The 49,601-nt window shown below is 37.5% G+C and carries 55 protein-coding genes and 5 pseudogenes; 31 read left to right on the top strand and 29 right to left on the bottom strand.

Annotated features, from left to right (window positions below):
* From H6F47_RS12640 to H6F47_RS12625, 4 genes are all read right to left on the bottom strand, one after another.
* Nucleotides 1-137 (bottom strand): helix-turn-helix domain-containing protein (locus H6F47_RS12640; RefSeq protein ID WP_190649442.1); only part of this gene is annotated, 137 nt, incomplete at its 3' end.
* A gap of 563 nt (nt 138-700) precedes the next feature.
* Nucleotides 701-1,345, bottom strand: coding sequence for a class I SAM-dependent methyltransferase (locus H6F47_RS12635; RefSeq protein ID WP_190649440.1), 645 nt, complete (start codon nt 1,343-1,345; stop codon nt 701-703).
* A gap of 277 nt (nt 1,346-1,622) precedes the next feature.
* Nucleotides 1,623-2,222, bottom strand: a complete 600-nt coding sequence (locus H6F47_RS12630) for an MBL fold metallo-hydrolase (protein WP_096566481.1) — start codon at nt 2,220-2,222, stop codon at nt 1,623-1,625.
* 187 nt (nt 2,223-2,409) lie between these two features.
* Nucleotides 2,410-3,999, bottom strand: a complete 1,590-nt coding sequence (locus H6F47_RS12625) for a glycoside hydrolase family 57 protein (RefSeq protein ID WP_190649438.1) — start codon at nt 3,997-3,999, stop codon at nt 2,410-2,412.
* A 433-nt stretch (nt 4,000-4,432) separates the two neighbouring features.
* On the opposite strand from H6F47_RS12625, the gene H6F47_RS12620 reads away from it, so the two are divergent.
* The 5 genes from H6F47_RS12620 to H6F47_RS12600 all read left to right on the top strand — a co-directional run bounded on the left by H6F47_RS12620 (nt 4,433) and on the right by H6F47_RS12600 (nt 9,818).
* On the top strand, nt 4,433-4,594 hold the full coding sequence (locus H6F47_RS12620) for a hypothetical protein (protein WP_190346260.1): 162 nt from the start codon (nt 4,433-4,435) through the stop codon (nt 4,592-4,594).
* 34 nt (nt 4,595-4,628) lie between these two features.
* Nucleotides 4,629-5,993, top strand: a complete 1,365-nt coding sequence (locus H6F47_RS12615; RefSeq protein ID WP_199291156.1) for a sedoheptulose 7-phosphate cyclase — start codon at nt 4,629-4,631, stop codon at nt 5,991-5,993.
* 217 nt (nt 5,994-6,210) lie between these two features.
* A complete protein-coding gene (locus H6F47_RS12610) occupies nt 6,211-7,044 on the top strand; it encodes a class I SAM-dependent methyltransferase (RefSeq protein ID WP_190649437.1) in 834 nt (277 codons plus the stop codon).
* Between the two features lie 213 nt (nt 7,045-7,257).
* Nucleotides 7,258-8,586 carry an ATP-grasp domain-containing protein gene (locus H6F47_RS12605; protein WP_190346262.1) on the top strand — a complete coding sequence of 443 codons (1,329 nt, stop codon included), beginning with the start codon at nt 7,258-7,260 and terminating at the stop codon, nt 8,584-8,586.
* 209 nt (nt 8,587-8,795) lie between these two features.
* Nucleotides 8,796-9,818 (top strand): D-alanine--D-alanine ligase, encoded by a 1,023-nt coding sequence (locus H6F47_RS12600; protein WP_190649436.1) that lies wholly within the window; start codon nt 8,796-8,798, stop codon nt 9,816-9,818.
* Nucleotides 9,819-9,982: 164 nt separating this feature from the next.
* On the opposite strand, the gene rsgA is transcribed toward H6F47_RS12600, so the two are convergent.
* The 4 genes from rsgA to grpE form a co-directional block, all read right to left on the bottom strand.
* Entirely contained in the window at nt 9,983-11,197 is a 1,215-nt protein-coding gene (gene rsgA / locus H6F47_RS12595; RefSeq protein WP_137667880.1) for a small ribosomal subunit biogenesis GTPase RsgA, read from the bottom strand.
* Entirely contained in the window at nt 11,194-11,451 is a 258-nt protein-coding gene (locus H6F47_RS12590) for a sulfurtransferase TusA family protein (protein ID WP_096566493.1), read from the bottom strand. The genes rsgA and H6F47_RS12590 overlap by 4 nt, the downstream gene beginning before the upstream one ends.
* On the bottom strand, nt 11,448-12,575 hold the full coding sequence (dnaJ, locus tag H6F47_RS12585) for a molecular chaperone DnaJ (RefSeq protein ID WP_137667881.1): 1,128 nt from the start codon (nt 12,573-12,575) through the stop codon (nt 11,448-11,450). The genes H6F47_RS12590 and dnaJ overlap by 4 nt, the downstream gene beginning before the upstream one ends.
* Before the next feature lie 918 nt (nt 12,576-13,493).
* Nucleotides 13,494-14,240, bottom strand: a complete 747-nt coding sequence (gene grpE / locus H6F47_RS12580) for a nucleotide exchange factor GrpE (RefSeq protein WP_137667883.1) — start codon at nt 14,238-14,240, stop codon at nt 13,494-13,496.
* 200 nt (nt 14,241-14,440) lie between these two features.
* On the opposite strand from grpE, the pseudogene H6F47_RS12575 reads away from it, so the two are divergent.
* Both H6F47_RS12575 and H6F47_RS12570 read left to right on the top strand, forming a co-directional pair.
* Nucleotides 14,441-14,632, top strand: a pseudogene (locus H6F47_RS12575) (hypothetical protein); the annotation flags it as partial.
* Nucleotides 14,633-14,957: 325 nt separating this feature from the next.
* Nucleotides 14,958-15,662 (top strand): annotated as a pseudogene (locus tag H6F47_RS12570) (ATPase, T2SS/T4P/T4SS family); the annotation flags it as partial.
* A 193-nt stretch (nt 15,663-15,855) separates the two neighbouring features.
* On the opposite strand, the gene H6F47_RS12565 reads toward H6F47_RS12570, so the two are convergent.
* The gene (locus H6F47_RS12565) at nt 15,856-16,851 is read right to left on the bottom strand and encodes a saccharopine dehydrogenase-like oxidoreductase (protein ID WP_190346264.1); all 996 of its coding nucleotides are present in this window, start codon (nt 16,849-16,851) and stop codon (nt 15,856-15,858) included.
* Nucleotides 16,852-16,960: 109 nt separating this feature from the next.
* Between H6F47_RS12565 and H6F47_RS12560 the strand changes: the two genes are divergently transcribed.
* The 7 genes and pseudogenes from H6F47_RS12560 (at nt 16,961) to H6F47_RS12530 (ending at nt 19,326) form a co-directional block, all read left to right on the top strand.
* Nucleotides 16,961-17,170, top strand: a complete 210-nt coding sequence (locus H6F47_RS12560; RefSeq protein WP_190649435.1) for a hypothetical protein — start codon at nt 16,961-16,963, stop codon at nt 17,168-17,170.
* Nucleotides 17,171-17,173: 3 nt separating this feature from the next.
* Entirely contained in the window at nt 17,174-17,404 is a 231-nt protein-coding gene (locus tag H6F47_RS12555) for an addiction module protein (RefSeq protein ID WP_096566505.1), read from the top strand.
* Entirely contained in the window at nt 17,401-17,697 is a 297-nt protein-coding gene (locus tag H6F47_RS12550) for a type II toxin-antitoxin system RelE/ParE family toxin (protein WP_190346265.1), read from the top strand. The genes H6F47_RS12555 and H6F47_RS12550 overlap by 4 nt, the downstream gene beginning before the upstream one ends.
* A gap of 148 nt (nt 17,698-17,845) precedes the next feature.
* Nucleotides 17,846-18,091 carry a hypothetical protein gene (locus H6F47_RS12545; RefSeq protein WP_096566507.1) on the top strand — a complete coding sequence of 82 codons (246 nt, stop codon included), beginning with the start codon at nt 17,846-17,848 and terminating at the stop codon, nt 18,089-18,091.
* Complete coding sequence (locus H6F47_RS12540; protein WP_190649434.1) at nt 18,088-18,534, top strand: type II toxin-antitoxin system VapC family toxin; 447 nt, start codon at nt 18,088-18,090, stop codon at nt 18,532-18,534. The genes H6F47_RS12545 and H6F47_RS12540 overlap by 4 nt, the downstream gene beginning before the upstream one ends.
* 4 nt (nt 18,535-18,538) lie before the next feature.
* Nucleotides 18,539-18,697: pseudogene (locus H6F47_RS12535) on the top strand (element excision factor XisI family protein); the annotation flags it as partial.
* Nucleotides 18,698-18,981: 284 nt separating this feature from the next.
* Nucleotides 18,982-19,326 (top strand): hypothetical protein, encoded by a 345-nt coding sequence (locus H6F47_RS12530; RefSeq protein ID WP_190346267.1) that lies wholly within the window; start codon nt 18,982-18,984, stop codon nt 19,324-19,326.
* Here the strand turns inward: H6F47_RS12530 and H6F47_RS12525 are convergent.
* From H6F47_RS12525 to H6F47_RS12515, 3 genes are read right to left on the bottom strand one after another with little or no spacing between them, the layout of a single operon-like run.
* A complete protein-coding gene (locus H6F47_RS12525; protein WP_190346268.1) occupies nt 19,321-19,458 on the bottom strand; it encodes a hypothetical protein in 138 nt (45 codons plus the stop codon). The two genes, H6F47_RS12530 and H6F47_RS12525, sit on opposite strands and share 6 nt — an antisense overlap.
* 23 nt (nt 19,459-19,481) lie before the next feature.
* Complete coding sequence (locus H6F47_RS12520) at nt 19,482-19,814, bottom strand: type II toxin-antitoxin system PemK/MazF family toxin (RefSeq protein WP_096566509.1); 333 nt, start codon at nt 19,812-19,814, stop codon at nt 19,482-19,484.
* Nucleotides 19,804-19,980, bottom strand: coding sequence for a hypothetical protein (locus H6F47_RS12515; protein ID WP_190346269.1), 177 nt, complete (start codon nt 19,978-19,980; stop codon nt 19,804-19,806). Before H6F47_RS12515 ends, H6F47_RS12520 begins: the two co-directional genes overlap by 11 nt.
* Before the next feature lie 116 nt (nt 19,981-20,096).
* Here H6F47_RS12515 and H6F47_RS12510 point away from each other — a divergent pair, with 116 nt between their 5' ends.
* The 4 genes from H6F47_RS12510 to H6F47_RS12495 all read left to right on the top strand — a co-directional run bounded on the left by H6F47_RS12510 (nt 20,097) and on the right by H6F47_RS12495 (nt 23,064).
* Nucleotides 20,097-20,360 (top strand): hypothetical protein, encoded by a 264-nt coding sequence (locus H6F47_RS12510; RefSeq protein WP_137667309.1) that lies wholly within the window; start codon nt 20,097-20,099, stop codon nt 20,358-20,360.
* 4 nt (nt 20,361-20,364) lie between these two features.
* A complete protein-coding gene (locus H6F47_RS12505) occupies nt 20,365-20,817 on the top strand; it encodes a hypothetical protein (protein WP_190649433.1) in 453 nt (150 codons plus the stop codon).
* A 15-nt stretch (nt 20,818-20,832) separates the two neighbouring features.
* A complete protein-coding gene (locus H6F47_RS12500; RefSeq protein ID WP_190649432.1) occupies nt 20,833-21,447 on the top strand; it encodes a PIN domain-containing protein in 615 nt (204 codons plus the stop codon).
* Between the two features lie 153 nt (nt 21,448-21,600).
* Entirely contained in the window at nt 21,601-23,064 is a 1,464-nt protein-coding gene (locus tag H6F47_RS12495) for a Fic family protein (RefSeq protein ID WP_137667311.1), read from the top strand.
* Nucleotides 23,065-23,236: 172 nt separating this feature from the next.
* Here the strand turns inward: H6F47_RS12495 and H6F47_RS12490 are convergent, their stop codons facing one another.
* Both H6F47_RS12490 and H6F47_RS12485 read right to left on the bottom strand, forming a co-directional pair.
* Nucleotides 23,237-23,560 (bottom strand): DUF5615 family PIN-like protein, encoded by a 324-nt coding sequence (locus tag H6F47_RS12490; protein ID WP_137667312.1) that lies wholly within the window; start codon nt 23,558-23,560, stop codon nt 23,237-23,239.
* A gap of 1 nt (nt 23,561) precedes the next feature.
* Nucleotides 23,562-23,780, bottom strand: a complete 219-nt coding sequence (locus tag H6F47_RS12485; protein ID WP_137667313.1) for a DUF433 domain-containing protein — start codon at nt 23,778-23,780, stop codon at nt 23,562-23,564.
* Nucleotides 23,781-23,885: 105 nt separating this feature from the next.
* Between H6F47_RS12485 and H6F47_RS12480 the strand changes: the two genes are divergently transcribed.
* Entirely contained in the window at nt 23,886-24,140 is a 255-nt protein-coding gene (locus tag H6F47_RS12480; protein ID WP_137667314.1) for a hypothetical protein, read from the top strand.
* A 3-nt stretch (nt 24,141-24,143) separates the two neighbouring features.
* Nucleotides 24,144-24,521: a type II toxin-antitoxin system VapC family toxin gene (locus H6F47_RS12475; RefSeq protein WP_190346271.1), complete on the top strand. Its 378-nt coding sequence runs from the start codon at nt 24,144-24,146 to the stop codon at nt 24,519-24,521.
* A gap of 52 nt (nt 24,522-24,573) precedes the next feature.
* Here the strand turns inward: H6F47_RS12475 and tatC are convergent, their stop codons facing one another.
* Nucleotides 24,574-25,368, bottom strand: coding sequence for a twin-arginine translocase subunit TatC (gene tatC / locus H6F47_RS12470; protein WP_137667316.1), 795 nt, complete (start codon nt 25,366-25,368; stop codon nt 24,574-24,576).
* A 375-nt stretch (nt 25,369-25,743) separates the two neighbouring features.
* Nucleotides 25,744-27,933, bottom strand: coding sequence for a transglycosylase SLT domain-containing protein (locus H6F47_RS12465; protein WP_190649431.1), 2,190 nt, complete (start codon nt 27,931-27,933; stop codon nt 25,744-25,746).
* 671 nt (nt 27,934-28,604) lie between these two features.
* On the opposite strand from H6F47_RS12465, the gene H6F47_RS12460 reads away from it, so the two are divergent.
* Nucleotides 28,605-29,117, top strand: coding sequence for a hypothetical protein (locus tag H6F47_RS12460; RefSeq protein WP_190649430.1), 513 nt, complete (start codon nt 28,605-28,607; stop codon nt 29,115-29,117).
* 165 nt (nt 29,118-29,282) lie between these two features.
* Complete coding sequence (locus H6F47_RS12455; RefSeq protein ID WP_190649429.1) at nt 29,283-31,823, top strand: fimbria/pilus outer membrane usher protein; 2,541 nt, start codon at nt 29,283-29,285, stop codon at nt 31,821-31,823.
* 314 nt (nt 31,824-32,137) lie between these two features.
* Here H6F47_RS12455 and H6F47_RS12450 read toward each other — a convergent pair whose 3' ends face one another.
* The 4 genes from H6F47_RS12450 to H6F47_RS12435 all read right to left on the bottom strand — a co-directional run bounded on the left by H6F47_RS12450 (nt 32,138) and on the right by H6F47_RS12435 (nt 34,986).
* On the bottom strand, nt 32,138-32,722 hold the full coding sequence (locus H6F47_RS12450) for a hypothetical protein (protein ID WP_137667321.1): 585 nt from the start codon (nt 32,720-32,722) through the stop codon (nt 32,138-32,140).
* 8 nt (nt 32,723-32,730) lie between these two features.
* Nucleotides 32,731-32,979 (bottom strand): DUF5615 family PIN-like protein, encoded by a 249-nt coding sequence (locus H6F47_RS12445; RefSeq protein ID WP_199291155.1) that lies wholly within the window; start codon nt 32,977-32,979, stop codon nt 32,731-32,733.
* A gap of 131 nt (nt 32,980-33,110) precedes the next feature.
* Entirely contained in the window at nt 33,111-33,482 is a 372-nt protein-coding gene (locus H6F47_RS12440; RefSeq protein WP_187039423.1) for a hypothetical protein, read from the bottom strand.
* A gap of 238 nt (nt 33,483-33,720) precedes the next feature.
* The gene (locus H6F47_RS12435) at nt 33,721-34,986 is read right to left on the bottom strand and encodes an FAD-dependent hydroxylase (protein ID WP_190649428.1); all 1,266 of its coding nucleotides are present in this window, start codon (nt 34,984-34,986) and stop codon (nt 33,721-33,723) included.
* 240 nt (nt 34,987-35,226) lie between these two features.
* Between H6F47_RS12435 and H6F47_RS12430 the strand changes: the two genes are divergently transcribed.
* The gene (locus H6F47_RS12430; RefSeq protein ID WP_190346279.1) at nt 35,227-35,673 is read left to right on the top strand and encodes a DUF29 domain-containing protein; all 447 of its coding nucleotides are present in this window, start codon (nt 35,227-35,229) and stop codon (nt 35,671-35,673) included.
* Nucleotides 35,654-35,812 (top strand): hypothetical protein, encoded by a 159-nt coding sequence (locus H6F47_RS12425; RefSeq protein WP_190649427.1) that lies wholly within the window; start codon nt 35,654-35,656, stop codon nt 35,810-35,812. Before H6F47_RS12430 ends, H6F47_RS12425 begins: the two co-directional genes overlap by 20 nt.
* On the opposite strand, the gene H6F47_RS12420 is transcribed toward H6F47_RS12425, so the two are convergent.
* From H6F47_RS12420 to H6F47_RS12395, 6 genes are all read right to left on the bottom strand, one after another.
* Nucleotides 35,809-36,567 (bottom strand): YebC/PmpR family DNA-binding transcriptional regulator, encoded by a 759-nt coding sequence (locus H6F47_RS12420; protein ID WP_190649426.1) that lies wholly within the window; start codon nt 36,565-36,567, stop codon nt 35,809-35,811. The genes H6F47_RS12425 and H6F47_RS12420 overlap by 4 nt on opposite strands.
* 21 nt (nt 36,568-36,588) lie before the next feature.
* On the bottom strand, nt 36,589-37,242 hold the full coding sequence (locus tag H6F47_RS12415; RefSeq protein WP_190346281.1) for a Uma2 family endonuclease: 654 nt from the start codon (nt 37,240-37,242) through the stop codon (nt 36,589-36,591).
* Nucleotides 37,243-37,286: 44 nt separating this feature from the next.
* On the bottom strand, nt 37,287-37,766 hold the full coding sequence (locus tag H6F47_RS12410) for a hypothetical protein (RefSeq protein ID WP_242027387.1): 480 nt from the start codon (nt 37,764-37,766) through the stop codon (nt 37,287-37,289).
* A complete protein-coding gene (locus H6F47_RS12405; RefSeq protein ID WP_190649424.1) occupies nt 37,759-38,655 on the bottom strand; it encodes an AAA family ATPase in 897 nt (298 codons plus the stop codon). The genes H6F47_RS12410 and H6F47_RS12405 overlap by 8 nt, the downstream gene beginning before the upstream one ends.
* Nucleotides 38,656-38,754: 99 nt before the next feature.
* Nucleotides 38,755-39,990: an LL-diaminopimelate aminotransferase gene (locus tag H6F47_RS12400; RefSeq protein ID WP_137667327.1), complete on the bottom strand. Its 1,236-nt coding sequence runs from the start codon at nt 39,988-39,990 to the stop codon at nt 38,755-38,757.
* Between the two features lie 291 nt (nt 39,991-40,281).
* Nucleotides 40,282-41,292 carry a sodium:calcium antiporter gene (locus tag H6F47_RS12395; protein WP_190649423.1) on the bottom strand — a complete coding sequence of 337 codons (1,011 nt, stop codon included), beginning with the start codon at nt 41,290-41,292 and terminating at the stop codon, nt 40,282-40,284.
* Nucleotides 41,293-41,402: 110 nt separating this feature from the next.
* On the opposite strand from H6F47_RS12395, the gene H6F47_RS12390 reads away from it, so the two are divergent.
* Complete coding sequence (locus H6F47_RS12390; protein WP_190649444.1) at nt 41,403-42,113, top strand: TIGR04283 family arsenosugar biosynthesis glycosyltransferase; 711 nt, start codon at nt 41,403-41,405, stop codon at nt 42,111-42,113.
* Nucleotides 42,114-42,404: 291 nt separating this feature from the next.
* Here H6F47_RS12390 and H6F47_RS12385 read toward each other — a convergent pair whose 3' ends face one another.
* Nucleotides 42,405-42,776 carry a hypothetical protein gene (locus H6F47_RS12385; protein ID WP_137667328.1) on the bottom strand — a complete coding sequence of 124 codons (372 nt, stop codon included), beginning with the start codon at nt 42,774-42,776 and terminating at the stop codon, nt 42,405-42,407.
* Between the two features lie 245 nt (nt 42,777-43,021).
* Entirely contained in the window at nt 43,022-43,984 is a 963-nt protein-coding gene (locus H6F47_RS12380) for a GDP-mannose 4,6-dehydratase (RefSeq protein ID WP_190649422.1), read from the bottom strand.
* A gap of 334 nt (nt 43,985-44,318) precedes the next feature.
* Between H6F47_RS12380 and H6F47_RS12375 the strand changes: the two genes are divergently transcribed.
* The 3 genes from H6F47_RS12375 to H6F47_RS12365 all read left to right on the top strand — a co-directional run bounded on the left by H6F47_RS12375 (nt 44,319) and on the right by H6F47_RS12365 (nt 46,016).
* Nucleotides 44,319-44,519, top strand: coding sequence for a hypothetical protein (locus H6F47_RS12375; protein ID WP_190649421.1), 201 nt, complete (start codon nt 44,319-44,321; stop codon nt 44,517-44,519).
* A 47-nt stretch (nt 44,520-44,566) separates the two neighbouring features.
* Nucleotides 44,567-44,920, top strand: coding sequence for an ATP-binding protein (locus H6F47_RS12370; protein WP_190649419.1), 354 nt, complete (start codon nt 44,567-44,569; stop codon nt 44,918-44,920).
* A gap of 382 nt (nt 44,921-45,302) precedes the next feature.
* Nucleotides 45,303-46,016, top strand: a complete 714-nt coding sequence (locus H6F47_RS12365) for a rubrerythrin family protein (RefSeq protein ID WP_190649417.1) — start codon at nt 45,303-45,305, stop codon at nt 46,014-46,016.
* 729 nt (nt 46,017-46,745) lie between these two features.
* Here the strand turns inward: H6F47_RS12365 and H6F47_RS12360 are convergent.
* Nucleotides 46,746-47,237 (bottom strand): hypothetical protein, encoded by a 492-nt coding sequence (locus H6F47_RS12360; protein ID WP_096566543.1) that lies wholly within the window; start codon nt 47,235-47,237, stop codon nt 46,746-46,748.
* A 438-nt stretch (nt 47,238-47,675) separates the two neighbouring features.
* On the opposite strand from H6F47_RS12360, the gene H6F47_RS12355 reads away from it, so the two are divergent.
* The 3 genes and pseudogenes from H6F47_RS12355 to H6F47_RS28870 form a co-directional block, all read left to right on the top strand.
* Nucleotides 47,676-49,361 (top strand): NAD(P)-binding protein, encoded by a 1,686-nt coding sequence (locus H6F47_RS12355; protein WP_190649415.1) that lies wholly within the window; start codon nt 47,676-47,678, stop codon nt 49,359-49,361.
* 116 nt (nt 49,362-49,477) lie between these two features.
* A pseudogene (locus H6F47_RS28875) lies at nt 49,478-49,543 on the top strand (alpha/beta hydrolase); the annotation flags it as partial.
* Nucleotides 49,524-49,571 (top strand): annotated as a pseudogene (locus H6F47_RS28870) (alpha/beta hydrolase); the annotation flags it as partial. The pseudogenes H6F47_RS28875 and H6F47_RS28870, both read left to right, overlap by 20 nt.
* Nucleotides 49,572-49,601: the final 30 nt, after the last annotated feature.

The raw sequence follows: 49,601 nt of genomic DNA, 5'->3' as shown, positions 1-49,601 counted from the left end.
AGTTTGTTATGTAATAATACCTGCTGACAAAGTGCTAATCCTTGATTCCAAGCGTGTCTGGCTACTCCTGCGTGTTGCGCCAGTAGTAGTCGTTGTTGCTTGTTAACTTTGAGTTGGGTTTTGAATCCTAGTAGCATACAGTGATTTTACTGTAATTCTGTCACAAAGCCAAAAGATGACAGGAAATTTTCAGCAAATGTGAGTATTTGTTAGTATTGGTTAAGAAAACAGTAACTAGCTACTAACCCCCCAACCCTTAGAAAGGGGGGTTAATCAGGGGTTTTGCTGACTATTACCGGTTCTATCAACGCTGACTAAGGGAATACCCCAGTCAAATCGAGCGTTAAAGTTTTGACTTACTAATAAACGCAAACCTACACCGACTCATGACAGCGATCGCCAAATCCTAAAATATTGGCGAAAAATTATCAATTTTTATCTATTTAGGTTTTGCTGAATAAATCCGAAAACTTTACAGGTAAAGGGTTTTAGCTATTTTGACTTGTACTGAGCGACTTGTACTGAGCGACTTGTACTGAGCGCAGTCGAAGTAAGTCGAAGTAAGCCGAAGTGCTTTCAAAAAGTGCAAGCTTTTATGAGGTGGCAACTGAAAAACCTTGCACTTAATTCCTACTTAAAGAAAAAATCGTTCCTATCCAACTCTTGAAACTGTCACCTGTCACCTGTCACCTGTCACCTGTCACTGGTCCTTCACAGATAACTTTTTCAGCAAACCCCATTTAGGTTTTGCAAAAATAGTTAGCAATACTGGACCCAATAAATAGTAATGACCTAAACACAAAAGTCCAGCATCAGATCCTAATTTTTCACGTTGTTCTTGATGATAAAATTTAACTGCAACCGGCGAATTTGCCATTAATTGAAAAGGGGATGTATTAGTAGTTATATCAACTAAATAAAAGCTTCCACCGGGAACAAGTACCCTGGCAATTTCACTTAAAACTTGTTCTGGTTGAGGATAATGTAAAAAACTGATAGTGTTAAAAACTGCATCAAATTGACCTTCAGCAAAAGGAAGTGATTCTGCATTACCTTCAATATAAATTAAGCGTGGACGGTGCTGATTACTTTGTCTGGCAACCCGCAACATTTGGGGAGATAAATCTAAACCAGTACCGCGTAAGTCAGGAAATTGACTGGCTAATCTATTTAATAAGCGTCCAGTTCCACAACCTAAATCTAAAACATTGGCATTGGCTGGGATTTCGATGTGGGAAATTAATCTTTTATGGATAGCTTGGTAAATAAAAGAAGGAAATGTCCAATCGTAACTTGATGCCCAACGATCAAATAGTTGTTTTTTATTATTGATAAAATTATTCATAGTTGTATGGGAATAGAAAATAGGTAAGAATTCAGGAGTCAGGAGTCAGGAGTCAGGAGTTAGAATGCTTATGAAATCAGGAATAGAGACAAGTGATATTTTCTGAAAATCATCATAACTTACTGGAAAAGCCTTTATTCTTCTGACTTAGAGTATTTTCTATCCTGAATCATTACGAAAGTAGCAATATTTTCTATTGTAATTTGAATTTGCTTTGATTGCAGAAAATCAAATACCCAACTTTTTCCAGAAGTCAGGTATCTTGTTGAATTACGAATTACAAAGTAGCTAAAAGTTCCTTTAATCTTTCATTTCCGTCCCGAAATACAGACCAACCATCTCCGACTAAAACAGCTTGTACTTTGGTTAATGTTGCTAATCTGTGAACAGAAGCAATAGCTTGTTTTCGATTTAACAGCTTGTCATCGGATAAAATAGTTAAAGTATCTGCTGAACGCGATCGCACTAAATCACCAATAATCAAAGTTGTGTCCTCTAGTAGTAAAGCTAGTTCACCGGGAGTTTTTGAACCTTGGAGTTCCATCACTTTCAGTCCTGGGACAAATTCTTCACCATCACTCAACCAGCGATCGCACGCTATTGGGAAATTTTCCTTTTCAGCTATCGGTGCTGCAATTTTCGCATAAGTTTGACTGGCAATTTCCTTAGCTGCTCGCAGATGATCCGAGTTTGTCAGGATAATCCAAACCACACCACCGAGAGATTCCAGATGATGCCAATCATGGTTTGATAAAGCTACTGGATCAATTAATATATTACCCTCTGGACGAATCCAGGCGAAGCCATTGAAATCAATATTTCTTGTCGGGTTAAAACAAGACCAGGTATATAAATCGGTACGGTGCAAAGATTTCATGATGATTCTGACTTGAGAACCTGCGATAGTTTGTGTCAATTAGGTAGCATCAATAATAATCTATAATAATCTATCATTGATACTCACCTAATTGCGAAAATTTTGCAATTTCTCTTGTCACAACCACCAGGAATGGAACTTGATCATCTCCAGGCTGGAAACCCAGAGATTGTCAAGCTGCGAAAAACTAAACGGGACGATAAACGCGATAGTTGATGCTGGGGAAAATATTATCCATTAATTCCACTTTTTCCAACCAACCGCTATCAACTTTACCGACTTTTACATCTTCATAGAGTTTATTAAATCTCATTAAGTGCGATCGCGTTCTTCTCACCGCATAGGGAACCATAGTTCCCGTCCGCATAATAAACGCCCAGTCAGAAGATTGCGCTAACAACAACTCCCGCGCTGCTTGGTTTAAAGCTTTCCATTGCAACTCATCCTCTGGTTCTAACTGGGAAATTTCAATCATCCGTTCCGCGGCTTTATGTAAATGCGGGTAAATCCAAGCATTAGTGTCATTTAACCAATATTCATGGAAACCTTTATAACCCCAACTGGACTGAGAAGGACGACAGACTTGTTGATTCTGGTTAGCTCGTAAATAATCAGCTAAATGGGTCATTTCATAAGTTCCCTGATCGTACCATGACTTACGGAACAGGTAATCAATAAACCAAGGACCCTCATACCACCAATGACCGAACAACTCCGCATCATAAGGAGAAACAATAATCGGAGGCCGTCCCATGATCCCGTGTAAATGTTCCGCTTGTCTTTCCCGATTATACATAAAGTTAGCAGCGTGTTCTGCGGATTTTTCCCTTGCCCAATAAGGATCATACAAAGCCTTATCAGAGAGACCTAAACCACGTCCAGTAATCTTATGATATTTAATTCCCGTATTTTTACGCTGTCCATTGGGCATGATATAGGGTTTGATGTACTCATATTCTGCTTCCCAACCCAAATCTTTATAAAATTCCCGATATTCAGCAGCACCGGGATAACCCACTTCCGAAGACCATACTTGTTGAGAAGATTCATGGTCACGACCAAAAGCAGCAACACCTGTTTCTGTAAAAATTGGCGCGTAAGTACCAAAGCGGGGACGGGGACGGGCGTATAAAATCCCATGTCCATCGGTGAGGAAATAACGCAAACCAGCATCCGCCAGCATTCGTTCCAAACCTTCATGGTAAGCACATTCAGGCAACCAAATACCTCTAGGCGCTTGACCAAAAGTTTCTGCGTAATGTTCACAAGCCACCTGAAGTTGCGCCCATACAGCTTGGGGATACATCTTCATTAAGGGTAAATACCCATGAGTAGCACCGCAAGTTATGATTTCTAGGTTGTTTGTATCTTGGTATTGTTTGAAAGCTGTTACTAAATCACCCTGATATTTTTCCCAAACCTGACGAGCTTCATTAAATTCAGTGGCGTAATGTTCAGCCAAATAACGCATATGTCCATTGTGGATATTGCGTTCTGCTTCCAATTCTATTAGTTCTTCTAACTTGGCTAAATGTTCATTATAGCGTTCTTGTAACAGAGGATCACGGAGCATGGAAACCAGAGGCGGTGTCATACTCATCGTGATTTTAAAGTCGATGCCGTCTCGCTTTAAGCCTTCAAATACTTTCAATAAAGGAATGTAGGTTTCTGTAATAGCCTCATAAAGCCATTCCTCTTCCAGCACATAGTCACTTTCCGGGTGACGAACGAAGGGTAAATGTGCATGAAGTACAAGTGCGACGTAACCTATAGACATAATAGTTTTGGGGTGGGTTGTAAATTGAAGGTCGAGAGTTTGGCAGAAATTAACAATATTTTAAGATGATATCGGGATCGTGAAGGAAGTTTTATTAGTCAAGCCCCACATCTGAGATTTGAGCAAAGAATATCTACCCGCAGATAGTTGTCATCAAGCAATCCCAAGTATTTTTCCTGAGTTATGTGTTGGCGATCATGTGATTATCATACAATAAATTATTTGGCAAGTATCTAGAACACTGAAAAAAATAGAATTTTTGTAAGTTAAAACAGTTTCTATTAATTTAATAAATACATAAACTTTTCACAAACTATAAGCAACAACTAAATGTTACTCTTTATTAAGAACATTAATTAAATCTAAAAACTTACTTCCAAATCACCACAGAAGATGAGAAAACTTAACATTTAGTTACATTTTCGGTGAAAGTATGAGTAAATTTGCTACCCAGCCGACTTGTTGGCAAGATGCAAATGTTAAATCTGAAACATCGGTTTATCTGATTGATGTTGTTGAAGCTTTTGCAAAAAAAAGACCTGTTCAAATAAATTCAATTTCTACAAGAGCAGAACTTTTTGATCTTCCATATTGACCAAATTACAAAAATCAGAAAAAGGCCAGTTGAAATGACTCCACAAAGCATATTACCAACCCCAGAAATTGCAGATAACTTATTAGTAGAATCAGAAAAAATCGAAAATTCCCTAGCGACTGACACCATCAGATTCACACATGGGGAAAAGTACCTCACATCCCAGTGGTATACGGGGTCTGGGGAAATAGCACATAAAAAAGATGGTCGTTCCTTTGAAGTTGCTGCTACATTCACATTAACAGCAGAAGTCAAAGTAGTAGAAGGAGTTTTTCAACCAGGAAACGAGATTTTAGCTAACATATATAATAGTCGTTGTCGTTGTGTAGCAGTGATAGACCAGACAGTTAACGAGTTGTATGGTGAGCAAGTTAGACAATATTTTGATGCTCATGAAATACCATTAGAAATGATGGTATGTCGTGCATGGGAAGCAGACAAAACCCCGGAAACAGTACACAAAATATTAGGGTTTTTAGGGAAAGACGGTTGCGATGTTTCCCGCAACGAACCTGTATTAATTATAGGTGGTGGTGTGTTAAGCGATGTTGCGGGTTTAGCTTGTGCCTTACAACATCGTCGGACACCTTATATCATGGTGGGAACAACAGTAGTAGCAGCTATTGACGCAGGTCCTTCACCCCGAACTTGTACCAACGGTAAACAGTTCAAAAATAGTATTGGTGCATATCATCCCCCCGTACTAACCTTAGTAGATCGGAGTTTTTTCCGCACCTTAGCAACTGGACATATTCGGAATGGGATGGCAGAAATTATTAAAATGGCCATTACCGATGATGCGGTTTTATTTGAGTTGTTGGAAAAATACGGACCCCGGTTGATAGAGACACATTTTGCGACTGTAGACGCAGATGAAGAGTTAGCAGAAATAGCAGACGAGATTATTTACCGTGCATTGTTCTCCTATATGAAACATGAGGGAACAAATATGTTTGAAACATATCAAGATCGTCCCCATGCTTATGGACATACATGGAGTCCCCGGTTTGAACCAGCGGTGAAGATGATGCACGGACACGCAGTAACAACTGGAATGGCCTTTGGTGCGACATTAGCGGTAGAGATGAACTGGTTAAAACCAGAAGAACGCGATCGCATTATTACACTATGTCAGTCCTTGGGTTTAACAGTGTATCATCCCATTTTGGAAGACATGGAGATCATGATCGAAGGTCAGAAAAATATGCGTCGGAAGCGGGGAGATGGTGGACTTTGGGCCCCTGTTCCCAGAGGTGGAATAGGTGCGTGTGACTATATTCAAGAAGTTGAACCAGAACTATTGGAAGCAGCAGTCAAAGCGCATAAAGCTGTTTGTAGTAATTTAGCAAATCACGGTGCTGGTGTGGAAATGTATTTGCAAGATTTGGGTTTGGAATAAAAAAGTCTAAAATCTAAAATCCAAAATTGTCTGATGGGTTTTCGTTGGTAGCATAACTTTTTTTGATTTCACGCAGAGACGCAGAGAACGCAGAGAAAGGAGAAGGTTAATTTTTTAATTTTTGCTCTCGTTTTTTGAGTTGTCTGTTATCTGTGTGATGAATTTTTCAAGTCTAGAATCTAAAATCCAAAATCTAAAATCTAAAATCTAAAATCTAATGACTGAAACTCTAACAAAAATCAACCAACCTAGACCTGTTACCCCTTTAGGTATTTTGGTTGAGGAACTGGAAAGAACATTAAAGATAGCGAAGCAGGAAAATGTTTCTGCGGAACTTGCGAACTCTTTAAAAAAGGTGTATGAGTTAGCAGCAGGAATAGATCCATATTTGGAAGAGAATACTACACAAGAATCACCAGAATTATCAGCATTAGCGAAAAAAACTGCTGCTGAAGATTGGAGTAAAATATTTGATGATGGTGAAACAGTCCGTCAGTTAGAACAGGAAATGTTATCTGGACATATTGAAGGACAAACTTTAAAAATGTTTGTGTCCATGACTAAAGCAAAACGCATTTTAGAGATAGGAATGTTTACGGGATATTCTGCTTTAGCAATGGCAGAAGCATTACCGGCAGATGGTGATATAATTGCTTGTGAAGTGGATGAATATGTCTCAGAATTTGCGAAGGAATGTTTTAAAAATTCAGAACATGGTAAAAAAATTAAAGTGGTAACTGCACCTGCAATAGAAACCTTAAAGAAATTAATTGCAGATGGAGAAACCTTTGATTTAGTTTTCATAGATGCTGATAAACCAGGATATGTAGATTATTTCAACCTGTTAATAGAAACCAACCTATTAGCAAAGGATGGATTTATATGTGTAGATAACACATTATTACAAGGACAACCTTATTTACCCAAAGAAAAAAGAACAGCAAACGGAGAAGCGATAGCGAAATTTAATCAAACAGTCACCCAATATCCCAGAGTGGAACAAGTCATATTACCATTAAGAGACGGTTTAACAATCATCAAAAGAAAATAGAAAATTGAATATTCAAATCCCCGACTTCTCAAAAAAACAATCATAAAATAAGACAACCAAACAAGTCGGGGTTCTTATCCCCAACAGAAAAACCCTCTCAAACCTCTTACCTTTGCGTCCTTTGCGTCCTTCGTGGTTCAATAAAAAAAGACAAAAACACCAAACAGAAAAACCCTCTCAAACCTCTGTGTCTCTGCGGTTCAATAAAAAAACATGAAAAAAATAAAATCTATCTTGCAAAACATAGGAACATTAATATTACTACTCCTAATGTTCCCGATCAACCTCACCCTAGTAATTACCGCATTTCTTACCAACATCATCACCTTACCATTTCAGAAAAAAATCACCTATGAAAACTCCAAAAACATCCTATTAACAGGTGGTAAAATGACCAAATCATTACAACTTGCAAGGTCATTTCATCGCGCAGGCCACAAAGTATTCATGGTAGAAACCCATAAATATTGGTTATCAGGACATCAATATTCCAAAGCAGTCAAAAAATTCCTCACAGTACCCGCACCCGAAAAAGATCCAGAAGGATATTGTCAAAGTTTATTAGACATAGTAAAACGAGAAAAAATAGATGTATTTATTCCCGTTTCCAGTCCCGTTGCGAGTTATTATGACTCCTTAGCAAAACCAATATTATCACCTTATTGTGAAGTATTTCATTTCGATACAGAAATGACAAAAACACTAGATGATAAATTTAGTTTATGTGAACAAGCGCGGGTTTTAGGTTTAACCGCACCCAAAGTATTTTTAATAACTTCCCCAGGGGAAATTATCAACTTTGATTTTTCCCAAGAACAAAATCCATACATTATAAAAAGTATTCAATATGATTCTGTGACTCGTTTAGATATGACGAAATTTCCCTTTGAAGGAATGAAAGAGTATGTGAAAAAATTACCCATTAGTAAAGAAAGACCTTGGGTAATGCAGGAATTTATCAAAGGTCAAGAATATTGTACTCATAGTACAGTCAGAGATGGAGAAATTCGTTTACATTGCTGTTCTAAATCTTCCCCATTTCAAGTAAATTATGAACAGGTTGATAACCCAGAAATATTCCAATGGGTACAAAAATTTGTCAAAGAATTAAATTTAACTGGACAAATTTCTTTTGATTTTATGCAAACAGAAGACGGAAAAGTTTACCCGATAGAATGTAACCCCCGCACCCATACTGCAATTACAATGTTTTATGACCATCCAGGGTTAGCGGATGCGTATTTAGAACCTGGGAAAAATCAACCTCATATAGAACCTTTACCCACAAGTAAACCAACTTATTGGTTATATCATGAATTGTGGAGAATCACAGGAATTAGGTCTTTTAATGATTTAACAAACTGGTTAAATAAAGTGATTAAAGGTAAGGATGCAATGTTAGATAAAGATGATCCTTTACCATTTTTAATGGTGCATCATTGGCAAATTGTGTTGTTATTGCTGCAAAATATGGTAAAATTAAAAGGATGGGTAAGAATAGATTTCAATATTGGGAAATTGGTTGAAATTGGTGGAGATTAAAAAAGTTGTAATTTGTAATTTCAAAACTTCGGAAATTTGGAACTTCTCAAAAATCATGTCAAAACTCAATCTTTTGTATTTATTTGTATTTAACAGTTTTCGTAGGTTGGGTTGAACAAAATGAAATCCAATAAACCATTAAAAACGTTGGGTTTCTGATCGTGAACCCAACCTACATAACTTTTGAAATTCTAAACTCTTAAAAAATCATGTCAAAACTCAATCTTCTCTACCTTACAGGGTCCCCAGAAAGTGATTTTTTCTGTAATTTATCACGACTGTATGCTCAAGACTCAATAAATGCGATCGCAAATAACCCAAACTATGATATTCACATTGCATATATTACACCGGATGGTAACTGGAAATTTCCCCATTCTTTGAGTTTTGAAGATATTGCAGACAGTCAACCCATATCCTTACCGGATGCGATCGCATGGATAATGACAAAAAACATTGATGTAGTTGTACCGCAGATGTTTTGTATACCGGGAATGACCCATTACCGCGCTTTATGTGATGTGTTAAAAATTCGCTATATAGGTAATACCCCGGAAGTAATGGCCATAACCGCGAATAAAGCGAAAGCTAAAACCATTGTAGCAGCAGCAGGGGTAAAAGTTCCTCATGGTGAAGTTTTGCGTCCTGGAGACATTCCCACCATCACACCCAAAGCAGTAGTAAAACCTGCAAGTTCAGATAACTCTTTAGGAGTGAGTTTAGTAAAAGACATTAAAGAATACGAAACCGCATTAAAAGAAGCATTCAAATATGCAGAACAAGTGATAGTAGAAGAATATATAGAATTAGGTCGAGAAGTGAGATGTGGGATAATCGAAAAACAAGGAGAATTAATAGGTTTACCCCTAGAAGAATATTTAGTAGACTCCAAAAATAAACCCGTGAGAGACTACGCTGATAAACTGAAATTAGGGGATGATGGTAACTTAAATTTAACAGCCAAAGATAATATTAAAGCTTGGATTGTAGATACACAAGACCCCATCACCCAAAAAGTACAAGCAGCAGCAAAAAAATGTCATCAAGCATTAGGATGTCGTCATTATAGCTTATTTGATTTTCGCATAGATCCGAATGGAGAACCTTACTTTTTAGAAGCTGGGTTATATTGTTCCTATTCACCGAAAAGCGTAATTCCTTGTATGTCCAAAAATGCGGGAATTTCTCTAGATGAGTTATTAGAAATAGCAATAAAAGAAACCTTAAAATGAGGAGTCAGGAGTCAGTAGTCAGAAGTCAGAAGAAAGAATAAAAAAGAAGTAAAGAAAAAAGAAAAACCCTAAAAAACCTCTTACCTTAGCGTCCTTTGCGTTCTTCGTGGTTCAATAAAAAAAGAAACAAACACCACACAGAAAAACCCTCTTAAACTTCTTACCTACTCCTCACTTTCTAAATCTAAATCTTGTAAACTTTGCACCTGAACCCGACGAGAAACCCGACGGTATTTCTTACTTTCCAACTTAGGTTCATACTTACTTTCACCCTTACCCTTAGCTTTCACCTTCAAAGTAGACTCAGGATCAGCTTGTTCTTTAAGATAAGTTTGATAAGCGATCGCATCACTTAAAAATTCCAAATAATGCTCATATCTTTCCCAGTCACTACCCACAATACAACCCGGTTCATCTCGATGTAAACAATCAGTAAAACGACAACTTCCACCTTCTAAACGTCTTCTCGCTTCAGGAAAATAGTAGATTAAATCTTCAGGAAGACAACTTAAATCAGGTTGATTAAAACCAGGAGTATCAGCTAACAAACCACCATCAGGAAGTTCAAATAATTCCACATGACGGGTAGTATGACGACCACGCGCTAACTTACCAGAAACCTCACCCACACGCAAATTAGCATCAGGAATTAACATATTAATTAAACTGGATTTTCCCACACCCGAAGGACCAGCAATCACAGTAATTTTATGATTTAAATAATTAGAAACTTCATTAATATTAATTTGATTTTGCACACTAATAAAAATTGATTGATAACCCCAACTTTCGAGGCGATCGCTAATTTCCTGTTGTTCGTCTTCTGTAATTAAATCACATTTATTTAGGCATAATAAAACATCTACCCCTGTAGATTCAGCCTTAATTAAAAACCTGCTTAACTGAAAAGGTTCTAAGGGAGGATCAGCAACCGCAAAAACCAAAAGAATTTGATTCACATTAGCGATCGCCGGTCGATCCAACTCACTGTTTCTTGGTAGAACATCAGCGATCGCACCCCTTCCCCCGGTCCAGTCAGGCTCTTCAATAACCACGCGATCGCCAACCATCACCTGTTGACCGATTTTTTTCAACCGAGTCCTGCGGGTACAGAGGAGACTGGAGACTGGGGACTGGGGACTGGTGACTGGGTTATTAATGTTTCCCTGCCTCCTGCCTTCTGCCTTCTGACTCCTGACTCCTGACTCCTGTACGGGCGAAGCATTCGGGCGACCAATTATCAATTTTTGTTCAAGGCTATTTTCCGAATGCTTCGCCCCTACGACTCCTTGATCTAACTGCACCCGATAAAAATTAGCCTGTACAGCTAACACCGTACCCAATAACTCCCCTGTAGTAGAAACACTATCTTCCATCATGCAGCAGTTACCGGACGACGTACAAGCAAAGAAAAATAACCAGAACAGTCAGTAATTTTTTCCACCTGATAACCAGCCATAGTTAAACTATCAGGAACTTGTTCAATAGGTTCACCCCCATCTAACCAGACTTCCAACAAACTGCCATCTGGCATTTGTTCCAGACGTAACTTAGTCCGGACAAAATTAATTGGACAAGGAGTACCACGCAAGTCCAACTGAGCATCAGGAGTTAACAGAGAAGATAGACTCATGACTTAAACAGATTTTCAAAAAATCCCCCACCTTTACCAGTTCTATCACCCTTAATTTTAGCTAGTTTTTCCAGCAGTTCCCTTTCCTCTGGGGTGATCTTCGTAGGAATATCAATTAACACCGTCAGCAAATGGTCGCCCCGACTCACAGGATTTCCCAAACGAGGTACACCACGACTTTCCAGTCTCATCACCGTATTTGGCTGAGTTCCTGAGGGAATAATCAACTCTACCGGACCATCAACAGTATTCACCTCCAAACGGCAACCTAAAATTGCTTGCAAGTAGCTGAGTTTGATTTCCGAAAGAACATTAATTCCATCACGCTGAAATTCTTCATCCTCATTCACAAATAAGTAAACATACAAATCTCCCGCCGGTCCACCTCGTTGGCCAGCATCACCTTCTTGGGAGATCCGTAAACGTGTACCATTATCTACCCCAGCGGGAATAGTAATTTTTAGCTTTTTCGTGACCTGATTTGCGCCTTTACCATCACAAGCATCACATTTATCTTCCACTACTGACCCAGTACCATTACAGGTGGGACAGGTAGAAACTTGGGTAAAGCTGCCAAAAGGAGTTCTAGTCACACGTCGCACCTGGCCAGAACCGCTACAAGTGCTACAAGTCCGGGGACGAGTTCCTGGTTTAGCACCAGAACCACTACAAACTTCACAAGTTTCTAGATGAGAAATGCGGATTTCCTTTTCACCACCAAATACCGCTTCCCGAAAATCTAACTTCAGGTCTAGACGTAAATCATCACCCCGTACAGGACCACTACGCCGTCTTTGCTGTGTAGGTCCACCCATTCCTCCAGCAAAACCGCTGAAAATGCTTTCAAAGATATCGGCAAAACCGCCCATATCCCCCATATCTTGGAAGCCAGCACCAGCAGCACCAGAAACGCCAGCTTCACCAAAACGGTTGTAACGCTCGCGGGTTTCTGGCTCAGACAGCACTTCATAAGCGCGGTTTATTTCCTTGAATCGTTCTTCCGCACCCGGTTCTTTGTTCACATCAGGGTGATACTTCCGGGCTTGGCGGCGATAAGCCTGTTTAATTTCTTCTTTGTCGGCATCACGAGAGACACCTAGAATTTCATAATAGTCGCGGGCCATAGAGCAAGGGTAAAAGTTAGAACTAATAAAGCAGAAATACCTAAAAGACTAAGGTAAAGGAGATAGAGACAACACTTAATTTTTGTTTATGAATTTATTTTACCTTTTACCTTTAACAAACATTAACAGTAAATCTTGATTAGCAGATACATTCATTGTGGTTAACGACAAAAGCAATGGCATGATGAGTCAATTTAGCTCGATCATCCTGACATTGCCTGAGCCGATCTCTTTTACAATTGTGCTACTTAGAACGACAAAAATAAGCCCATCAAATAGAGGGACTAACCGTACCTTATGGTGTGGAAATCCACCATATACTTTTAGTTTCATATTTAGTATGAGATCATCTACTTCACACTTAGCAGGAGTTAGCAGTCAGCAGTCAGGGAGAGAGGTTAATAACCCATTACCAATTACCAATTACCAATTACCAATTGCCCATTACCTAATCTATCGCTTCATAATCAGATATAGCCGTATTATCCTCATCAAAATCAAAATTGAATTGTGGTATTGACGTTGCTGTTGTGGAACTTTCTTCTACCAAAGTTAAGGAAATATCACTCAGGTCTTCTTCCTCCTCGTTTCCTCCCTCTGACGATGGGCTATTGACCGGGCTACTAACTCGTTTGTAAACATCTGCACCGATCGCAAACAGAGTTTGTTGAAATTCCTCTAATATTGACTTAAAAACAGATAGGGAAACATTAGGGTCATTTACATTTATTCAGCAAGCCCTACATAAAGCCATAGCATATATCTGCTACTAATGATAACGCCTAGTCTTTGATTAAACCCGCTTGCGGAAGGGCTGATTAACTTCAGTAAAGAGTCAACAGCCCTATCCTGTTTGAGAACAGTAATTTTTACCGCAGAATTGAGAATTTTTCAGTCAGTAGGACGAGTGAATACAGCTTAACTGTTTTCTTGACTAGACTCATCTTCCTGTTCTGTAGGTGTATCTTCCTGGGGCGCAGCAACTTTCACCATTGCATGGCGCAACACGCGATCGCCCAAAAAATATCCCCGTACTAATTCTTCTAAAACTGTTCCTTCGGGATGTTCATTGGTCGGTTCTCGCATCACGGCTTCATGCAGGTTAGGATCAAATTCTTGACCTTCAGGACGCATTGGTGACACACCTAATCGTTTCAGACAATCCACTAATTGTTTATACACTCCTTGATAACTTTTGTGAATTGTCATCTCGCCATCATTTTGTGGTTTGAGGTGCGCCCGCGCCCGTTCAAAGTTATCAACTACAGGTAACAATTCCATAATTGTGTTTCTCTTCACCTGTGTTTCCATATCTTCTTTTTCTTTAGAGACGCGTTTGCGATAATTCTCAAAATCTGCGGCGATTCGCATATATTGAGTGCTACGTTCTTCAACTTGCATTTTCAAAAACTCAATTTGTTGAGTCAATTGTGTTAAAGCCGCCGTATCGACTTCTGTTGTTTCTGCCGCAGCGACACCATTTTCTTCTGTGAAAGCAGGTTCTCCCGATACATTGGTTTGCTCTGGGGTTTGCTCAGTCACATCGCTGCCAGATTCATGAGAGTTAATTTCGGCTGGTGAGTCGCTGTTCATTGCTTGGTTTACCTCTATTGGTTCGCCCAATTGCTGGCTTGTATTGTTTACTTGTTTATTTTCATCCATCATTATCTACTCATCCCAGATGCTTTTGAAGGCTTTGCTGGAAGCAATTGTAGATTTTTGATTCAACCTACGTGCAGCATTTAAACTGTACAATTCAAACATTATTCATGAAATCTAACAATACAGTTGATTTCACCATTTTATAAGAAAGTTGAGTGAACCAAAACCACTGAGGTAAAGTATCTGAGCGTGGTGGTCAGTGAGCATCACCACAACGGCGCAGCACCGCTCTTACCACCAGAACAGAGTTTTCGCCTTTCGGCAACAAGCTAGTACAATCCGGCTATGTCAACAGTGAACAGATGAGACAGGCTCTGGCTGAAAGCCGCAAATCTGGCAAAATGCTGACAGATGTATTAGAGTCAATTACTGGGCAACAACTAGCACTACCGGAAAGATGGGGTACTACGTGAATCTGAAGCTATCCGACCCATGCCCAAGCACATTGTGCCGGCGGTGACGGCTCGATTTAAAATTATCTCTAATTTAGGGGTTGCTGAGAAAGTCTTTCCGTGAGGGCATAGGAGTCAGGAGTCAGGAGTCAGGAGTCAGGAGTCAGGAGAAGATTTGAAAATTTCTTTGCCATCTCTTGAAATCCCAAAAAATGCACACTTTTTCCGGTATACCCTTCAAAACCCTTGCACTAATTTCTGTGTTTATCAGCCTCTAACCTTTGATATATCAAGGTTTTAGGTTTATTCAGCAAACCCTAATTTAGATATTGCAGAAAGGCGTTTACCTCAAGACGGACGTATCCGCAGGGTTTTTGATGGTAGAAAAGTAGACTTTCGGGTTAATACCTTACCTAGTCGCTATGGTGAAAAAATCTGTCTGCGGATTTTGGATAACTCATCTACCCAGTTGGGTTTAGATAAGTTAATTACTGATCCAGAGACTTTGCATATAGTCCAGGATATGGTCAGCAAGCCTTTTGGTTTGATTCTGGTGACTAGTCCTACAGGTTCAGGTAAAACTACTACCCTGGCGGCTATGATTGACTTGATCAACCGCACTAGAGCCGAACATATTTTAACAGTTCAAGACCCGGTTGAATTTGTTTATGAACCAATAAAAAGCTTAGTCCACCAACGTCAATTAGGTGAAGATACCAAGAGTTTTGCTAATGCTTTAAAAGCAGCTTTACGGGAAGATCCAGATATTATTCTGGTGGGTGAAATGCGGGACTTGGAAACTATTTCTTTGGCGATTTCGGCCGCAGAAACAGGTCACTTGGTATTTGGTAAACTACACACCAGTTCTGCTGCTCAAACTGTTGACCGGATTATTGACGTTTTTCCATCAGAAAGACAAACACAGGTGCGGGTACAATTATCTAACTCCTTAGTGGCAGTTTTGAGCCAAACTTTAGTACCTAAGAAAAATCCTAAACCTGGTGAATATGGACGGGTAATGGCTCAAGAAATTATATTTACCTTTTGTGATGCAAACACCGACAATTTTGGAAGAAGAGAAAGAAGAATATCAAGAATCTTATATTAGGGAATAGGGAATAGGGAATAGGGAATAGGGAATAGTAACAAGGCAAAAGGCAAAAGGCAAGAGTTAATATTATACCCAGTCACCAGTCACCAGTCACCAGTCCCCAGTCCCCAGTCCCCTATTTTACAAATTTAGGCATAATTTCCGCTGCGGTAAATAAGCCGTTAATGCCTCTTTGATGTAATTCTTGACCAGCTTTTAAATAACCAAAGGCAGGACCACAAACGTTGGCGGCCATGCTGGTTTCATCACCTAATGTAAATGTATGAGTTGATATTTTCCCTTCAAAGGTGCGTCCAGTAATTTTCACATTGGTACTTAAAGGCTTTTTGGGGTTGCGAGTATCAACTACACCACCAACGGTTACTCTATCCCGTGAACAAATTCCAGCAATTTCTAACATTACATCATCGGCGTGTTCCATGTTTTCTAATGTCAACAAACCGTTAGTTTTATCAAGTAATGCTTCTACTTCTGCATCGGTCATTGCTCTAGCGGTTTCTACAGTATAACCGGGTATATGTCCGATATCTTCCCGAACTGTAGCACGATAAGCTTCCCAGTTAGCAATACCTACACCAAAGGTAATAACTACGCTGTGAATTTCGGCGTAACTTTGGGCTGCTAAAGCGGCAGCGGCGGTTAATAGTCCAGGAGTTGCACCACAACCGGTCATGTAGGTAATACCTGCTGCTTGCAGTTCATCTTTCATCGCTAAAAGTTGTTCTACGGCGCTGGTGCGTTTGATGGCATCAACTAACACACCTTGCCAACCCGCTTGGATAAATTGTTTAGTGACGTTGGGGATAAAGTCGTTAGGTAGGTTGGGTAAAGCCAGGAAATAACCATCTACAGCGTCACCGGTGGCTTGAATTAGGTCTTGAATGCTGTTGTTGCTTAATGTACCGAAGGGTTCTAAATAACCGACTGTTCCCTGTTTTTGGTAGGTGGAAATGCAAGCATTGGTGTTTAAGCCTTCTGTAGAGTATGCGTAGCCTTTTTGATCTGCGGCTGCAACTAAGATCATTTCCCGTTTGCTGGAGAGGAGTTTTGCTGCTGCTTGGCCGAGTCCCCCAAAACCAAGGACTCCGACGCGGATGGGTTGTTTGTTCATTGTGTTTTTTCTCTGTATGGTTAAAGGTTAATTATGCTTTATTTTTCTGGGTTCTCAAGTAGAAAAAAGCTATAATTATGGGAAAGTTATTTAAGGTAGCTTAAAAATCGTGAGTCAAGTATTAACTCTGGAACTAAACGATGATGTTTATATGGCTTTGCAACAACAAGCTACAGCAGTGGGAGTTTCAGTAGCAGAATTAGTTGCAGCTTCCCTCAATCGTCAGTATAGTTTGTCAGTTAGTCCTCAATCTGATACTGAGGAAGCACGTCAGCGTTTACTTGGTTTTGCTGGTGTTATAACGATATCGGAGCATTAATTTATGACTATTGAACAATTAGAGGCTCAAGTTTTAGCTTTACCAAAGGATACTCTAGCATTATTAGTAGCTCGTTTGATTGAACATTTAGGACAAGTAGAAAAAATTGATCAGCAAATTGCTAATGAATGGATACAAGAGGCAGAATTAAGGGATGAGGATATGAGTAATGGTAAAATTGCTGGTATTTCCTCTCAAGAAGTGTTTAGTAAATTGCGTATTTATTTAGAATGATAACTGTTATATTTCATCCCTGGGCAGAACAAGAATTAACTGATGCTATCAATTATTATGAGCAGCAAAAAACGGGTCTTGGTTTAGAATATTTAGAAGCGGTAGAGCAGGTTGTAAATTGTTTGATGTATTATCCAGAAATAGGTGCAAAGGTTCGCGGTTCTATTCGGCGTTTAGTGATACCAAAATTTCCCTATTCTCTTTTATATCGTGTTCTAGAAGAGGAAGAAATTCGCATTTTAGCTGTAGCACATCATAAGCGCAAGCCATTTTATTGGAGTAAACGAAAGTAGGTTTTAAGATAAATAAAATCTCTGGTTTTTATATGGATTCCTTAACTATTCAATATCGTCAGATTATAAACTTTTAAAACAAAGTTTGTGAATATAGTGATAAAATGATTGTTGCTACATTCTATTTTGTACAATCTTAAATTATGTTATGTTGCGAGAAAAGCTCAAGCAAGAATTAGATCATCTCGATGAAGAACAACTGGAAAAAATAGCTGATTTTATAGCTTTTATTCAGTTTCAATCTCAAAAGTTTTCTGACACTACTCCATTATGGCAAAAATTAACACCAGAAGCAAGGGCGAGTGAGTTTCGAGATTGGGTTTCTCAACTTCCTGAAACTGGTGTGAGTTTGAGTGATGCAGCTTTTTGTCGAGATAGTATTTACGAAGAATGACGAGATATATTATTGATACTAATGTTGTGATGCGCTTCTGTAATCCTTCTGATGTTCAGCATCACCTTGCAACAGAGGCCATATCTCGTTTACTCACGCAGGGAGATGAATGTTTTTTGACGGCGCAAATACTCGTCGAGTTTTGGGCTGTAGCTACACGACCAGTTGAAGTTAATGGTTTAGGGTGGAGTGTGGAAACAACGCGCAAGACTATAGACCAAGTTCTGAGGCGTTTTCCATTACTGAAAGAGTCGGAAGATATTTTTCCCAATTGGTTAAATTTAGTAACGACTAATAAGGTAATGGGTAAACGCACTCATGATGTGCGTATCGTGGCTGTTATGCTTGCTTATCAAGTTACCCATATTTTAACTTTTAATCCTAGTGATTTTTTGTTAACTACCAGTATTGTTGTTGTACGTCCACAGGAATTGTTAAGTTGATAATTGGATTCAACATGATGTAACAGAGGAAGGGGTGGCTAATGATTTGGTTGCTGCGGGAATACCAAAAGCCCATATTATTTTAGGGTTTAAAGCGCCTGAGAACAGGAAATATACGGAGTTTGCTGTTTTGAAAATTTTGTCAACAATCATAACAGCGTAAGGTTAATATAAAACTACTTTCGTAAGCTATTATAATTAGGGTTTGCTGAAAAAGCGATCTGTGAAGGCAAGGGAACAGGGAACTCTTAACAGGGAACAGTTTCAGCTATCTGTCATCCTATAATTTCCTGATTTATCAGACCCAAAATGCACACTTTTTCAGGTATACCCTTCAAAATCCTTGCATCTTTTTCTTGTTTATTAGCCTCAAACCTTCAATATATCTAGCTTTTGTCTTTATTCAGCAAGCCCTAATTAGTGTAATGTAAAGAAATTGAATAATTTATGACTATTGAACAATCAGAAGTTTATATGGTATTCGGAGCTTTATCAGAGTACACCGATTATCGTTATTGTTGTGGAACAAATCAAGACTTACTTAAACAGCTTAGATATAGTGCATCTGCTAAACCAGATGCTATATTAATTGATCGAAATACTAATGAATACTTAATTGCTGAATTGAAAATGAAAGCTTCTGCTTTCACATCAAATCATAATAAGGAAGATATTGATGTTCTGATTTGTTGGGAAGATGATGCAAAGATTAAAGATTCTCTACCAAGTAAGGTAGTAGTTTTAAGAGATGTTCTAGAAAAAGCTATTGAGGCAAAGGAGATTGAATTATAATGTAATTATGGGTTTGAAATAAAATAATACTGAATTTAGTACCTTTTGTTGTTTAGAAAGCGATCGCATTTTCTGGATGTAGAGTAGAGAGTGCGATCGCATTTCTGATAGTAGATTAAACAGCGATCGCATTTCTGATGTAGAGTTAGGAGCGATTATTCAGCTTCATCCTGTAGATCAAGTGCGAATTTAATCGCTTGCTGAATTTCTAGCATAACTTCCTCTGGTAACTTGCCCAATTTTCTCTCTAGTCTTATTGTGGGAATAGATCCAATACCCTGAACATTAGCTGTAGAATCTCGCTCCAGAAATTGCAGTCTAGGTAGTGCAACCTCATAAAGACTTCCCCGATTTTGGGTAGTTAGTGGTACATAAATTACCAACGCTCGTGGTGGGTCAGGATCATCACGAGATACAATCACAATTGGGCGTGTTTTTGCAGCTATACCCAAGTCTGCAAGCCAAACTTCACCAAGCTTAGGGTTCATCTAACAAATCCAACACTTCTTGTTCTACTGTACGAGTTCTGAGAATGTCTAAAACATCTTGATCTGCCATTTCGATAATTTCTAGAATACAACGGCGAACTTGATCTGCTACGGCTGGTTGCCAGTAATTTAACTTTGTATTTAGTTCTTCAATTAAAGCATCCATAATAATTCTGTATACTTCTAAATATCAATATTAAACTAATTTTCAACCAAAGTACATTTCTAATTAATAATTTGATATACAATAATATCTAGAAACCTTGCCCAAAATATACGGTTATGGCGATAGTTGTTTCCCTTAGTCCAGAATTAGAAGCTAGACTGCGAGAGAAAGCAGCACAGCAAGGACAAGATATTAGTTTTGTCGCGGCTGAATTGTTGGAGAATATCCTAGACTGGGAATTACAAGACTCAGAAGCAGCTATTCAGGGTATTCAGCAAGGATTAGAAGACTTTGAAGCAGGTCGTTTTCGTTCTTTTGATGATTTTGCTGATGAGCAGCGCCTCAAGTATAACCTACAACCTTTAATGTCACAAGGATAAAAAAATGGACACTACAAAACTGAGTGGCACAACAATAGAACTATCAGATATTACAGCTTGGGATAAAAATGGAAATAAAATTTTAGTATCAAAAGTTAGAGCTAGAGATATTGTAGAAGATATTACTTCCAAAATCGAAAATATCCTCAAATTTGAACAAGAACATAATAGAGTGATAATTCCTTATGCAATGACAGCTACCCGTGAAGAAATTAAATTTTTTCAATGGGATGGGGAAAAGTTAGAAGATGTCTACACCTTCCCAACTCATGAAGTTTTGTCTGAATATGATCCAGAATTTAGTCATAAAAAGAGGATTTTTGAATATTATTTAGAAACATTAGTAGAAGGATGGTTAAGAGATTTAGCTGAGAATTGGAAAACAGATAATCCCCCAAAATCACAAGAATTAACCCAGATAGGTTTTGTAGATAAAATTGCTGATGCTGCACAATAAAGGCGAGTAAATTTAATGATTACGCTTTACATAGAAACTAATTTTTTTATTGACTTTGCAAAAAAACAGGATCAAGATACTGAGAATTTAGTAAATTCCCAATATCCTGAAGTAACAACAAAAATTAAAATAGTAACTCCTGCAATTTGTTGTATGGAATCTCTTTCTGTACTAGAAAGTGAAAGAAACAGAAGCAATCGTTTTAAAAAGAACTTAGATGATGAAGTTAGTAAACTAAAAGGAGATAGAAACTCAACATACTCTGGAGACATCAAATTATATCTACGACAAGCAATTATTAAGAATAATGAGAGAATAAATGAGATTAATACTCGTCTTTTTGATGTTTTAGAATGGGCTACTAAAACTGTAGACTTAATACAATTAAAACCAGATATTCTCAGTAAAAGTATGGAAAATATACTTATTAATGATCCTACAGACAATTTAATTTTACACTGTATTCTTGATCATGCCAAAACATCTACAAATGAGAAAAAAGTTTTTTTGAGTGGAAATCATACAGACTTTGGTAAACCAGAGATTAAAGAAATATTGCAGGAAGCAAGTATAGAAATATATTTTGTCAAGACGGGAGATTTTTTAGGATGGTTAAATTCACAGTTTTAATTATTGGGTAATATTGCATTTCCGATGTAGAGTGAGAGCAATACCTTCGGTGCGCTATCTCTACGAGACGCTACGCGAACGCTAACGCATTTATGATGTAGAGTTAAGAGCAATATCATATTAAACTATTAATCCAGTTTTTGGAGATGATTCATGCAGTGGCAACCAATAGAAAACCTACCAGCAAATTGGCAAAACTTAGCAAGTGCTGAGTTATCATCTTTAGTAACATTTTGGAATGAACAAGCAGAACGTCTACGTTCCTCTGGAGAATTTAAAATCTTTAGGGAAAGGTTGTGTCGAGAAATTGCCATTGAAACTGGAATTATTGAAAGATTATATACCCTTGATCAAGGAATTACTCGGATACTAATTGAAAAAGGAATTAATGAAGCTCTTATTCCTCATAATCCTACAAATCCCCCAATTAAGCAAATTGTATCTCTTATCCAAGATCAAGAAGCAGCTATTGAAGGACTATTTGATTTTGTCGGTGGACAGAGAACCTTATCTAATTTTTATATCAAAGAATTACATCAACTGCTAACTCAAAATCAAGATAGTACAGAAGCTAAAACATCTTCAGGGCAAATTATTCGTGTTTCTCTCATCCGGGGTGATTGGAAACGACAACCTAATAACCCTGAAAGACCTAATGGAATAATACATGAATATTGTCCTCCTGAACAAGTTGCATCAGAAATGGATAATTTGATTCAATGGCATCATGAACATAGAAAACAAAACATTCCTCCAGAAGTTGAAGCAGCATGGTTACATCATCGGTTTACACAAATTCATCCATTTCAAGATGGTAATGGTAGAGTAGCTCGATGTCTTGCTAGTTTAGTTTTCATACAAGCTGGATTGTTTCCTTTAGTTCTCACTCGTGACGATAGAGCAGTTTATATTGAAGCTTCAGAACAAGCAGATCAAAGAAATTTATTACCTTTGATTAACTTATTTTCTAATAGTCAAAAACAGGCATTTCTTCGTAGTCTTCGTTTATCTGAACAAGTTTTGTCAGAAACACGCCGCGTTCAAGCTGTGATTTCATCTATCACTGAGAAAATTAAGCAAAGCCAATCTGTTACTATTTCGGATCGCTGTCAAAAAGTTGAGGGATTTGCTGCAAATCTGTTTGAAATTGCATCTGTTCGCTTACAAGATATCGCTACTGAAATTAAGTTATCACTTCAAAATCTAGTGAGTGATGCTCAGATTTTTACACGCACTGCACCTGCACGTGATCCTAAATCATATTATCATCGCTTCCAAGTGGTAGAAACAGCTAAACAATTAGGATACTTTGCTAATCTTCGTCCCTATCACAGTTGGATACAATTGGTCATAAATGTAGAATCAACAACAACAATTTTACTTTCTTTTCATGTTGTTGGACATGAATATCTGGGCTTACTTGCTTGTTCTGCTTGTGCATATCACAGAGATAATACAGAAGAGGGTGAAAAAAATATTAGTGATATTCAAGCCTTAACAGATTCTCTATTTCAGTTTTCTTATGCTGATGATGAGAGTAACCTGACAGAACGTTTTAAGAAGTGGTTGGAAGATGTAATTGTTACTGGTTTAGAGTATTGGAATGAGAGTGTTTAACAAGCATAGTTAAGAGCGATCGCATTAATCGCATTATTCTGATGTAGAGCAAAGAGTGATCGCATTTTATAGATATAGGGTGAAGTGCGATACCTTCGGTAAGCTTCGCTAACGCATTTTATGGATGTAGAGTAGAGAGTGCGATACCTTGAGTAAACTTCTCTACACCTTATCATTCAAGACTAATAACCACAGATTGACCTTTTATCACTGTAGATAAAATATCTAAAATCTTTGGAACTAAAGGTTTAAGATCCATTAATCTATTAGACTTTGCTTGCAAAACAACTACAGCAATATTGAACTGAGATAAATTTTGCTGAAAAGATAAATTTCTATCAACCGTAATAAAAACATCAAATTCTTTTTCTATTAAAGCCAGTAATTTACCATTTTTAGTTCCTGCCCATCCCATCTGGGGAACAGTTTTGATTTCATAACCTATAAATTCTTGGGTTAATCTGCGATCAATACATTCATCTAAAATCAATTTCATCTTATGCTACCTTACTAATTATTGCTTTTTCTACTTCCTCCAAAAATGTAATTACTTGCTCTCTACTAACCGTAGGAAAACCATCTAAAAAATCATCTATTGAATCTCCTGCTTTTAAATAATCTAAAAGTGTTTGGATAGGAACTCTTGTTCCGGTAAAAACTGGAGTACCACTCATAACTTCAGGAGAAACGCTGATAATTGAAGTATTGCCAGACATAGTTTTTTATATGTTCAAGTGATATTTTTTATTTTAACATTGATGTAGAATATTGCTAGTAATGACTTACAGAAGTAATAATACATATAGAGTAAAGATGAAATTATGCTAAAAACATTCAGAGCTTGGTTAAAAGGAAGTCGTTTAGAGTGGATTGATGATGTACCTGCATTGGGAGAAAAACTAACCCCAGTTCATGTTACATTGCTAGAAAATGAACAAGTTATAGATAAAAAAGCACGGGGACAGAGAATGGCTGAAATATTAGAAAAACTAGCTATGAGTCAAACTATGACTGATATTGACCCAATTCTATGGCAGCAAGAAACCCGTCAAGATCGTTCACTTCCAGGAAGATAAAACGTGCTGCTAGATAGTAATATTATCATCTACTCTGCTCAAGCAGAACACAATAAATTGAGAGAATTAATTGCTGAATATGCACCTGCGGTATCAGCACTTAGTTATTTGGAAGTTTTAGGCTATCATCAGCTTACCAAAGAGCAAATTCAGTATTTTGAGGAGTTTTTTCAAATTGCTGAAGTTTTACCCATCTCTCAAGATGTTTTAAACCAAGCAGTCATTTTGCGACAACAGAAAAAAATGACTTTAGGTGATGCTATTATTGCCAGCACTGCTTTAGTGTATGGGTTAATTTTAATAACAAGAAATACAGATGATTTTCGTTGGGTAACTCAACTAAGATTGTGGAATCCATTTGAATCTGATAAACCTAGTTGAGGGATGAGTTTGATCTGCGATCAATAAATTATTACCCATTCCCCATTTCCTATTACTTACCCGTTAATTTAACCAACCCAATACCACCAAAATACAACCCTAAAACCGCACCTGCTAATAAACTTTGAGTTAAAGGATCAGTAGAAGGTGTTAACACCGCACCTAAAACCACTGCAACCATAATCACAAACCGCCAACCGGCTAACATTTGATTTGAAGAAACAATACCTAAATTACTTAACAATAATTGAATCACCGGAACTTGAAAAGCTAAACCAGTGCTGAATAACAACAATAATACAAATTCAAAATATTTTTCAATTGACCATAGTTGTTCTACCACATCAGCACCGTAGCTAACAAAAAAGTTTAATGCTGCGGGAATAAGTAGAAAATAGGCAAATACTAACCCACCCAAAAATAAAATACTCGAACCAAAAACTATCGGTGCTAATAAACGACGTTCACGACGAGTCAAACCGGGTAATACAAATTGCACAATTTGGTAAAGTATAAAAGGAGTAGCCAGCACTAAACCACTGTAACCAGCAACTTTTAAGGAAACAAAGAAATATTCTCCTGGTGCTAGTTGGAGAAATTTGATACCGTTTGCAGGAACTTCCAGTATTTGTACAAGTGGTTTAACGACTATAAAACAGCCAACCACACATACAGCTACAGCTATTAAAGAATAAAAAATGCGCGATCGCAATTCTTCCAGATGATCGAAAAACGACATTTCTACTTCATCTGGTAACTCATCTAAGGGATCAACTGCTGAGTTACTGTATCCTTCTTTGTCAACATTGGGAGAATTAATAGTATCTATGTCTGGTGATGATGTCATGAGTCAGTTTCTAGGCAACATTCCTTAACTATTTTATCTTCCAGCGCGACTAGCAACAGAGGTTTTCTTAGTTTTGGGAGATGGAGAGGAGCATTCGGACGACCATTATCAATTTTTATCCCAGGCTATTTTCCTGTAAGGGCGAAGCATTCGGGCGACCATTATCAATTTTTATCCCAGGCTATTTTCCTGTAAGGGCGAAGCATTCGGGCAACAAATTATCAATTTTATGACCAGGCTATTTTCCTGTAAGGGCGAAGCATTCGGGCAACAAATTATCAATTTTATGACCAGGCTATTTTCCGAATGCTTCGCCCCTACTTCGCCTGTACTTACGTTTTGGTCTTATCACCCATCACCCATCACCCATCACCATTACTGCTGCGGTAATTTAGGTTGTTGTTCTGAGTATTTAGCTACTAAAGCGGAAATTGACGGATTATATAAACGCAGATAATTCCAATAGTTACCAAATACCAAGCGGACGTAATTTCTAGTTTCACCAAAAGGTATTTCTTCTACAAACTCATCTGGATCTTGTTTAGGGATGGTTTGTAACCATTTAGCCACATTTCCCGGTCCTGCATTGTAGCTGGCGATCGCTAACATGGAATTATTACCATATTGTTGATGGGTATGATCCAAATACCATGTACCCAACATGATATTATCATTGGGGTTTTCCAAATTGAGGTTTTTGATATCCATACCAATTTGTGGGGCTATCCATGCAGCGGTACTCGGCATTACCTGCATTAAACCCGTCGCACCAACCACAGATTTAATTTTTGGTTGAAACATTGACTCTTGGCGCATCAATGCTGTAACTAGCAGTGGATTAAGTTGACGTGATAAAGACCATTTTTGTATTTCTTGGAAATAAGGAAACGGATAACGGGCTTGCCAATAGGTGATTTCTTTACTTAAAGCGGCAAATTCCGCTTGTTCCTCTGGTTTTTCCCGATCTTCTAATTTAGATATCTTAGCAATACCGATCAAATTTTCACCCTTTGCTAACCGCATCAACCCTTCTGTAAATTCTTCCGCTACGGTAGGCTGACTGTTATTTTTAAATGCTGTTTCCCACTCATACCAAGCATCTCGATCCTGTCCTAACAAATACAATTCTTTAAACGCATCCGAACCCGCTGGAGGTACAGGACGTTGGGGGGGGATAATTTCTGGGTTCATTAAACGCAAGTTACTAAAATCACCTACATCTAAACCTAAAATACTAGCAGCCCGCCAAGCATAATAAGATTGGGGAAATTGACTCAATACATACTCATAAGCTTTCCGTGCATCTTCCTGTTTACCTAGTAGAGTTGCCCATTTTCCTACCCAAAAACTGGCTCTGGGAGCTAAAATACTCCTGGGATTCTCTGTAGCAATTGGTTGCGCCCATTGCCATGCACTTACGTAATCTCTATTTTTGGCTTTATTGAGGGCATTTTTCCAGCGATATTCTGCTGCTTCCTCAGAGTTGCTATATCTACCTAACAATAATTTCCAGGTTTCTGTAGCTGCCTGATTATCTTTAAGCGACTCTAGCAGTTTAGCTTTTTGTTCCAGTGCTTGGGGTGCTTGTTTGGGAAACTTATTAATAATTTGGTCAAGATAAGGTATGGCAGCTTTGCCAGGGGTGATTTCTGCTAATCTTAATAAAGCTGTTCCCGTTTCTTCATCATCGGGAAATTCTTGGATTTGTTGCTTATAAATAGCAATTGCTTGATCTCGTTTTTTATCTATTTGTAATCCTCGCGCCCTGCGATAAAGATTTTTAGCTGTTTTCGGTGCTTTTGTATAAGCACTGGCAGCCTTAGCAAATTCGTTATTATCCCAATATACAGAAGCGATGAGATCCCAATCTGCGGCTGTGAGTTGGGGTTGTTTAGCCAACTGATCTAAAATACCAGTAATTCCTGGTTCATCGGCTGCATATTTAGCTAAGATTAATTTTAACTTGAGTTGATTGGGGTTTTCTCGTAGGCGTTTGCGGATAATTTCCCAGGTGAGGGGATGGGAAGGAAATTGAGCGATCGCCTGTTCATGTAGCTTTGGCAACCCAATCAAATATATAGCTTTAACTACTGCTGCATCTTCAGGATAATCTTTTAACACTTTTTGCCGCAGATCGGAAGCTTGGCCTTTTTCACCTAGAATATCTTGTGCTTGGGCTTGTTTCAGTAAAATATACGGTGCTAAAACAGGATAGTCTTTCTCTAGACCTTCTAACAAACTCAAAGCTTTTTTACCTTGATCAGTTTCTATATAATCACTTGCTAACAGATAACGCGCCCTTTCCCGATCTGGTGAACTGCCATTCTCCGCAATTTCCGCAAGTTTTGCCGCCCGTTCCGGTAAAGATTGTGATGCCAAACGAAAGACAACCGACTGGGATTTATTAGCCTCAGATAATTTTTCAGGCTGACTCTGACTCAAGTTGAACCATTTACTCAAGGTTTTTCCAGCTTCTGGGGCTGATAACATACCCCCGACTAAAAAGGCACATAGTCCAGCACCAGCAATCAAATAAATTTGCTTGTTTTGTAGTTTTTTCAGCATGGATACCCGCTTTTAGTCTAGGCTCTAGAAAAGAAAAATGAAGAAAAATCAAGTCAGTTTTTTGCCACTTTAACACTATTGGCTGGAAATGTTGTAGCAGTTAGGCAAAATATGACTAAAAACCTGATTTTTGCCTAAGGGTAATTCATGAATATTGACAAAGGCTGTTTTGGTTTGAATTGTTACCAATTACAATCGCGGGTTATTCTCTTACGTCGAACTCAGGTTGTAGAGGGATGATGTATTACGGCGATTTCCGATCAAGTATTTTCAGCATCTTCATGAATGTAATAACTTGTAAAATAAAATACTCAAAGTTTAAAAAAAACAGTATTTATACTATCTTGCGGGGGGGGGTAGGTGATATTATGTATGCAATTGTTAAAAAATTGCACTTAATTGATTTCTACCTTTTCTAAAGACTTTCAGGAGATGGTAAGGGTAATTCATGTAGCTTGCTTCCCGAAGGGTATTACCCCTACATCAAAACCAGGTTTTTAGTCGAATCTTGGGTAAGGAAATCACCCCTACTAGGGATTTGAACATAAGAACCAGGTTTTTAGTCCAATGTTGCATAAGTCTTAACAAAAAGAAGTGGGAAGACAATTTAAAGTCAACACCTCTAGACTCAAATTACTGTAGTTTTTAGTCCTGATAAATAAGGAGTTACAATGTCTTTACGTCCTTTTTTCATTGCTTCTAGCTTAATTCTGAGTCCCCTTGCTGCTATTGGTTTTGAATCAGCAGCCTTTGCTCAGAGTGTTAATACTATTCCTCTTAGTATCACCGTGCCTCCAACGGTTAGCGTTACATTAACGGCAACAAGTAATGCTAGTAACTTACAAAACGCGATACAGTTAGCTCAATCAGGGTTACAGTCTACCAAAATTGCTGGCTTTTCAGCTGCAACTAACGCGCCTAGTGGTGTAGTCATAACTGCAAGCTCGACTAATAACGGTAATTTGAAAAATAGTAACAACGTCAGTATTCCATACAAACTTGGACTAACTCAGCCCAGCAATCCTACTGCACCTAGTACTCCTACCTTTCAAACGTTAGGACAATTTTCTCATAATCTTGGAGGCGGCGATTTCGATCTATACATTGAGATTAATAACTCAGGTAATATTAGTGCTGGAACATACAGTGATACCTTAACCTTAACAGTTGCCACTAGTAGTTAAACCTTTAATTTTAGGACTTACGTAAGATGTGACTGAAAACCTTATTCTTGCGTAGGGGTAATTCATGAATTACCCCTACAATTAATTACCCCTACAAAACAATAAGGTTTCTAGAACAATTTTGGGCAAGTGTTAATCATCTTTAAAAAGAGATTTCTGTCTTGAATGAAGCTAAGATTAAATCCGATTAAATTAAGACTATTTATCTTTTTTTCCTTCAGTTCTAGTTTATTTAATTCTACAGCCAGTTTAGGACAGGATTCACCTTCTCCATCGCCAAATATACCTCCCGAAAAGGAAAACCAAGACCCGACATTTGAGGAAATTTTTAAAAAACCCCGTAACGAAAACCAGAGAGTCGTTGTACCATTTTTTATTGATGGACAACAAAGAGGACAGGTATTATTGACCTTGGGAAATATTCCCGCAGTTCGCATTCAAGCAGCACCTTTGTTAGCAGAAACAGAAAAAGTTATTCGTCCAGATACCCAAGCAAAACTGACAAGTGCGGTTGATACTCAAGGTAATTTAAGCTTAGAAGTTTTGCTAGAAAATGGCTTACAAGCAACTTTTGATCGCTCTAAATTAGAATTACAAATTCAAGTTACACCTGCTCAACGTCGTACTAATGTAGCTCAGTTAAATACTAGTAGATTACCTCCTGATATTGAAAAAGCGGTGCTTCCCAGCACTTTTAGCGGCTATGTTAATTTTCGCGCTGATAAAGATTATATTTGGTCTGATTCAGGACAAAGAAATATAGGACTGCAACCTTTACGTCTAGCTGTAGATGGTACATTGAATTATAAAAATTGGGTGTTTGAGGGACGGGGCAATTTTACAGAAGGAAGAGAACCTGCTTTTACTAGGGGAGATTTGCGAGTAGTTAGGGATGCACCAGCACAAGCTTTGCGTTATGTAGTGGGGGATCTGTCTCTTCCCATTACAGGTTATCAAAATAGTCAGCCTCAACTGGGAATTTCTGTCGCTAAAAATTTTAGTTTACAACCTTATTTAGTCACTCGACCTATTAGCCAATTTGAATTTTTCTTAGAAAAAGATTCATCAGTTGATGTATTAGTTAATGGTAGATTACAACGGAGTTTACTGTTACGAGCAGGACAACAAGATATCCGCGATTTACCTTTGAATGGGGGTACTAATGATGTAGAGTTAGTGATTAAAGATGATGTGGGTCAGGTGCAAAGATTGAATTTTTATAAACCTGTAGCGGGGGATTTATTAGCACCTGGAGTACAGCAATTTGCCTATAGTGTGGGTGTTCCATCTCTTGAGAGTAAGGGCGATCGCACTTATGATTTTACTCAACCGATTTTGACTTTATCCCACCGTTTAGGTATAACTAATCAGTTGACTTTAGGCAGTTATTTACAAGCAGATTTCTATCAACAACTTGGCGGTTTAGAAGGAGTTTGGGCTACTAATTATGGTAATTTTGGCTGGGATATTGCCCTCAGTCACGATCAAAAATTAGGAATTGATTATGCTGCTAAGTTGCGTTATGAATACTTACAATTTGGGGAAAATAATCCATCTCAACGTTCGTTTCAATTAACTGTAGAATCTAAAGGACGAAATTTTGTGAGAGTGGGAGAAGCAAACCCACGTAATGATTTTTTATATGATATTACTGCTAATTATAGTCAAAACTTATTCTGGAATATGAGAGGAAATTTGAGTACCAGATATCAATTTGGGCGAGATATTCCTAATACTTATAGGGTTTCTCTTGGTCTCTCTAGGAGTTTCCGCAACGGGTTAAATGTGAATCTCAATCTCAGTCAAAATCTAGATCGGACTGGTTTTGGAGAACAACGTGCTGACATTAGTTTTTCTTGGACTTTACCTCGAATACGTCAATCAATCCAAGCATCATCTAATATCAATAATAGGGGAGAACCTACTAATCGTCTAAATTGGAATTATAACCCGTTGCGAACTATCGGCACGCCAAAACCTTCCTTAAGTTTAACCCAAAATGATCAAAGTTATAATTTAAACGGGGCATTATCTTATACAGGTTATCGTTTTGTTTGGGATTTATCTCATAATGGGATTTTTCCTATAAAAGGAAATAACACCATGGCCAATACAACTAAATTCAGTCTTGGTACTGCTTTGGTATTTGTTGATGGTTATTTGGGGTGGTCACGTCCTCTGAATAATAGTTTTGCTTTAGTAATTCCCAAAAACAGTATTAAAGGTCAAGAAATTGGTATTAATCCTATTTCCGGTGGTTATACCACCCGCATTGATAATTTAGGATTTGGTGTAGTGCCAAATTTAAGTCCTTATAATATTTCTAATCTCATAATTGATACAGTTAATTTACCTATAGGAATAGATGTAGGCGATCGCGTCATCAAGGTTTTGCCAAGTTATAACAGTGGTACATTAGTGCAAGTGGGAACAGACGCTACTGTTTTCTTGCGAGGACAGTTATTAAATGCTAATGGTGAACCTATTTCTTTAGGATCAGGACAGATTATTGCTGTGGGCGATCGCAATTGGCAACCAGTTACTATATTCACCAATCGATCAGGTAAGTTTGCTACCTCTGGATTAAAACCAGGACGCTATGAAATACGCTTATTTACTGATACTCCAGCAGTGATTCCCTTGGAAATTCCATCTGATGCTAAAGGCATATATGATACAGGTACACTGAAAATTCCTTCCAAGTAAGTTTAAATATCAAATTTTTACCCCCCTTAATCCCTCACAGGGGTAGGTTTTTAATATTATCTGTTGAGGCAGGACCACCGAAGACAAGGAGGTATTGTAGACAAGGAAGATTTTATACAAAAAATGTACTTCTGCTTCGATCAGTACAAGGTCTGTTTAGCCTCAGTTTTTGTTACCAATTGTATATTTTTGTTACGTATTTCCTCCCTTGTCACCTTGTCTGCCTTGTCCTCCAAGTCTTGCCCTCACGACAATGTAAAATACCTACCCTTGTGAGGGGTTAGGGAGGGGTTAAAACATCTTTTCAGTAAACCTTATTTTGGTAACAACTTCAAAGAATCACAAAAACCACTGATACTCTTAGTTAAATATTTTTGCATTTTTGTAGTGGTTTCTGCACTGACTTGATATAATCTTCTATCAACTAAAAAGATTCTTTGTTTAACAATTTTATCCCCTGGTTTAGTATAGTTAACTTCTTTGCCAAAATGACCTTCTAAACTCATTTGTTCTTCACTAATTAAAGTTCCTTTGGCATTTTCTAAAGCTGTTTTCTTGCCAGTATCTATCGCTGCTTCAACCTGATTATTACGTTTTAATAGTTCAATGTATTCTTCTGGATAGTCAATATAAGCAACTGTGTATTTTACATCTTCCTGGGGGCGTTCAACAGTAAATAAATTCACCTCAATTTCGCCAGTTTTATTTTTGATTTTTTGTTTTGTCACTGTGGGTGAACCAGGAAATAAAATACTAAATCCTCCTTCTTGGGAAGAAAAGACTTGCCATATAGATTTTACTGTTGTTTGTGGTTGATTGGCTAATGTAGGTTGACTAATTAGAGAACCACTCAAAAAAATAGATGCTGCCAGGGTGTAAGGTATGATTTTAAAGTTCATATCTAAATTTAGTAATTCCATTGATTGAGAATAACAAACTGATTGGCAAGTGTAAAGTTTGCTATTTGGATATTAGCAATAGCTTTAACAATATTTTGATAACTCATGTTTTTCGATCCGTCGGCATTTTGGTAAATTGCCAAAATACCAGGATGTAATGAGTTAGCCTGATGCAGTGTGTGAAAGTCATTGCAGTTACGTGTTAGCAAAACTCGTTCTTGTTGTCTAGCATAGTCTAATACAATAGACCTCTCCAAAATAGAATGTATTAATTTGTTATAAGTTGTAGGGGCGAAGCATTCGGGTGATAACCTATTGCTGAAACCAGTTCATATTCTGTCCGAATGCTTCGCCCTTACGATTAATGAATCGGTGTTCTAGTAGTAATTTAAGACTCAAAGGAGACTCCTTTTACTTCTAGACGATATTTTTCTTCATCAGCTTCTAATTTTATTAATTCTTGATGACTCTGACAATAACTGATGACTTCAGAAATTGCTGCTAGAGGTAAATCCCAATTTTCTGCTGCTTCCTCTGGAGACATTTCATTACTGATCATATCCTGCCAAACGGTTGCAGCTAGTAACTTTCTACCTTTAATATAAAGTTGTTGCTTCCAAGGGTGAGGACGTGATACTAAATATTTCCATTCTTCACTCTGGGGTAAAATTTGCAAAGATTGAATTAAGGCGGTAATTAAATCTAGGCGATCGCTTACCGAAAGTTTATAAGCCTGTTCTTTAATTTGTTGCAGTGACATATAACAGGAGTCAGGAGTCAGGAGTCGTAGGGGCGAAGCATTCGGGCGACAAACTATCAATTTTATGAAAAGGCTATTTTCCTGTAAGGGCGAAGCATTCGGGCTATAAATTATCAATTTTGATCACAGGTTATTTTCCGAATGCTTCGCCCCTACTTCGCCCGTACAGGAGTCAGGAGAAAGAATTGATTTTTCTTCTGTCACCTTATTTCCCAATTATAAATCATTTTACATTTTCTTACATTTTCCCTAATTCGGGAGTTCTACCTTTTAAACCGATCATTAATTTAAGTGCAAAGATTTTCAACATTGGGACTCGCTGCATCAACCATAAACCTAAACGGCGAATAACTACCACAGGTAAGATGTTATTAGAAAATACTCGATCTAACAAATCGGTAAAACCTAAAATTGCCAAATTCTCTTTTTTTCGCCACCGTTCATATTGTTTGAGAACTTCAATTTTACCAATATCTGCACCGTTTTGGTGTGCTGTTTGGATAATTTCAGCTAAAGCAGCAGCGTCACGAATACCTAAATTTAAACCTTGTCCACCGACGGGATGACAGTTGTGTGCAGCATCACCAACTAAAGCTAAACGGGGGAGAACATAGCGATCGCTCTGCATTAATTGTACCTGAAAAATAAAGCGATCGCCTAATAATTCTAATTTACCCATCTGCTTACCATACCGCTGAGTTAGTTCCGCTAAAAATTCCTCATCACTTAAAGCACACAAAGCTTTAGCTTCTTCATGGGGTGCTGTCCAAACAATGCGACATCTGTTACCAGGTAAAGGTAAAATTGCAAAAGGTCCACTTTTCCAAAATTTCTCATAAGCTGTATAGTTATGAGATTTTTCTGGTCTGACAAAAGCGACAATACAAGATTGCCAATATTTCCAACCTTTAGTTTTAATTCCCGCAGCTTCTCGAATTTTGGAACGTGAACCATCAGCAGCTACTAACAATTTAGTTTTAATTTGTTGCTGTTCACCGTCAACTTTAATATTCACATTCACTATATCTTTTTCATTTTGTGTGGTGACAACTTCTGCTGGACACAAATAAGTTACATTTGCACAATTTTTTACCAATTCTTGTAAAGGTTCTAACAGGGCAAAATGTTCTGCTACATAACCTAATTCTGGTGTTTGTGTGTCTATATCAGCAGTTTGAAATTTCACCACATCGGGATAGTCAGCATCAGATAAAAATACCTGTCTATATTTAGCAATATTAGGTAGAATTTTATCCCAAATGCCAATTCCTTGAAAAATGCGGGCTGATAACATATGTACAGCATAAGCTTGACCTTTAGCTACTGCAGCTGATGTCACCCTAGCTTCGATTAGCAGTATACTTAAACCAGAGTTCTTTAAAGCAGCAGCCAAAGTTAAACCAACTATACCACCACCGACTATCACCAAATCATAATCATATCCTGGTTTGTCTGTGGTTGTGTGGGGGGGAGTGAGAGTTTGAGGAAGCTGAGTGAGTGACATTGTGAAGATAGATGTGAAGATAGATGAAGGTGTTTTATCTATTATTTTTACGCAAGTCTCTGAATAGAGCAAGTTGAGTAGAAAAATTACCCGCAAAATGAGTCTATGTCTTACAGCGAGTTTAGTTTAGCTAAAGCCAAACAAGAGTTTGAATTAACTACTTGATCAAGAAGATGTGGTATAATAATTAGAATAATTGCTAATTAATCATTTAACAAGTAGATTACAGTGAGTAAAGCAATGAATCCAATAAGTGATTTGTATTCTATTTATGAAGTTGATAATGAAAAATGGTTAGAACAAACTCTAGAATTATTAAAAGAAAAGCGACTAGATGCTCTAGATTTAGAGCATTTAATTGAGGAATTAGAAGCAATGAGTCGTCGAGATAAATTGACTGTTGAGAGTTTGTTAGAACAAATAATTAGACATTTATTACTGCTGCAATATTGGGAAGAGGAATATCAATATAATGCCAATCATTGGCAAGCTGAAATTATCAGTTTTAGAACTCAAATCAATGAATATTTGACTAAAAATCTAAGAAATCATTTACAAGAAAATCAAGATAAAGTTTATCAGAAAGCCTTAAAATATGTCAGTAAAAAAACAGGTATGATGATTCAATTTCCTTTAGAATGTCCTTATACTCTGGAACAATTATTAGATGAAAATTGGCTACCATAAGGGAAGAATTCAGGAGTCAGGAGTCAGGAGTCAGGAGTCAGGAGAAAGAATTAATTTTTCAACTTTTGCCTCTTGCCTTCTTGCTGTCACCTGTCACCTGTCACCTGTCACCTATCACCAGTCACCTACAACCTATTAAGCCATACTTAAAGCCATGAGATTTTCAGACATTTCAAAATTAGCGGTGACATTTTGCACATCATCTAAACCTTCCAAAATATCAATTAATTTGAGCAGCGATTTAGCTTGATCAGCATCTGTGACTTCAACTTGATTTCCCGGAATCCAACGTAATTCTACATCTCTAACATTAAAGTTTTTGGCTTTCAATGTTTGACTTAGTTTCTCTAAATTTACCACTTCAGTAACAACTTCAGCCGTGTTATCTTCAATCATTTCATAAGATTCAGCATCAGCTTCTAAAGATGCTTCTAACAAATTTTCTTCATCAACCACATCTTCAACAACACACACACCTTTTTGGGAAAACATCCAACTCACACAACCTGTTTCCCCCAAATTTCCGCCATTTTTACTAAAAGCAACTCGAATATCAGCAGCGGTACGATTACGATTATCTGTTAAAGCTTCAATTAAAATTGCTACACCACCAGGACCATATCCTTCATAGCGAATTTCTTCTAAATTGGTGTTATCACCTGCAAAAGTACCTGCACCTTTAGCGATCGCTCTTTCAATGTTATCATTAGGAATACCCGCAGCTTTCGCTTTATCAATCGCTGTCCGCAACTGAAAATTTCCCGCTGGATCTGGTATCCCACTCCTAGCAGCAACTATTATCGCCCGCGATAGTTGGGTAAAGATACTTCCCCTTTTCGCATCTACTACCGCTTTTTGACGCTTGATATTTGCCCATTTACTATGTCCAGCCATAACTTAAAAAATATTAACACTCTACTCCAAGATAGAATATAACGTCACTGTAAATTCTTCCAAAGCCTGAAAACTTCCTACCTGCCAACTACGCTCAACAGTATCAGGTATAATCTCAGTAATAGGTATATCCTCAAAATAGGGACTTTTTTCAGACTTGATATATTTCCCATCTTGCAATAAATAAATAGACAACTTACCACTATCAAAAATCCATAATTCAGGAACTCCAATAGCCTGATAAGCATCCAGAGTTGTTTTTGATGTCACATCAGTTTCTATTGCTAAATCTGGTGGTGGATCATCTGGTTGTAAACGCCGTTTACCTATCATTTGTTGATAATTTTGAATATAAAAACAAGCATCTGGTTCTACCCCTGCTATACCTATTTTTTTAAAGGTTGTTGAACCAAAAGGTTGATATTTAATTCCTTTTGCTTTCAGTAATATTTTGACGATATCAGAAATTAAATCTTTGGGAATTTCATGTTCAGGAAGAGGCACCATAATTTCTAAATTACCTTGAATATAAGCAATTCTGGAATTTCTTTTTTCTCCTAATTCTTTTAAAATCGCCTCAAATTCATCCCAGCTAACATCGGGAATGGTAACTTTACTACCGGGTGTTAGCTGCATTTTACTAACGGGTTTAAAAACGGGAATAGCTACACTCATATAAAGGAGGTAATAGGAATTTAATACTATCCATTAAGTATCTATTATAACAAACTTTTTAAAGTTATTCTAATTTCTGTTTTACTGTCAATATCTGGGTGACAAAAACACTTAATTTTAATTTGATCTTGATCTCTCAGAATTGTCTGACAAATTAATGTACCAGATTTATTATCACTTGTGATAATTTCTGAAAATTTACTATATTTATTTTCTTCTAATTTCTTTCTTTCAGAGAATGTTTGATAAAATAAAATTCCTTTAAAATCTATATATATTTCTTCTTCATGATAACCTTGTTTGGGATTTAAGTTTTTCCAGATTCTTTCTACTGTTGACTTTTCATCAAAATAGTTTAATTCTTGAATACATACCTTCTTCAATTTTGCATTATAACTTTTTTCTTCAATTTCAATTATTTCATTTTCAGCTACAGGAATTTCAATAATAAATTCTTGTTTTGATAAAGCTTTGTGAAATTCATCTCTCAAATTACGCACATCGCGTTTATTACCTTTACTCATCGTCACCCTCATCTTCCTGAACATAAATATAATCAGTCAGAATGCGAAGTGATTTATCTAAGTTATTTTCAACTTCTCGAAAATTTCTAAAATAAATACCATAATCACCGCTTTCATAGTCTATAATTTTATCACCTGTGAAGAAATAAACACCGACTTTTTCCTTTGCGATAGATACAGATGAATCAACATAGTATAATTTATTATCTTCGATAATTTTCTCTACATTTACACCATGTTGATTTTTCAGAACATCCAAATATATATAGTTATTAATAGCATTAGCTAAAATTGAACTATGGGTTGTGATTAATACTTTATTTCTGGTTTCGTTTTGGATGAACTGGATTAAGATATTTAATAATTTAATCTGATTTTCTGGATGTAAATTCACTTCCGGTTCATCTATCATTAAGAAATTATTTTTTTCTTCCGCCCAATATTTAAAATATGTATCCAAAAGTGTTAACTGGTTGACAGAAGAAGAAGCTAAATACATTGGCAAAAGTTCGTCAACAGAACTTATTTGAAAATAAAATTCTGCTGCTCCAATTCCTTCTCGACGAATAATTTTTATTTCACCTCCAAGAATTTCTTGTAGCTGTTCAGAAAGATGTAAATAATGATCCTCAATATTTGCATCATACATTTCTAACAGTTTTTGAATGACTTGATTAATAGGTTTTGTATATGGTCTTTGAAAAACATCTAATTCTTCTAATTCAGCTAATTTAATCTTCTCTTTAGTACGAGATCGAGGGCGTTCTAATAAATCTACAAGTTTTTTGATATCTTGTTCACGTTTTTTTCTTTCAAAGTCAATCTTAGATAAATCAATGGCTTGAGTATTATTTTTAATAGGTCCTAAATTTTTGATGATCAATTTCATATAAGTTCTACCTCTCAACTAATATACTCATAACTCAAGTCTACCAAATATTCAGGTGGGCAATGCCCACCATGAGATTTTAAAGGTATTTACAAGCTACTAAACCTTAAACTTCTCCGTGATCCGCTTCATTGCTTCTTCCACATTTTCCCGACTGTTAAACGCGGAAATACGGAAATAACCTTCACCCGCAGCACCAAAACCAGAACCCGGAGTTCCCACAACATTCACAGTTTGTAGCAATTTATCGAAAAATTCCCAACTGGTTAAACCATGAGGTGTTTTCACCCAAACATAAGGTGCATTGACTCCACCATAAACCGATAAACCTGCGTTGGTGAGTTGTTCACGGATAATTTTGGCATTTTCTAAGTAGAAACTTACCAAAGCTTTGGTTTGTGCTTGTCCTTCCTCAGAATAAACCGCTTCTGCACCACGCTGTACAATGTAGGAAACACCATTAAATTTGGTAGACTGACGACGGTTCCATAATTTCCACAATTCTACATCAGAACCATCAGCAGCTTTAGCTTTTAAGGTTTTGGGAACGACGGTTAACGCGCATCGTGTACCAGTGAAACCTGCATTTTTGGAGAAAGAACGAAATTCAATGGCACAATCTCTAGCGCCTTCAATTTCATAGATAGAATGGGGAAGACTAGGATCGGTGATAAATGCTTCGTAAGCAGCGTCAAAGAAAATAATTGATCCGTTAGCTTTTGCGTAGTTTACCCACTCTTGTAAATGTTCTTTGGTTGCGATCGCACCGGTGGGGTTGTTGGGAAAGCACAGATAAATTAAATCTACTTTTTCCTTGGGTATTTCTGCGGTAAAGTTGTTTTCTGCGGTGACTGGGAGATAAACTAAACCTGCATATTCGCCTTTTTCGTTAGCTTCTCCAGTATTACCCGCCATCACGTTAGTATCTACGTAAACGGGGTATACAGGGTCAGTAACAGCAATTTTGTTATTTTTGCCAAAAATCTCTAAAATGTTGCCTGTATCGCATTTAGAACCGTCAGAGATGAAGATTTCATCAGCTTCTACATTCGCGCCTCTAGCTTGGAAATCTTGAGCAGCGATTTTTTCCCGTAACCAAGCATAACCTTGTTCTGGTCCGTAACCTTTGAAAGAAGAGCGATCGCCCATATCTTCCACTGCCTTAATCATTGCAGTCCGGCAAGCTTCTGGCAAGGGTTCGGTAACATCACCAATACCCAAACGGATGATTTTCGCATCGGGGTTAGCTTGGGCGAAAGCATTTACCCGTCTTGCAATTTCGGGGAATAAATAACCGGCTTTTAGTTTCAGGTAGTTGTCGTTAACAGTAGCCATTCTAGATTTTGAAGAAACGCACTAAAATAGCTTACTGTAATTTAGACAATGCCAATTTGACTTTTAACGTAGTTCACACCAGCTAAAAGCAGGTACAATCAATTTGATTTTTCCTCTATCTTGAACTAATATCAATAATTCAACAAGCTCTGTTACCGCAAGCTTTGTTACCACTGACGCTCACGGCGAAGCCTTGCATAATTTTAATGCACAATTTTAATTTTCATCATCCTCAATCCCTTGATTTATCTATGCAAATTCCCTTACAGTATCATTGTCTTTAACATTTCTTTACAATAGGTTCTGGTAAATCACGTACATACCACCTAAGTAAAGGATAATCAGAGCTAATCCATCCCAGGTAATATACATACGTGAACGACTAACAGCATGATAAATTAATCCTGTGATGGCCACGGAAGTCATGATCATCCCAACAACGGCAGTGAAAATATGTATCTGACTGATATTTGCCCACAAACTACCCTGTAAATACACCAAATCATAAAAGCCCAAAATTGCTAAATTAGTGATATTTGAACCAAAAACGTTAGAAACTGCTAAATCTACGGCATTAAGGCGTACTGCTGCCAGGGATGCCACGACTTCCGGTAATGATGTAGCTGTAGCCAGTAAAAGTGCGCCAATAAAACTTTGTCCTAAACCTGTAACTGCGGCAACGCGATCGCCTAAAAATGCTAACCACACACCCAGTATGACAATCATTACCGAGAGAATGATAAATCTGCGATATGCTTGCACAGGTGTAATATGTTGATATTGAAAAACCTCTGCTTCTTCTTCTAATACTTCTGCACGTCTTCTGGTTTCAAATTGGGCAATTATCCGGGCGCTGACAAAATAAAGTAATAGTAAAATCACGCTAGGAATACCCACCCATCCCATAGCTAAATTAGTATCTGTTTTTCCCAACAGCATTCCCGCAGCTGTAATACCCAGCATTCCACAACCTAAACTTGCTGCTAAACCGTGACTAATTTGCGCTCGTTTCAATAAGGGATCAGGACCGTTGTAAATATCGAGTAATGCTAAAATCAGCAAATTGAAAAGACAACTGCCCAAAATGCCACCTACAGCTAAGTCTGGAGAATTAAACATCACTATGGCACTTGTACCTGTGGCTAATTCTGGTAACGATGTCACACCCGCTAACAAAATTGTACCTACCCAAGTCCGCCCCAGTCCGGTTTTTTCTGCCAAAATATCAGCACTTTGGGAAAGCCATGTTCCCACAGCAATGACTAAAGCAATGCACACAATAACTTGAAGGAATAGCCGCATAGTTATATTCTGTACCAGATTAATCTGCAATCTGCTGTATGAGTGTTAAACTTAATGTTTTACAAAAATTTTCAATTTTAATTTTTAACGTGGTTCATCTGGTATTTGATATGGTGCATCAAGATATTAAAACTCAACGCATTTCAATTATTATACCTACTCTCAATGAAGCCAATAATATTAAAGCAGCAATTACCAGCACTCAATCAAGTACAAATGTGGAAGTCATTGTTGTTGATGGTGGTTCAAATGATGGTACACCTACTATTGCTCAATTTTTAGGTGCAACTGTAATTTCTTCTGCTCCTGGTCGTGCTATACAAATGAATACAGGTGCAGCGATCGCTAGTGGTGAAATTCTCCTGTTTCTCCATGCTGATACTCGTTTACCTCAAGGTTTTGATACTATGATTCGTACCGCATTACAACAACCTGGAATTATAGCTGGTGCTTTTGCTTTGCGAATAGATGCACCTCATTGGGGTTTGCGTTTGGTAGAGTGGGGTGTAAAGTTGCGATCGCATTTTTATCAATTACCCTATGGTGATCAAGCTATTTTTTTAACTAAAATCGCATTTGCAGAAGTTGGTAATTTTCCCCAAATACCTATTATGGAAGATTTTGAACTGATTACCTGTTTAAAACGTATAAGTAAAGTTCAAATAATTGACGTTCCTGTAATTACATCACCCCGGAGATGGTTAAAAAAGGGAATTTTTAAGACTACCCTACTTAATCAAATTATCGTTCTTGCTTATCTATTAGGTGTTTCACCAGAACGCATCCGTAAATGGTATAACAATTACCCTTTGATATGGTAATCATGGCAACATTATTATTTAGGGCTTGCTGAAAAAATGCAAAACCCAGATAAATCAAAGGGTTGAGGCTGATAAACAGGAAAATAAGTGTAAAGATATAGCGTCTACACCCTCAAAAACCTTGCACTTTTGTTGAGTTCGAGAGATGAAAAACAATTTTCAAATTTCCTCTTGGCTCCTGACTCCTGACTCCTGACTCCTGACTCCTGACTCCTGACTCCTGACTCCTGACTCCTGACTCCTGACTCCTGACTCCTGACTCCTGACTCCTGAATTCTATTTCATGTTAGTTCATTCTTCCAGTGATTTGGCAGGAACTTCAATTGCTGTTACATCAATTGTACCTTCTGGTGCAAAGCGGCTAAATTGACTATTTTTTACTAATAGCTGTTCTCCGCAATTTGGACATTGCACTTGGCTATTATTTAAACTTGTTATTTCACATCCACAAACCGGACATTTGTCAGTAACTAAGTTTCTTTTTAGCCACCAGCGAAATCCAAAGAAGGCGACAATTGGTATTATTAATAACAGTCCAAAAATAATTAGTAAGGAATTCACTAACCAGCCTAAGCCTAAGGATGCTAATAACCAGGCTACTGCTAATATAGTCAGCCAAGGACGCAGTTTATCAAGATTTTGTTGGAAGTTATTAAGGTTCATTTCTTAAATTTTTCTACTCTATTCTTATTTTAGTTATCAATTATCAGTGGGAACAGGTAATTGGTAATTGGCAATTCAATGAAAGGATTTTGGATTTTGGTGAAGCAGTGCGGTCTTGGGGGTTTCTCCCATGAGCAACTGTTGAACCCGCAGGGATTGTTTCTGTCAATTCCAATCTAAAATCGAAAATTTTTCTCCCCAGTCACCAGTCACCATTCCCCAGTCTCCTTACAATAGCAACATTATTAACTGTTTAAATATTCTAAATCTGTTTTTACCATATTTTCCAAAAGTTGCTCAAAACTCACTTTTGGTTCCCAACCAAGCTTGTTTTTGGCTTTACTGGGATTAGCTACCAGTTGAAAATGTTCATCTGCTCGTAATAAATTAGTATTCACAATTACATATTTTTCCCAATCCAGTCCTACACAATCAAAAGCAGTAGCAATTAATTCCCTGACGCTGTGGATTTTACCTGTACCAATTACATATTCTTCAGGCTCGTTTGCTTGTAGCATTCGCCACATAGCATTCACGTGATCTCCGGCAAAACCCCAATCTCGTTGAGCATCCAAATTACCCATTTCCAAGGTTTGAGCTAAACCCAATTTAATTTTAGCTACCGCCAAAGAAACTTTACGGGTGACAAACTGAGGCGGACGCAAAGGGGATTCATGGTTATATAAAATACCACTACAGGCAAATAGACCATAACGTTGTCGGTGATGTACCATCGTCCAATGAGCGTGTAATTTTGCTGCTGCATAGGGATTTTTGGGACGAAAGTGAGTTTCTTCATCTTGGGGAGCAGTAGTCACATCACCAAACATTTCCGAACTACTAGCTTGATAAAACCTTGTGGATAAACCAACTTGGCGAACTGCATCTAATAATCTAGTAGCAGTACCTGTAATCAGATCAAGAGTTCCCAAAGGATCATTCCAAGAGTCGGGAACGAAACTAGGAGCAGCTAAATTGTAAATTTCCTGGGGTTGTAGTTGTTCAACAGCAGTTAATAAACCCGCAGCATCTCTTAAATCAACAGTGTAAATTTTTACGTTATCTGCTAAACTTCCTAATTTTGACAAGTTAGTTTGTCTATGGGGAGATACCAAACCGAAAACTCGGTAATTTTGATTAAGAAGCAAATGGCTCAGATAGTAGCCATCTTGACCTGTAATGCCTGTTATGAGGGCGGTCTTGATCATAATGAGGGATATAAATAATATGTATTACAACTAAGCTGTTACACAGCTAAATTGTATAATCCTAATATTCTGAACTCTTGTTTAACAGGCAAGATGCCTGTTCCACTTATACAAATTAAATGCACAACAGCTTATCACTAACTAAAATATAAAATTATAGCAGTATACAATCAGATATGCTCACTGCTGGCAATTTTTCGCTAATTAAACCTACTTATAGCTTATCTTGATCATGGTACTAGAAATTCAAGTTTTTAATTTTACTTCATATTCGCAGTCATAACTATATTGAATAATTACTCTTTTTTTGATGTTTTTAGTCTCCTTAACGGAAATGACCCAATTAGAGCAAGCAATCACAACCAATCTTTTAACGGTTTCATCAGATACAACCGTTGCTGAGTCCATATTGCAGATGAGTGCAGCACGGGCAAGCTGTTCCTTAAAAGATGATGATGATCAATTGATCTGGCTTGTCACCCATAAAAGCCTACGTCATCTGCTGCATCCAGTAGATTTACTGCGATCGCAGTAAATAAAAATATCCAATTTATCAGCGATCTACCCAAACCTGGTAGTTGTATGAAAGTAGATGAGCCTATCTTTCGTCGCATTATAAATAATATTGTTTCTAATGCAGTTAAGTTTTCTCCTGCTAACAGTAAAATCATTTTACGTGCCAATTATCTAGCAGATGATTCGGCAAAATTCGAGATTATTGACTTTGGATCTGGAGTTAAAAAAGAACTGCAAGAAAAGATTTTTAATAAGTATGAAATAGGAACTATGGTTAATAATACCAATCAAACCGGTTTAGGATTGGCACTTTGTAAAATGGCGATCAAAGCTCATGGAGGCAAAATAACATTGCAGGATAACCATCCTCAAGGCTCTATTTTCACAGTTGAAGTTCCAGCAGTTTGTACATCTGTATAAAAGACAAAATACAACAGTGATCAATTGATAATTGATAATTGATAATTGTTTCATGCAAGGCTTCCGCCGTGAGCGTCAGCCGAACGGTTTATAAACTCCGCTTACAAAGGGTAAAAAAAAGCCAAAAATTCCGCTTTTTACAGCCTCAGTCTAATAACAATAATTTTCAATAAACTACTTTGACAGAAAAAATATAAAATATTCATAATCTAAGATTTATAATTATCCTGAATCGGCTAATAACAAGGGTAATTAAAGATGGGCTAAAACAGGTTCTATAACATCTCTTTAAATATTGTAAAAATATTTTGGCTGCCTCATCTGCCTTAGTTCAAGAGTCTGTTTTTACCATGAAATATCACTTAACAGGCAAGTAAAAATTATGGATTTGTCAAATTTTACGACACTAAAAAACTTAGAAGCAGCTTTCGGTGGAGAATCGATGGCAAATCGTAAATACCTGTTTTTTGCAAATGTGGCACGTAAACTGGGTTTTACAGACTTAGCGAAGCTTTTTAAGGAAACAGCAGATCAAGAAACTGAACACGCTTTTGCACATTTTGAGTTATTACATCCAGAACTGGTTGTCAAAGATGCAGCTAGTTTAACTGATGAACAAAAACGGGAAATTATGTCTCGTTGTTTGTCTTTGGCAATTGAAGGGGAAACCTATGAATACACTACCATGTATCCTGATTTTGCTGCTGCTGCTCAAAAAGATAGAGATAATCCCGCAGCGGAAGAATTTCTCAAACAAGCTCAAGAATCTAGTGAACACGCTAATACATTCCGCGCCGCAGCACACCGTTTTGGGTTGCTCAAATTCATTGAAAATTATCACGCAGATCGCTACGCTGAAGCTTTAGAAGTATTAAATGGTGGACAAGCTGTAACGAGAGTCGCAGGTGAAGATCCCGCAACTCAAAAATGGATTTGTAGACAGTGCAGTATGATTTATGATCCTGTTGTTGGTGATCCTGATTCGGGTATTGCACCTGGTACACCTTTTGTAGAAATTCCTGATGATTGGAGTTGTCCTATTTGCGGTGCTACTAAAAAGACTTTTAAACCTCTTGAGGAAAAAGTTGTTGCTTAAATTAAACTTAGCAATGTTAAACCCTTACAGGAGATGTCTTAACTACTCTGTCTACAGCTATACATCCCCAACCAAAATACCCTAAAAAAGAGAGTGGGAGGAGGCATTACCAAGCGCCATTCTCTCCCACTCTACTATTTGCTGCTGAAGCGATTCGGGAATATACACATAACGCTAATCGTTAAATTAGGGGGGTAATTTATATAACGATAACGTTTCTACTCAGTGAGTATTCCTATTGCAGCAAACGATCATTTTATTTAATTGTCCAACAAACTTAACAAGAATCAGAAACTAATTTTTTTAATTTTTTAGCAACTGTCTTGCTTTCGTTTGTCTAATTTAATTTAACTTGCTTCTCTAGCTTGTGGTTGCCAATTTGGCATTTTTCTAGCTAGAAATTTAGAAATTTTTGCTCGTTCATTGCTAACACTTGATCAGAGAGACTTTGAACCATACACCTGATAAAAGTTATAGCTAAAAACTAAGATAATGTGAGTAAAGCACTAGGGGGTAATACCCATCATCCGCATTTATGTTTGGTTTCCGTCGTTTTTAAAACACTTAATTTGTGATTTGATAACTGATTTGTAAATCATTTTACCATGCAAGATTTATTGTTTTGTATGAGGGGTTTAACCCTTCATTTACAGAGAAACCCGACTGATTTGAGTATGTGAGTAGTCGGGAACTGCTGTATATGAGTGATGAGATGGAAGAATATTGTACCTAATCAGCGATCGCCCACCGCACATAAGGACGAGAGGCCGTAATAGTTTTGTAGGTAATTTCCTGAGCAGGAGCGTTAATTTTTCGCAAATCTACCCGAAAATAGGCTTTTTTATTTTTAAATTGTGCCGTGTAGAATTTATATTCTTGATTGCGAGTTTGTCCAACACAGGAAGCGTAGTTACTGCGTAAAGGTGCAACAAATTCTACAAATTGCTTATTATTAGAAGCAACTAATTTAACTGAATCTGCAAAAGCTTTAGTATCTGCAATTACTGTATGTTCTGCACCTCCTTCATAGGGTAGAGTTATCCACCATAAACCAACTGTTTGCGGACAAGTTCCGCTGGTGCGTTGTACATTGAGTTTAACATTAGGTTCAGCTATTGGACCGGGTGTGGTTTGCGCTGAAATTGGATAAGAAACTGTTGCTGCTGCTAATAAAGAAGCAACAATCACAGCAAGTTTTTTAGGTTGTAATATATTTTTCATCTGCTTTGTTACTGGCCTATAATTATCTAGACGGAGTATTTCAATCATTTGTGTCTGGAATGTTTAATGTTTAATGTTTTTTAATGTTTAATTTCCTCGCTATCGTGTGTTCAGTTACAGTTCTATTTAGAGAAATCAGGCAAAAATAGAGATTCATACAGAGTATTACAGGTAAATGAAGTAAACAAGCCAGTGAAAAATATTTACATCAAAAAATTTTACTCCTGACTGCTGTAAGGGCGTTCGCGAAGCGTGCTGGAAGCATCAGCATTCGGGCGATAAATTATCAATTTTGCTCACAATTTTTTGGTAAGGGCGAAGCATTCGGGCGATAAATTATCAATTTTTATCACAGGTTATTTTCCGAATGCTTCGCCCCTACTTCGCCCCTACTTCGCCCCTACGACTCCTGAATTATTACAATTATGCTGCTGTTTCATGAAACCTCGAATTATTGTTTGTGGCTTAGGACGGACTGGATATAAAATCTTTCGTTTGTTGAGACAACAGGGTGCGTTAGTTGTTGGTATTCATCGCAGACCCATAGCTGGTGAAGCAACGGGAGATGTAATTATTGGTGAATTTTGTGCAGCTTCTACCCTGCAAGCAGCAGGAATTGACCAGGCACATACTTTAGTGATTGCTACTGCTGATGATGCAGTAAATTTGTCAGTGATGATGCAAGCACGGGTATTAAATCCTAATATTCGCATTATCAACCGTTTTTATAATACTAATTTAGGTGAACGTTTAGATCACACTCTTATAGATCATTTAAGTATGAGTGTTGTGGGGTTGGCTGCACCAGTATTTACATTTGCAGCTTTAGGAAATAAAGCCATAGGACAAATCAAATTATTTGAGCAAACTTGGCCAATTCAAGAAGAATATATTGATGAAAATCATCCTTGGCGTGGTCAAAAAATAAGTGATTTGTGGGAAGATAAATCACGGATGCTGATTTATTATTTACCTGTTTTTGGGAAGATGAATTTAGTGTCAGCGGTGTTAGCAGAACAACATTTAAAAGTAGGCGATCGCCTCATTATTGGCACTCAACCCCGCATCAATCACACCCGCAAATCATGGGCAAGAAAACTGATTAAAATTTTCACCAGTATTCGCCATTTTCAAAAACACGCCCAATCAGTCTTAGCAATGGCTATAGCATTAGTAGTCATTATTTTGATCGCCACTTTTACCTATGTTTATGCTAAATTAAATATTTCCTTTGTTGATGCCTTATATTTTGCTGTGGGCATGATTACTGGTGCTGGTGGTAATGATAAAGTTGTAGAAGAAGCACCAAATAATATTAAAGTATTTACCATTTTCATGATGTTGGCAGGAGCAATAGTGTTTGGTATTTGGTATGCTATGCTAACGGATTTTGTCTTAGGAACTCGTCTCAAACAATTTTGGGATGCTGCCAGAATTCCCCAACGTCATCATTATATTGTTTGTGGTTTAAGTGGCATAGGAATTAAAATTGTGCAACAACTTCATACCAGTGGACATGAAGTAGTAGTAATTGAAACAGATGCTAATAATAGATATGTCAACACTGCTAGGGGAATGGGTATTCCTGTCATTTTGGCAGATGCGAGTTTTCGCACAACTTTACAAACCAGTAATATAGATACCGCGTCCGCAGTTTTAGCTGTTACTAATAACGATGCTATTAATTTAGAAATTGCCCTCAAAGCCAAAAGTTTAATATCAAGAATTCCGGTAATTGTTCACTATGCTGATCCTGATTTTGCAGGGATGGCAAAACAGGTATTTGATTTTGAAGCTGTATTAAGTCCAGCAGAATTAGCTGCACCGGCTTTTGCTGCTGCTGCGTTGGGAGGGAGAATTATTGGTAATGGAATTATAGGTGATAATTTATGGGTGGCTTTTGCAACTTTGATTACTCCTAATCATCCTTTTTGTGGTCAATGGGTGAAAGATGTAGCTAGATATGCGGATTTTGTACCTTTATATGTAGAGACAAATCACCAAACTTTACACGGTTGGGATTTATTAGAAACTAATTTAAGTGCAGGTGATATTTTGTATTTAACAATTCCTGCAAATCGGTTATATCAATTATGGCGAGAAGAACAGGAAATAGCAGGTTAGACTGGGGACTGGTGACTGGGGACTGGTGACTGGGGACTGGTGACTGGTGACTGGTGACTGGTGACTGGTGACTGGTGACTGGTGACTGGTGACTGGGGACTGGGGACTGGTGACTGGTGACTGGGAAGATTTATAATCTAATTACCAATTACCAATTACCAATTACCAATTACCAATTACCAATTACCAATTACCAATTACCAATTACCAATTACCAATTACCAATTACCAATTACCAAT

This window comes from Sphaerospermopsis sp. FACHB-1094, assembly GCF_014696195.1.
In the GTDB taxonomy this organism is placed as follows: domain Bacteria; phylum Cyanobacteriota; class Cyanobacteriia; order Cyanobacteriales; family Nostocaceae; genus Sphaerospermopsis; species Sphaerospermopsis kisseleviana.
The sequence above is the reverse complement of the archived record's forward strand: the minus strand, read 5'-3'. Positions and strand labels throughout refer to the sequence as shown.

Coding starts and splice junctions, on each gene's coding strand:
- H6F47_RS12355 (WP_190649415.1), top strand. CDS start 47,676: ATGAAACCTCGAATTATTGTTTGTGGCTTAGGACGGACTGGATATAAA.
- H6F47_RS12540 (WP_190649434.1), top strand. CDS start 18,088: ATGACGAGATATATTATTGATACTAATGTTGTGATGCGCTTCTGTAAT.
- H6F47_RS12630 (WP_096566481.1), bottom strand. CDS start 2,222: ATGAAATCTTTGCACCGTACCGATTTATATACCTGGTCTTGTTTTAAC.
- H6F47_RS12505 (WP_190649433.1), top strand. CDS start 20,365: ATGGACACTACAAAACTGAGTGGCACAACAATAGAACTATCAGATATT.
- H6F47_RS12425 (WP_190649427.1), top strand. CDS start 35,654: ATGAAAATTGGCTACCATAAGGGAAGAATTCAGGAGTCAGGAGTCAGG.
- H6F47_RS12455 (WP_190649429.1), top strand. CDS start 29,283: ATGAAGCTAAGATTAAATCCGATTAAATTAAGACTATTTATCTTTTTT.
- H6F47_RS12415 (WP_190346281.1), bottom strand. CDS start 37,242: ATGAGTGTAGCTATTCCCGTTTTTAAACCCGTTAGTAAAATGCAGCTA.
- H6F47_RS12555 (WP_096566505.1), top strand. CDS start 17,174: ATGACTATTGAACAATTAGAGGCTCAAGTTTTAGCTTTACCAAAGGAT.
- H6F47_RS12520 (WP_096566509.1), bottom strand. CDS start 19,814: ATGAACCCTAAGCTTGGTGAAGTTTGGCTTGCAGACTTGGGTATAGCT.
- H6F47_RS12605 (WP_190346262.1), top strand. CDS start 7,258: ATGAAAAAAATAAAATCTATCTTGCAAAACATAGGAACATTAATATTA.
- H6F47_RS12635 (WP_190649440.1), bottom strand. CDS start 1,345: ATGAATAATTTTATCAATAATAAAAAACAACTATTTGATCGTTGGGCA.
- H6F47_RS12440 (WP_187039423.1), bottom strand. CDS start 33,482: ATGTCACTGCAACAAATTAAAGAACAGGCTTATAAACTTTCGGTAAGC.
- H6F47_RS12600 (WP_190649436.1), top strand. CDS start 8,796: ATGTCAAAACTCAATCTTCTCTACCTTACAGGGTCCCCAGAAAGTGAT.
- H6F47_RS12495 (WP_137667311.1), top strand. CDS start 21,601: ATGCAGTGGCAACCAATAGAAAACCTACCAGCAAATTGGCAAAACTTA.
- H6F47_RS12380 (WP_190649422.1), bottom strand. CDS start 43,984: ATGATCAAGACCGCCCTCATAACAGGCATTACAGGTCAAGATGGCTAC.
- H6F47_RS12515 (WP_190346269.1), bottom strand. CDS start 19,980: ATGGATGCTTTAATTGAAGAACTAAATACAAAGTTAAATTACTGGCAA.
- H6F47_RS12480 (WP_137667314.1), top strand. CDS start 23,886: ATGCTAAAAACATTCAGAGCTTGGTTAAAAGGAAGTCGTTTAGAGTGG.
- rsgA (WP_137667880.1), bottom strand. CDS start 11,197: ATGATGGAAGATAGTGTTTCTACTACAGGGGAGTTATTGGGTACGGTG.
- H6F47_RS12565 (WP_190346264.1), bottom strand. CDS start 16,851: ATGAACAAACAACCCATCCGCGTCGGAGTCCTTGGTTTTGGGGGACTC.
- H6F47_RS12365 (WP_190649417.1), top strand. CDS start 45,303: ATGGATTTGTCAAATTTTACGACACTAAAAAACTTAGAAGCAGCTTTC.
- H6F47_RS12500 (WP_190649432.1), top strand. CDS start 20,833: ATGATTACGCTTTACATAGAAACTAATTTTTTTATTGACTTTGCAAAA.
- H6F47_RS12410 (WP_242027387.1), bottom strand. CDS start 37,766: ATGAGTAAAGGTAATAAACGCGATGTGCGTAATTTGAGAGATGAATTT.
- H6F47_RS12485 (WP_137667313.1), bottom strand. CDS start 23,780: ATGTCTGGCAATACTTCAATTATCAGCGTTTCTCCTGAAGTTATGAGT.
- H6F47_RS12610 (WP_190649437.1), top strand. CDS start 6,211: ATGACTGAAACTCTAACAAAAATCAACCAACCTAGACCTGTTACCCCT.
- grpE (WP_137667883.1), bottom strand. CDS start 14,240: ATGATGGATGAAAATAAACAAGTAAACAATACAAGCCAGCAATTGGGC.
- H6F47_RS12510 (WP_137667309.1), top strand. CDS start 20,097: ATGGCGATAGTTGTTTCCCTTAGTCCAGAATTAGAAGCTAGACTGCGA.
- dnaJ (WP_137667881.1), bottom strand. CDS start 12,575: ATGGCCCGCGACTATTATGAAATTCTAGGTGTCTCTCGTGATGCCGAC.
- H6F47_RS12620 (WP_190346260.1), top strand. CDS start 4,433: ATGAGTAAATTTGCTACCCAGCCGACTTGTTGGCAAGATGCAAATGTT.
- H6F47_RS12460 (WP_190649430.1), top strand. CDS start 28,605: ATGTCTTTACGTCCTTTTTTCATTGCTTCTAGCTTAATTCTGAGTCCC.
- H6F47_RS12370 (WP_190649419.1), top strand. CDS start 44,567: ATGAAAGTAGATGAGCCTATCTTTCGTCGCATTATAAATAATATTGTT.
- H6F47_RS12545 (WP_096566507.1), top strand. CDS start 17,846: ATGTTGCGAGAAAAGCTCAAGCAAGAATTAGATCATCTCGATGAAGAA.
- H6F47_RS12385 (WP_137667328.1), bottom strand. CDS start 42,776: ATGAACCTTAATAACTTCCAACAAAATCTTGATAAACTGCGTCCTTGG.
- H6F47_RS12360 (WP_096566543.1), bottom strand. CDS start 47,237: ATGAAAAATATATTACAACCTAAAAAACTTGCTGTGATTGTTGCTTCT.
- H6F47_RS12490 (WP_137667312.1), bottom strand. CDS start 23,560: ATGAAATTGATTTTAGATGAATGTATTGATCGCAGATTAACCCAAGAA.
- H6F47_RS12390 (WP_190649444.1), top strand. CDS start 41,403: ATGGTGCATCAAGATATTAAAACTCAACGCATTTCAATTATTATACCT.
- H6F47_RS12550 (WP_190346265.1), top strand. CDS start 17,401: ATGATAACTGTTATATTTCATCCCTGGGCAGAACAAGAATTAACTGAT.
- H6F47_RS12405 (WP_190649424.1), bottom strand. CDS start 38,655: ATGAAATTGATCATCAAAAATTTAGGACCTATTAAAAATAATACTCAA.
- H6F47_RS12450 (WP_137667321.1), bottom strand. CDS start 32,722: ATGAACTTTAAAATCATACCTTACACCCTGGCAGCATCTATTTTTTTG.
- H6F47_RS12530 (WP_190346267.1), top strand. CDS start 18,982: ATGACTATTGAACAATCAGAAGTTTATATGGTATTCGGAGCTTTATCA.
- tatC (WP_137667316.1), bottom strand. CDS start 25,368: ATGACATCATCACCAGACATAGATACTATTAATTCTCCCAATGTTGAC.
- H6F47_RS12590 (WP_096566493.1), bottom strand. CDS start 11,451: ATGAGTCTATCTTCTCTGTTAACTCCTGATGCTCAGTTGGACTTGCGT.
- H6F47_RS12615 (WP_199291156.1), top strand. CDS start 4,629: ATGACTCCACAAAGCATATTACCAACCCCAGAAATTGCAGATAACTTA.
- H6F47_RS12395 (WP_190649423.1), bottom strand. CDS start 41,292: ATGCGGCTATTCCTTCAAGTTATTGTGTGCATTGCTTTAGTCATTGCT.
- H6F47_RS12430 (WP_190346279.1), top strand. CDS start 35,227: ATGAATCCAATAAGTGATTTGTATTCTATTTATGAAGTTGATAATGAA.
- H6F47_RS12525 (WP_190346268.1), bottom strand. CDS start 19,458: ATGCGATCGCTGTTTAATCTACTATCAGAAATGCGATCGCACTCTCTA.
- H6F47_RS12465 (WP_190649431.1), bottom strand. CDS start 27,933: ATGCTGAAAAAACTACAAAACAAGCAAATTTATTTGATTGCTGGTGCT.
- H6F47_RS12420 (WP_190649426.1), bottom strand. CDS start 36,567: ATGGCTGGACATAGTAAATGGGCAAATATCAAGCGTCAAAAAGCGGTA.
- H6F47_RS12375 (WP_190649421.1), top strand. CDS start 44,319: ATGACCCAATTAGAGCAAGCAATCACAACCAATCTTTTAACGGTTTCA.
- H6F47_RS12435 (WP_190649428.1), bottom strand. CDS start 34,986: ATGTCACTCACTCAGCTTCCTCAAACTCTCACTCCCCCCCACACAACC.
- H6F47_RS12400 (WP_137667327.1), bottom strand. CDS start 39,990: ATGGCTACTGTTAACGACAACTACCTGAAACTAAAAGCCGGTTATTTA.
- H6F47_RS12625 (WP_190649438.1), bottom strand. CDS start 3,999: ATGTCTATAGGTTACGTCGCACTTGTACTTCATGCACATTTACCCTTC.